This window comes from Mycobacterium sp. E1747, from assembly GCF_001667775.1.
In the GTDB taxonomy this organism is placed as follows: domain Bacteria; phylum Actinomycetota; class Actinomycetes; order Mycobacteriales; family Mycobacteriaceae; genus Mycobacterium.
This window is the reverse complement of the sequence record NZ_LZJI01000218.1, coordinates 1-52,206: the sequence shown is the minus strand read 5'-3', so window position 1 is coordinate 52,206 and position 52,206 is coordinate 1. Positions and strand designations below refer to the sequence as shown.

The following is a 52,206-nucleotide window of genomic DNA, read 5'->3' as shown; positions in this document are numbered from 1 at the left end:
GCCACCCCGCCGGTGCCACCGAAGGCGCGAATGATGCCGGTCTTGAGGCCGGCCGACGCTTCCTGTTTGATGCGCAGTGCCAGCAGGAGGTTGTAGTCCGCACCGACGGCGATCAGCGCGATGAATGCGATCGGCGCGACAGCCCAGTGCAAATCGTGGTGGAGCAGGTGTTGCCAGATCAGCACGCTCGCACCGACTGCCGACGCATAGGAAGTGACGACCGTCCCCACGACGACCAACCCCGCCACCGGGCTGCGCAGCATCGCCGTGACGATCAAGAAGATGAGGACCAACGCGGCGCCGACGAGCAGCTTGGTGTCGCCGGCGACGAAGCGCTGCAGGTCGGCCGTCACCGGGCCCACGCCGGCAAGGTCCACCTCCACCGGCGTCAGGGTGCCTTCCTTGGTGGCCTCCTTGATGGCGGTCCTGACCAGGTCCGCGCGCTTGGCGCCGTCACCGCCCCACTCCGACCCGTCGCCGTACACCAGTAGGTAAGCGGCGCGCCCGTTTTCGGAGATCAGGTGGCCCAACGCGGCGGCGTATCGCGGATCGGTCAACGCCCGCTGCGGCATGTAGAAGTCCGCCGCCGCGCTGCCCTGAAACTGCGTCGCCATCTCGCTCAGGTAATCGGTCAACTGGCGCATCTGGGGTCCGAGGGTGTCGGACAGACTCAGCAGCTCATGGGTGGCCGAACGCGCCTGTGCCAAAGCGTCTTTCATCGACGCGACGCTCTGGGGCAGGCCGGCCATCGCCGTGGCGGCCATGTTCGAGCCGCTGGTCAGTTTCGCGGTTCCCGCCTCCACGCGCGAGGAGGTCTGCACCAGGCTGTCGACCGGCTGGAGCACTCGATCCACGGTCGAACAGATGAGGTTGGAGGCGCAGTCCGGAGTCCGCCCGACGAAGTCCCGCAATGGGTCCAGATAACTCGACACGGTCGTGACGTTGCGCTGCAGCCCGTCCATGCCGGCGCGCATGTCTTCTGCGGCACCGGACACATCGGCCAATCCCGCGCTGCCACCACGCAATCCATTCCCGAGGCCGTCCACCGCGAGCTGCGTCTGCGCCAGGGCGGCATCCAGCTGCGAGACCCGCTTCAGGCGCTGGGTCAGCGAGTCCACGGTCTCGTCGAACTGCCGTCCGAGCACGCCGGCCTGGTAGCTCACCGTTGCCTGTTCGGGGACCTTGCCGTCGGGCCGGCTGGCGGACTGCACCGCGCGCACACCCGGTACGGTCATGATCTGGCGCGTGATTCGCTCGATGGCTATCAGGCCGGCCGGGTTGCGCAGGTCGTGATCGGCCTGGATCGCGATGACGTCGGGCAACAGCGCGTTGGCGGCGAAATGCCGATCGGCGCTGAGATAGCCGCGGTTGGAGTCGGCGGATGACGGTGTGGCGGCCGGTTCGTTGAACCCGATCCGCATCCCGGCCAGCGGCAGTGCGATCAGCAGGGTCAACCCGGCCGCGGTGGTCAGGATCGGACCCGGCCAGCGCGCGACCGCCGTCCCGACCCGGCGCCAGCGCCGCGCCGTCGTCGACGGGCGGGGTTCGAGATAGCCGCGCCGGATAGCCAGGCTCATGAGGGCGGGCGTCAGGGTCAGTGCCGCCACCATGGTCGCCAGAATGCCGATGGCGCAGGGCAACCCGGCACTGCGGAACGACCCCACCTGGGCGAAAACCAGACATGCCAGCGCCACCGACACGGTCAGTCCCGACCCGATCACGACGGGGGCGATCGAGCGGTAGGCCTGCGTCAACGCCTGGGTCGGTGCGATGCCGCCGCGGCGGGCCTCGTGGTAACGGCCAACCAGGAAGACCGCGTAGTCGGTGCCGGCCCCGAGCGTCATGGCCGCCATGAGGGCGACCGAAAACAGTGAGACCTCAACGACATTGGATTGGCCGAGCGCGGCGACGACGGCGCGGGCCAGGGCTAGGGCGAGCCCGACCGAGATCAGCGGAATCGCGGCCGCGATCGGGGATCGGTACACCATCAACAGCAGGAGCAGGATGAGACCGATGGTGGCCGCGGTGATTGCGAGCATCTGCCGATCGATCGCGGAGAATTCGTCGACGATAGTGGCGCCGGGTCCGGTGACATGGACTTCCAGGCCGGCCGGCGGCGAAAGCTTCTGGACGGCAGTGCGCACTGCGCTGACCGAGTCGCGTGCTTGCGCGGTGCCCAGCATCCCGGCGAGCCGGACCATCACGCTGACGGCTCGCCCGTCGGAACTCTGAGCACCTGCGGCCGTAGCGGGCTGCGACCACAGGTCCGTCACCGCATAGACGTGCCGTCGATCGGAGCGCAGCGTTGTCGTCAGCGCGTCGTAGAACTGGCGGTCGCGTGGGGTTAGCTGCCGATCACGTTCCAGCACAACGTAAACAAAGTTGTTGCTTGGGGTTTGATCGAACAGCCGGGCGGCCCGCGAGGCGGCAACGGCGCTCGGTGCGTCAGCAGGCATGAAGGAACGGGCATGCGAGTCGACCACACGCTCGAGCTGGGGCACGGCCAGGTTGGCGGCACCGGCCGCTAGTACCCACAGCCCGACGATCAGGGCCGCGTATCGACCGGTGAAGCGCGAGATCAGTCCCGGCCTGTCATGCAACGGTCTGCCGATCGCCGCTGGGTCCACCGAAGAGTCCCACCGCCACGTGCTCGCCGCGCGTCAGGGAGCGCACCCGGAGCGACCGCCGGGAGCCGAGTCGCACCAGTGCGTGCAGTCCGGGTTCGGTGGCTTCGAGATCGGCCCGTGCCTGCTCGGCCGACACGCCCTCGTGTTCGGCCTGGTCCAGCTTGGCCACCAGCATGGTGATCCAGCGCTGTCCCAGCGAAAGAAGCAGGCCCTCGTCGTCGCCGAACAGCCCGGCCACCTCGGGTGAGTCGGCGACCAAAGCGAGTGCCGCCTGGGGGTCGGTCTCGGCGGCTTTGATCACTTCGGCCATGAAGGCCATCCGGTCGTGCAGCAGTGTCCATGTCATGGCTGAAACGCTAGGAAAACGGCCACCCCTTGCGCGTCGTGCCGAAGTGCAGTCTTTCCCTCCTACCACGGGCGGAGGCGACTGCCGCCCACGGCATGATGTGGCAAGGTGACGTGCCCTTTTACGATTGGACGATGTTGCGTGCTGCAACGACATACCTGCGCGAACAGTTTCGCCGGCGAAACGCGCTGATTCCGGTCGGCATCACCTGGGCGGCGCTGATCACCGTCGATGCCACCGAGGTGGTCGCCGGAGTGATCGCGATCCTGCAGCGACCCAGCGCCGACCTTCCCGTCGCGCTGGCCGCGTTCGCGGTGTGCATCTCGCCCACACTGCTCTTTTTCTTCCTGAACATGAAGCTCAGCCCCGGGCTGATGTGGGCGACTTGGTTTGCGGCCTCCGCGATGATGCTCTTCGGGACGTCAACCCCGATTCACGCGGACGTCGCCCCGGCGCTGATCGTGCTGATGGTGCTTTCGGTTACGACGTTGAGCTCCATCGCGGGCGGCTTGATGTCGGCGGCGTCGGGGGTGGTGCTGCTGCTCGCCGCGTCAGCGCTGCACCGCCTCGACGCGGTGGTGCTGTATTTGGGGTTCGTGGCGGCGGGATGGCTGCTCGGCTACCTCATGCGTGCCCAACGGCTACTGCTGGCCGAACAGATCGAGGCGCAGAAGATGCTGGCGGCGCATGCGGCGGGCGATGAGCGCCGTCGCATCGCACGCGAAGTGCACGACGTCATCGCCCACTCGCTGAGCATCACCCTGCTGCACGTGACCGGTGCGCGTCGGGGGTTGCAGCAGGACCGCGACATCGACGACGCGGTCGAGGCCCTCGAACAGGCCGAACGCCTGGGCCGGCAGGCGATGGCCGACATCCGGCGCACCGTAGGACTTCTCGACGGCTCACCGACCAAGGCCGCGCAGACGACGCCCGAACCCGGCATAGACGACGTCGGGGTGCTTGTCGCGGATTTTCAGCGCGCCGGCCTGGACGCCGCGCTGTGCATCGACGGATGCACTGAGCGGGTCTCGCCCGCGGTCGGTCTCGCGTTGTACCGCATCACCCAAGAATCCTTGGCTAACATCGCCAAGCATGCGCCCGACTCGAAATCGACAGTCAGGCTTAACGTATCGGCAGCATCGGCCAGCCTGTGGGTCGACAACCGGTTACCGGTGGCGATCACCGCGCCGCAATCCGCCGAGGGCCGCGGCCTGCGCGGCATGCGTCAGCGCGTCGAGCTGCTGGGCGGGGCCATCGACGCGGGGCCGACCGAGGACGGATGGTCGGTGCGCGCCGACATACCGCTGAACGAGGGTGACACCGGTTGGCGCCCGTGGTGGTGCAAAGCGTGATCCCGAATCTGGCTGAAATGTCCGAGATCACGGTCCTCCTCGTTGACGACCAGGACTTGGTGTGCTCGGGGCTGCGCCGGATCTTGCGCCGCAAGGACGGTTTCGTCGTCGTTGCGGAATGCGCCGACGGTGACGAGGTGCCCGCGGCGGTCGCCGCGAACCGACCCGATGTGATCGTGATGGATCTGCGGATGCGCCGAGTCGACGGCATCGAGGCGACGCGCCGGCTCGGGGGTACGCCGCCGGTTCTGGCGCTGACCACTTTCAATGAGGACGAGTTGCTGTCCGAGGCGTTGCGCGCCGGGGCGGCCGGGTTCGTGCTCAAGGACTCGTCCGCTGAGGAGCTGATCCGCGCCGTGCGCGCAGTCGCCAGGGGCGACAGCTACCTGGATCCCGCGGTCACCGCGCGCGTGCTCACCACCTACCGCAAGGCCGCCCCGGGCCCGCGCGGCGCCGCGATCGCCGAGTTGACGACGCGGGAGCTCGACGTGCTGACACTGATGGGCAGGGGTCTTTCCAATGCGGAGATCGCCGACGAGCTCTGCATTTCCGGCGTCACGGTCAAGAGCCATATTGGCCGGATTTTCGGGAAACTCGATCTGCGGGATCGTGCGGCGGCGATCGTGTACGCCTACGACAACGGCATTGTCGTTCCACGCTAAGGGAGCTCAGCGAGTTAAAGAGGCGCGCCCTGCTCCGCCAGGTTCAGCAAGGCGTAAGCCATGCACATGAGGAAGTTCAGTACCACCAGGACCAATCCGGCGAATATCAGTGAGCGGGTGCCTTGTCGCTTCAGCCGCTTGTACCGCGCGGCGCGTGCCTCACGGTCGATTTGCAGGGCGATGAGCGCGAAGTTGACGTCCATCACTTCATGAGCCGCCAGGGGCGCGCCCGCCAGCATCTCCCGGACACGTTCAGGTGCGGTCCGGACACCGACGCGTTCGAAGTTCTGGCACATTCGGCGCGCGCGTCGTCGCGCGAGTGGTTTGTATCGCATCCGCAGCTGATGCGGGAGTTGCCCTCTGTCGTCCCCCCACGGGTTTGACGGGGTCATCACGAAATGGATTCTAAATCGCATCGGCCCGATTACGTCGTGTCTACGCGGACTACGGTGAGCTCGATTGGGCCGTTGAGCCGCCGCTGATCCGCTCGGATTGGGATAAGCCCAGGTAGCGTTCCAGGTTGCGATGCATGTTGATGACGCGTCGCTCCTCGCTGGACAGCACCAAGTGGGTGAAGCCCGGTTGGTGTAGGCCGCGCTGGACGCCCGCGAGCACCTGGATGTCCTGGGTGAGCACCACGCCGGGGTCGGCCGCCCCGGCGGTAACCCGGACGTCGGTCGGCTTGGCGTGCGGAGCGCCCGGAGACATTCGGGTCATCAGGAACATGACCAACTCGCCGTGGTCGGGGTCGGGGCCGGGCCGGGAGCACATGACGGTGAGGTGGTCGGCGTTGGCCAGCAGCGTCATGTTCGGGAAGACGTTGTACTGATGCAGCCGGGTGATCCGGTCCGTGTCCGCCCATTCGAGGCTCACCCCGCGACTGGCGGCAAACGCCCGGGTGTGCTCGGCTATCAGGTCCTGAACCGTCTGCCCGGGACGGAGTTCGCCGGCGGGAAAGGGCGTGCCTTCGGCGGCGCCCATCAGCGCTCCCTGCGTGTAAACGTAAGCGTCCCAGACTTCTTCGTCGCTCAGCTCTTCATCGAAGCGGGGGCTCTGTACGCCGTAAGGCTGGTCCGATTTGCCGGTGTGACCCCAGATCTGTTGGGGCGCATGAATGTCGTCGACGCAGCGCAGCAACTCCGGGTGCAGGGTCTGGATGTGGTAGGTCTCGCTGTACCCGTCGGCAATCGTCTTCCAGTTGGCGTCGACCTCGACGGTCAGCGTGGCGTAGCAACGGAACTCGCTCAGCCGGCACCAGGCGATGTCGTCGGGCACCGCCTCCAGATACCTCAGCAGCGGCATCGCATCGAGATCGAGATTGACGAAGACCAGTCCCTCCCAGGTGTCCACCCGGACCGGCACCAGCGGGAAGTCCGACATTTTGAGCGATCCGAAGCCCTTGCGGTTGGGCACCCGTTTGAGCGCTCCGGCCAGGTCCCAGGTCCACCCGTGGTAGCCGCACTTGAGCTCCCGCAGCCCGGAGCCGGAGCCCACACACACCGAGTTCCCGCGGTGCCGGCAGGCGTTCTGAAACGCGCGCAGCACGCCGTCGCCGTCACGAACGATCAGCACCCCGTACGGTCCGCACCGGTAATCGAAGTAGTCGCCGGGCTCGGCGACGTGGTCCACCATGCACGCGAGCTGCCAGACCTTCGGCCACATCCGCTCAATTTCGAGCGCGGCGAACTCCGGCGAGTAATACCGCTGCGCGGGGACCAGGGTCGGGCTGTCCGGCGGAGTGCCGATCGCGTCCTCGTCACGGGTGCGGGCCGGATTGCCGGCGGGCGCGTTCACGCGTGGAGCCCTAACGCGCTCCGCGCACCAACCGGCCCGGGCGCGCCCCGGTGTCGACGTCGTTGCGCCGCGTCACGGTCCCGCTGACGATCGTCGCGGCGTAACCGCTGGCTCCCTGCAGGATCCGGTTGCCGCCGGCCGGCAGGTCGAAGGCCATCGCCGCGGGGTGCAGCGTCAGCGCGTCCATGTCGATGACGTTGATGTCAGCCTTCTTGCCCTTCTCGATGGTGCCGCGGTCGGTCAGCCCGAACAGGTGAGCTGTGTCGCGGGATTGTTTGCGGATCACGTACTCCAGCGCGAGCTTGTCGCCTCGGCGCCGGTCGCGGGCCCAGTGCGTCAGCAGGAAGGTGGGATAGGAAGCGTCGCAGATCATCCCGCAGTGGGCGCCGCCGTCGGAGAGCCCGAGCACCCCGGCCGGGTGCAGCAGCATCTCCCGGATCGCGTCGTGGTTGCCGTCGGCGTAGTTGAACAGCGGCAACATCAGCATCGCGGTCGCGTCCCGCTCGAGCATCAGGTCGTAAAGCGTCGACAGCGGGTCCTCGCCGCGGGCCTTGGCGATGGCCGCGACGGTGCGGTCGGGGGTGGGCTCGTAGTCGGGCGGATCGCCGAGGGCGAAGAGCCGTCCCAGCGAGTGCTGCACCAGGGCGAACATGCCGTCGAACAGCAGGGTCGGGTCGGCGGGCAGGTCGTCTTCGGAAAGGATGGCGGCCTTCACCGCGGGGTCGGCGAGGCGCTGCGCGAGCTCGGCGCGGCCGTACTCGGCCTTCAGCCGGCGGTAGGTGGGCCGGTGGCTGAAGCCGTGATGGCCCTGGAATCCGATCATCATGCCGAATGGACGCGCCGCGACCTGCGGGTACAACCGGGCTCCTTCGGCGTGCGCCTCCGCGGACAGGTCCAGCATCTCGCGCCACAGGTTCGGGTCGGCGTCCACCTGAATGAGGGCGAAGGACACCGGCCGGTCGATCTCACCGCTCAACCGGCGCATCCAGTCCAGCTCCTTTTTGGGTGCGACGATGTCCTCGCCGGCAGATCCCTGCGGGGCGAGTTCGAACACCGCCTGGCCGCCGGCGGCCATCGCCCGCCCGATGCCGAAGAGTTCGTCCTCGGCCGCGTAGGTGCCCGGAACCGGTTCGCCGTCCATCGCGCGGTGGCCCATCGTGCGCGACGTCGAAAAGCCGAGCGCGCCGGCTTCGATCGCCTCCCGAACCAGCCGGCCCATCGCCTCGATGTCGTCCGGTGTCGCCGGCTCGTTGCGCGCACCCCGCTCGCCCATCGCGTAGGCGCGGATGGCGCCGTGGGCGACCTGGCTGCCCACGTCGATCGCGAACTTGTGCTTGCCGATCGCATCGAGGTACTCGGGATAGGTCTCCCAGCCCCATTCGATGCCCTCGGTCAGGGCGCTGCCGGGGATGTCTTCCACACCCTCCATCAACTCGATCAGCCACTGCTCGGTGCCGGGTCGCACCGGGGCGAAACCGACGCCGCAGTTGCCGGTCACGATGGTGGTGACGCCGTGCCCGCTGGACGGCTCGAGCAGGCCGTCCCAGCTCACCTGGCCGTCGTAGTGGGTGTGGATGTCGACGAAGCCGGGCGCCACCACATGCCCTGTCGCGTCAATGGTTTCGGCCGCTTCGCCCGCCATCGCGGGGTCGTCGGTGCCGCGCCGGACGACGTCGACGATCTTGCCGTCCTTGATGCCGATGTCGGCCCGGTAGCGCTCCGCGCCCGTGCCGTCGACGACTGTGCCACCGGTGATCTTCAGGTCGAACATGTGACTCTCCTTGCCGCCATTGGCCGAAGGCGCGACGAGACCCGCGTGATTACGCTACGGTACGTAGCGTAACTGTTGCGGCGGGCATCGCAATAGGGGTCGGCGCAATCTTTGTCGGAGCGAGCTCGTCGGCGCGGTGACCGTTTCCAGGTCCTCGAGCGAGGCGACGCCCCGCCACCGTCCCGCGACGACGGTCCGGTCCTGCCGCGCGAGGACCGTATTCAGCAGTTCCTGGCGCGCGACGTAGTTATGAAGCGTTGGGCCGCCGCGTCAGGTCGGTCCACGTCATCGTGACGCGGGTGCCGCGGGGCGTGCGGTCGATGGTCACGTGGTCGGCGAGGACTTCCATCAGCGGGATACCGCGTCCCCGGAGCTGGTGCTGGTGCGCGGCTGGGACTTTCTGGCGCCATCGACCACGATCGTCGACGGTCACGGCCAGGGTGTCGGACCGCCGGTCATAGGCCGCGGTCACGTCGAGCGTGCCGCGCTGCGAGGCATCGCAATAGGCGAATTCCGCGGCGTTGGCGATCGCCTCGTTTACCGCCAGCAGGACGTCGCTGAAGCGGTCTGAACTGAGGGTGAAATGCGTCTCGAGCCAGCCGCCGAAGTCGGCTCGGGCCCGAGCCGCGCTGCGCGGGCCGGCGGCGACGCGATTGCGCACGAAGCGGGACCGGTCGTCGGTGTGTGACACGTGGTGCGATTGATCAGAGCGACCCATCGTTTCCAGCTGTGCCCCCATCTCGAGGTTCACCCACCAGCGATGCCGCTCAGCGCGTCGTCGAGCGAGCTGTAAAGCGAGAGCACGCTGTCGATCCCCATCAACTTGATCGGCCTGCTGGTCGCCGAGCCGTTGGCGACGACCGCGAATTGGGTGGGCGGCTCAGTCTCCGCCTGTGCCGTGACCAGGACCGTCATCCCGGCGGACGCCAAGAAGTCCACTTTCGACAGGTCGACGATCAGCGCGGCTGGTTTGGTCGCCAGCGCAGTCTGGATCGCCTCGGCCAGATGCGGAGAGCTGAGCATGTCCACCTCGCCCGAGACAGTGAGCACGACCGCCTGTTCTACCTGCTGTTTTCCGACCGAGAAAGCGGTTGGATCGATCGGATCACCGGTTAGTTCGCCCATGGTCTATCACTCACATTCGGTCCCGTGCGGGACCCGTCAGCTCTCAAAACAGCCACTGCCAAGCCCGGGGGCTGCTTGTTCAACCCCACAGAAAGCGCTTGCCCGTCGGAGGAGACACACTCCATCGATCTGCGCTGCTAGCCACAGATGCAGCCGCAAGTTCTCAGTAGATGGTATGACACTTCGCGAACAACCCGAAAACAAGTGAACGAATAACACCCCCGCGCCGTCGTGTGAGTGTGTCCGACGGTCACCGCAGGAGTTGCGCAGGGGCTGGGCCCGTGCGCGACTTGCGTGGCCTTGTGGCCTGCACGAACGCGGAAGGGCGGTAGCCGTGGAGTCCGGTGATCACGAAGGCCGGCAGGACGACCCACCCGCCGATGGTAAGCCCACCCGGTCCCTTGCCGACGCCCTGACCCGGCGGGGCGCATTGCTGGGTATGGGCGCAGTGGCGGGCATCGCCGCGGTCGATGTCGGCGGGTTCGCCTACGCCGGCGGCTGGCTGCGGCCCGGCGCCCTGACGCCGCCCCGGTTCACCGACCGCTTCGAGCACGTCTACGGACGGCACGAGGGTTTTCGGCGAAATCACGCGAAGGGGCTCAGCGCGGTCGGAACTTTTGCCAGCACCGGAGCGGGGGCGGCGGTCTGCCGGGCCGGCGTCTTCCGACCGGGGAGCGTGCCGGTGATCGGCCGGTTCTCCCTGTCGGGCGGTCTGCCGGATCAGCGGGACATGCCAACCACGGTCCGGGGGCTGGGCCTGCTGTTCCAGGGTCCCGGCGGTGAACAGTGGCGCACCGCGATGATCAACATCCCCGTCTTTCCGGACAGCACTCCCCAGGGGTTCTACGACCGGCTGCTCGCGTCCAGGCCCGAACCGGAGACGGGTAAGCCGGACCCCGCCAAGATGGCCGCCTTCCTCGACCACCATCCCGAGACCGTCGCGGCGATGAAGGTCATCAAGGGAACGCCGCCGACCGCGGGGTTCGCCGACAGCACGTTTTACGGATTGAACGCGTTTCGATTCACCAACGGCGCCGGAGCGACCGTCCCCGTGCGTTGGGCCGCCGTTCCGCAGGAAACGGGGGCTGCGGCGGCGGCGCGGGCCGGCAAGGACTACCTGTTCGACGACCTCATTCACGTGCTCGCACAGCGACCGCTGAGCTGGCGGCTCGTGCTCACCGTCGGCGAGCCGACCGATCCCACCCACGACGCGACGAAGCCTTGGCCGCCGCGCCCCACCATCGAGGCCGGCACCATCACCGTCACGGGAGTGCAGACCGAAGCGCCGGGCAACGCCCGCGACGTCAACTTCGACCCACTGGTCCTGCCGGACGGCATTACCGCCTCCGACGACCCGCTGCTGGCCGCGAGGTCCGCTGTCTACGCCCGCTCGTTCACGCGTCGCGCCGAGGAACCCAAGCGGCCAAGCGAAGTCGACGTCTCCCGGGTGCTGCAGTGACCTCCCGCGCCGTCGCGGCCCGGTTCGCGCTGCCGTCGCGCCTGCTGCACTGGCTGATGGCACCGATGGTCGTCGCGCAGCTGCTGATCGGTGTCACCATGGTCGCGGCCCTGAGCTACTACCCGCTGCTGCTGGCCATCCATCGTCCGCTAGGAGTGCTGATCCTCATCTTCGCCGGCGTGCGGCTGGCGAATCGGCTCAGGCACCGGCCCCCACCGTTCCTGTCCACGATGAGCGGCGCCGAACGGCGGATCGCGACATGGTCCGAGCGCCTGCTCTACGCCCTGCTACTGGCGCAGCCACTGACCGGCTGGGCGATGCTGTCGGCGGCGCGGTTCCCCGTCACCCTGGCCGGACCATTGCGCCTGCCGGGCATCGCGCCGCACAGCATCGACGCCTTCGCGGTGCTCCGCGAGTGCCACGGCGTCTTCGCGTTCTTGCTGTTCATGACGTTTACCGCCCATATGTGCGCGGTACTCTTCCACACGCTCGTTCTGCGCGACCGGCTCCTCGATCGCATGGCGCTGTGGCGCGTCAGACCCGCCAACCCGCAACCAGGCCAAGCCCAGCTGTGACGGCCTGACGTCTGGGGCTTTGATCGGCCGAATATGATCGGCACGATTATTTCAAGGGCGCGAGCACCGCAGGGGCCGTGACCGTACGGGACCACGAAGGAGTGGAGAACTTCCATGCCAAACGAGAAGCAAGCGGACCGGATGGCGTCGGGGAAGGGATTCATCGCGGCGCTCGACCAGAGCGGCGGCTCGACGCCCAAGGCGCTGCGCCTCTACGGCATCGAGGACAACGCGTACTCCTCCGAGGAGGAGATGTTCGACCTCATCCACCAAATGCGTTCGCGGATCATCACGTCGCCCGTCTTCAACGGCGACCGCGTACTGGCGGCGATCCTGTTCGAGCAGACCATGGACCGCGAGATCGAAGGCAAGCCGTCGACCACTTACCTGTGGGAGACCAAGGGCGTGGTGCCCATTTTGAAGATCGACAAGGGCCTGGCCGAGGCGTCGGATGACGTGCAACTGATGAAGCCGATCCCGGGACTGGACGAGCTGCTCGAGCGCGCCGTCAGCAAGGGCGTCTTCGGCACCAAGGAACGGTCGGTGATCGGCGGCGCAAACGCCAACGGCATCGCCGCCGTGGTCGCCCAGCAATTCGAACTGGCCCACCAGGTGCTCTCGCACGGTCTGGTGCCCATCATCGAACCGGAGGTCACCATTTCGATCTCCGACAAGGCGGAGGCGGAGCGCATGCTGCGCGACGAGATCACCAAGCAACTCGAAAACGTGCCCGAGGGTCAGCGTGTGATGTTGAAGCTGAGCCTGCCCACTGAGGTGAACTTCTACCGCCCCCTGATCGAGCACCCGAAAGTGATGCGGGTGGTCGCCCTCTCGGGTGGCTACTCCCGCGAGGAAGCCAACGAGCTGCTGGCGAAGAACACCGGTCTAATCGCCAGCTTCAGCCGCGCGCTCACCGAGGGGCTCGCGGTCGACCAGTCCGACGACCAGTTCAACGCCACGCTGGACAAGGCGATCCAGTCCATCTACGACGCCTCGGTCGCCGGCTGATCTAGTAGCGGTGGCGGGCCATGCGCGGCGGGCCGCCGCCGGCGTCGTGTTCGTCTGACACCACGGCGGGCACCATCTCGCTCGTCACCAGCCCGTCGTCGCGGGTCAATTCGTCGATCACACCGAACGATTCGGCGATGTTGGCCGGGTTGTCAACGAGGATGGTCACCACGGGGACGCGCCGACCCAGCGAGAGAAGCTTGTCGCCGTGCGGCCGGTGGTCTCCGTGGTATCCCCAGACGCCACGCAACACGGTCGCGCCGTCGGGCGCGTCGCGCTGACGCAGCCGCTGCACGATCGCGCGGTGAATCGGCACCCCGTCAACCAAGGCCGACTCGGAGGTGTAGACCGTCAGCTTTTGAAACAGCGACAAACCGTGTTCGTCGACCCCAGGCAGCGCGTGCGGTCGTTCCAGTAGTTCGCCGTCGCGTTTGCACACGCGGACCCGCTCCAGCGTGAACATCGGCTCGCCAAGCAGCCCGGCGAGCTCCGGCAGCACGCCCGCGATGCGCTCACCGGATCCGACCGCCACGATCATCATCGGCACATTGGCGTTGCGACCGAAGAAGCGGGCACGGTGCCGCTGCCCGTGGGTGACGCCGTCGACCCCCAGCAGCACCGAGGCGCCGGCGACCCGGCGCCGATGCAGGAGATCGCAGACGGCGACGTGGGCCGGGGCCCCGTTGACTCGCTCCTTGCGGCCGACGTACACCGTCAGCTTGACTGCTTCACGCAATTCCTCGGGGAGCTCCCGCGGGCCCAGCAGCGACCCGCCGTCGCGCAGCAGCCGCGCCCGCTCCAGGGTGACCAGGCCACGCTGCTTGACGGCGAGCACTGGGTCGAGCATGGCCTCGATCTTCGCCCTGGTGTCGACCGCCACGATCGCGACGGGCGGATCCTCGGACAACGTCAGCGACTCATCGGTTCTCAGGTAACGACCGGTACCGAAGCCGCCGGCACCTCGCAGCACCACACCGCAGGCGATGCGGTGCCGCGCATACAGATCGAGCAACACATCGGAGACAAACCCCGCGTCGGTCCGCCGACGCTCGGCAAAGTAGGTGGTGAGCTTGAGGCAGTCCTCGTCCATGGCCCGCTCCCGTCGCTTTGCGGCGATCCTACTCGGTTGGAGACGCCAAGCGTCGCAACGGTGTTCGATGACTCGGCTCACCGCAGCTTTTCGGCCGGCACGGCGTAGCGGTCCTGGTAGGCGCGCACCCGCTCGCGCACCTCGCCCGCCTGCAGTCCGGTGTCCGACCAGGTGTAGCGGCCGCGGCCCCCGTCGCCGGGATGGGCGGCGAGGAACTCGCGCATCTTCTGCTCGGCGTCGGGGCGCAGCTCGCGGTCGAGCCGTTGGTAGATGTCCTTGATCGTGGTCCACGGGTCGTTGATGAAGTCGCTGTATTGCACGTCGATCACGCGGTCGGCCGGCACGGCGCCGCTGTCCCGCAGGGCCATCTCGCGCTCCAGGCCGACGACGATCTCCTCGTAGGACTGGGCCGCACACTCGGCGATGCTCGATTCGTCGCTGCACATCCGGCGGAGGTGGTGCGTCAGGGCCGCGATCGACGAGATGACGTTGAGTGGGTCGCGATGAGTCTGCACGATCAATGCGTCGGGGTATTCGGCCAGCAGCGTGTCTAGCTGCCACAGATGCGCGGGCGACTTGAGCAACCACTGGCCGGCAACCCCGGATTGCAAGTGCTGCAGAAAGATTCGGTGATAGCGGTAGGCGCCCGAGTGGTCCGCCTCGTAGAGCAGCCAGCGATAGTAACTCGGCAGGTGGTACTGCACGGAGAAGATCATGCTGACGAATTCACCGGCCGTGATGCGCACACACTCCTGCCCGACGAGGGCGCCCATCGGGTGAAAGGCCAGAAACCCCGGCATGATCTGCTCGGACATGTCGATGGTGGCCTGCGTCTGCGCGATCCGCGGATCGTCGTGATAGGTGTCCGGCTGCGGAACCGGGCAGGGCTCGTCGACCTCCCACGTCAACGGGGCGCGCAGCTGCCGATCCTGGGCGAGCAGGTCGTAGAGGATCGTGGTTCCGGTACGGGGCTGTCCCACGATGAAAATCGGCGCCGTGACCGGTCTGGTGGCGACCTCCGGATGTGCTTTGCGCCAAGCGATCACACCGAGCCGATTCTTCAGGGCCCGGATGATGTCGAGGTGCGCGATCTCGACCCCGATGTCCGACAGCCGCGCGTCGTGAATCAGCCCGTCGGTCAAGCGGTGCAGCCCGGGCCGCCAGCCCTCGGCGCCGAAGTCGTCACTGCCGGCCTCCTCGCAGGCGGCGGCTATCAGCCGCTCGGGGGCGAATCGATCATGCAGTGTCATACCGCCTCCTCACATCGGCGCACCGACACCTCCACGTCGGGCGGGCTGGGGTTGTCGAGCCAGCGCAGCGTTATGAAGCCGCGATGCCGTCCGCCGGTATCCAGCCAGTGGCCCGCCCCGAAGTCCTTCGCGGAGACGGCGATTCGCACCCGACCGTCGGCATCGGGTGCCAAGCCGCGGTTCGTCACCGAGCTGTGCCGCACGCGCGGTTCGAGGCACTCGTGCCAGATGCTCTCCAGCGTGACGTTCCAGTACCGGGTGTCGGGCGGAGCGATGTCGAGCACCAGCGCCTCGTCGGGGCGCAGCCGGTAGGTCCCGATCATGTACAGGTTGTCCGGGGTGGTGTCCGCGGCGCCCAGGTTGGCGGCCTCCGCCGTCAGCAGTGTGTTGGGGCTGTCCAGCAATTCCGGCTTGATGGTGCGGTGCAGCGTCGTCAGCTTCATCAGTGACCAGGCCATCGCCGTGAACTGATCGGCGAGCTCACCGTCGGTCAGCGGAGTCGGCGGGGCGGGATCCAGCGCCTCGATGTACAGCGTGGCGAGTTCTTCGTGCGCACGGTCGCCGACGTACTCGCGGACCACCACCGAGGAGGCGTCGCCGGGGATCTGCACCCACTGGGCACCGGCGAGGTCGGCGGGTTGGTTCGCCGAGAGCACAAGCGCGAATTCACCTGCGGCCAGCGCCAAATCGACGTCGCTGACGTAGCCCGCCATGCGCCGCGGCGTCAGTCCAGTTCCGGCCAGGATCTGCAGCCCGAGGTAGGCGCTGGTGCCGCGGGAGCCGGTGATCCGGTAGCTACGGTCACCACGGATCATCGCCAGGTAGTAGTTGCCGTCCGGATTGGGTCCGCCGACCATGCGGTTCTCCGAACACATATCGAAGAAGGCGGGTCGCTCGGCATCGGCCTCGACCGACATCTGCGCACACAGCGACGAGACACGGGCGATCATCCGCATCCCTTCCAGCAGCTCGCGCTCGGACTCGGCGTCCTCGGTGACGATTTTGGTGACGTCGGCGATCATCTGCTGGACGAACTCCCACGCGGCCCGCGCCTTGGCGCCGGGCTGATCGGACGAGTCGGTGCCCTGAGACATCGTCTCATGCTAAGACTATGTCTTACGACTTGGACGCGGATTCGCGGGAAAAGGCGGGGAATGGCTGCCACGACATCGTTGGCCGAACGCAAGCGAACGGCGATGCGTCAACGCATCGCCACGGCCGCCGCTCAACTGGTAGCCGATCGCGGTTTGGCCGGCACCACGGTGGACCGCATCGCCGACGAGGCCGACATCGGGCGTGCGACATTCTTTCGCTACTTCAACTCGAAGGAAGACGCCGTCGCCGAGGGCATGACCGTCCATTGGCTCAATCGGATCACCGCCGCCCTGGCGGCCCAGCCCGAGCGCCTGAGCGCGACCGATGCGGTCATCGGCGCCTTCAGGGAGCTCGCCGGTGGATTCGCCGACATCGAGGACCAGATCCGCGAATTAGCCGTCCTAACAAGGTCTTCCGACACATTGGCTGCCTGGACACTGCACATCTACGTCCGGTATGAGCTGGCGATCGCCGAGCTGATCGCGCCGCGCCTGCCGCGATTGGCCCCGCAGGACCCAAGGCCCCGCCTGATCGGTGCGCTGGCGATGGCGACCGTACGCATCGCGCTTGACGATTGGCTTAGTCACGGGGGATCGCTACCGGAGCGGGTGGGTCGGGGCCTGTCCGCGATCACGGTCGGATAGCCAATACCTCACGGTCCGTTGCCTCCGCCGAGGCCCATCAAGGGACCTATGCCCCTGTCTTGACCCGCAGCCGGTCGGTAAATTCGCTGTGTACCTTGATGATTCGCGCCCTTAGCATTACGCGAACGTTAACACCATGTGGCCGTGAGCCGCCGAGCTGGGAGTTGTCTTGTCTGCTGAGCGCATGGTCGGTGCTGCCCACCCGGCCCCGCCCCATGCCGGAGAACCCGGCGAGGCCGAGGTCCGGCGGGGGCTGACGGCCCTGCTCGAGCAGATCGACGGCCTGCTCGCAAGCCTGCGGGAGGCGGAGATCTACTGGGCGCGGTGGTTGCCGACGATAGCGCCAGAGCACCAGGCGAGCGCACGAAACCTGCTGCATTATTGGGCGATCCGCCAATTCGATCTGCGCGAACTCCAGGCGCGCCTCGCGGAGTTCGGCTTGTCGTCGCTGGGTCGCAGCGAAGCCCACGTTCAGGCCACGCTGGCCGCGGTCCGTGCGGCCATCGTGGCCATGGCGAACGGGACATGGCACCCGCCTGCGCCGTCCGCGGCTCCCATCAAGCTGGGGCCGATGATCCTGCGTAAGCACACGGTCGAACTACTGGGGCCCAGGCCGGCGCATCGCATGACGCGCATCATGGTCACGCTGCCGACGCAGGCCGCCAGCGATCCTGGCCTGGTCCGCGAGTTGGTGCGGCGGGGCATGAACATCGCGCGGATCAACTGCGCCCACGACGATGTAGACGCATGGCGCGCCATGGTCGGCCACGTCCGGAACGCGGCCGCGGAGGCCGGCGCAACGTGTCTGGTCGCAATGGATTTGGCGGGGCCGAAACTGCGCACCGGGCCGCTCGAGCCGGGCCCACGTGTGGTGAAGCTTCGACCACGACGAGATCAGCTCGGCCGGGTCGTCGCACCGGCGAGGGCCTGGATGACCTCGACCGAAGAGCCCGCTGACCCGCCGCAACCGGGCATGGTCGTGTTCACGGTGCCGATGCGGTGGCTGGCCGACCGCCGGCGCGGCGACGTGCTGGTGCTCCGGGATGCGCGCGGCTCGCAGCGCCACCTCGTTCTCCAGGACGACACCGAGCCCTTGGGACGTGGTTTCGTCGTGACGACGCAGCAGACCACCTACCTGGTGACGGGGACGGTGCTGCGCGCTGAAGACGAATCGGCACAGGTGGGTCTGCTCGCGGAAAAGGAGCAGAGCTTGGTGCTGCGCGCCGGAAGCCTTCTGCAACTCACCCGGGACTGTTCACCTGCGCCCGTCGACGGTGATCAACCCGTCGCGCGTATCGGTTGCACGCTGCCCGAGGCTTTCGACCATGCCCGACCGGGTGACGCCGTCTACTTCGACGACGGCAAGATCGGCGGGCGCGTGGTGTCCGTCGCTCGCGACGTGCTCACCGTGCGCATCGATCGCCCGGAGCAGGGGGAGGCCCGACTGAAGGCGGGCAAGGGCATCAACATGCCCGACACCGACCTGCCGATCTCGGCGATCACCGACCGCGATGTCAGCGATCTCGTCGCCGTGATCGAACTCGCGGACCTGGTGGAGCTGTCGTTCGTCCGCAACCCGGCCGACGTCGAGCGGCTGTTGGCTGAGCTCGACCGACTCGGAGCGGACCGATTGGGCATTGTGCTCAAGATCGAGACCCAGCGTGCTTTCGAGCACCTGCCGCAGCTGTTGCTCACCGCGATGCGCCGGCCGAGGGTCGGGGTGATGATCGCCCGCGGCGACCTCGCGGTCGAGTGCGGGTATGAGCGGATGGCCGAGTTGCAGGAGGAAATCCTGTGGCTGTGCGAAGCCGCGCACCTGCCGGTGATCTGGGCAACGCAAGTCCTTGAGCAACTCGCCAAGACCGGTCTGCCGTCACGCGCGGAGATCAGCGATGCCGCGATGAGCGAACGCGCCGAGTGCGTGATGCTCAACAAGGGCCCGTTCCTCGACGATGCGGTTACGGTGCTCGACAACATCATGCGGCGAATGGCCGACCACTACTACAAGAAGAACGCGTTGTTGCGCCCGCTGCGGTCCTGGTCAGCCACCACCGGTCAGGGCATCGACAATGATGCGGGTCGTGCGCTCGGCTCGGCGTCGTGAATATCCTTGCGGGTCAGAGAGGATCGGGTACACGACGCCGCCGACGATCGCGTCCGCAGCCGACTCCGCGGTGCTCTCGTCGGCGCCATCGGCGAGGATGCGAGCCCTGACGCTCTCGTGCAGGGGCTCACTGAATCCGGCCCGCAGTTTGACGGCGGTGTCCTCGTTTTCCATACCCGCAGCGGTCAAGATTCGCAGCATCGCCGAGCCGCGAGCCGTCGTCAGGGTGGTGGCGAGCCTGCGCACCCACCCCACCAGGTCGGCGGCCAAATCGTCGGTGTGCGGTACCGACGCCAGCAGTTTGTCGGCGTCCTCGAGCATGACGTCGGCGACCAGGGCCGGGCGGCTGGGCCACCACCGGTAAATGGTTTGCTTGCCCACTTGAGCGCGGGCGGCGACCGCCTCGATGGTCAGGCCGTCGAAGCCGCGTTCCAAAAGCAATTCGCGGGTGGCGGTGACGATCGCCGTGCGCGACCTTTCGCTGCGGCGCCTTGGCGCGCTCACCTGGGTGAGATCGCTTGGCATATGGTTCCTCACTGCCGCCGTGGCCCGCTTTACATAGCCTGTCTAACCCCGGTAGTCTGCCACAAGACGAGACGGTTCGTCTTGTAAGGCCATCCGAAGTCGAAGGGTAACAGTCCGTGCGGCCAACGTCAGCCACCTCTCGGCCGCCATCGTGACCCTGGGACTGAGCCCGGAGCAACAGGAACTCAGCGACGCCGTCGGGCAGTTCGCCGCCCGGCACGCGCCCATCTCAGCTACCCGAGACAGCTTTGACGACCTCGCCGCGGGGCGCCGGCCGCAATGGTGGGACGCCTTCGTCGGCAACGGATTTCACGCGGTGCACCTGCCCGAAAGCCACGGCGGGCAGGGCGGGCGTCTGATCGACGCTGCCTGCGTTCTGGAGGCGGCGGGCAAGGCGCTGTTGCCCGGCCCCTTGCTGCCGACGGTCGCCGCGGGAGCCATCGCCCTACTGGCCGACACCTCTCCGGCCGCCGAGGCGCTGGTGCGCGACCTGGCTACCGGCCGCACCGCGGCGGTGGTGCTTCCTGATGACGGCGACTTTCTCGCGCACGCCCACGATGGCGGCTGGTTGGTCACCGGCGCGTCGGAGGTCACCGCGGGCGTGTGTGCGGCGAGCGTCGTCCTCGTCGCCGCGCGCACGGCGGATGACGCCGTGGTCTGGGTCGGCGTTGACACCGAAAACCCCACGGCGACAACCGAGCCCATAAACAGCACCGACCTGGTCTCCGACGCCGGGATCCTACGCCTCGACGACTACCCGGCGGCCGGCCCGGGGGTGCTCACCGGGATCGATCCCGATCGCGCGCGGTGCGTCAGGCTGGGGCTGACGGCCAGCGCGACGGCCGGCATCGTGCGGTGGTGTGTCGAAGCGGTCACGGCGCACCTGCGCGTCCGCGAACAGTTCGGCAAGGTGATCGGCACCTTCCAGGCGTTGCAGCACAACGCCGCGATGTTGCTGGTCAGCAGCGAGCTGGCCACCGCCGCGGCCTGGGATGCCGTGCGGGCCGTGGACGAGGCGATCGACCAGCATCGCATGGCCGCCGCCGGTGCGGCGGTGATCGCGGTTGCCCCCGCGCCCGATCTCGTCCTCGACGCGTTGACCATGTTCGGCGCCATCGGCTTCACCTGGGAACACGACCTGCATCTGTATTGGCGGCGCGCGATCGGTCTCGCGGCCTCGATCGGTCCGGTGAACCGCTGGGCCCGGCGCCTCGGGCAGCTGACCTGCACTCAGCAACGCGACATGTCGGTCGACCTGGGCGACGCGGAACAGCAGTTTCGTTGCTGGGTGGCCGAGACCCTGGACGCCGCAATGCAGTTGCGCAACGACAAGCCGGCACCGCACGGCGACTACCCGGACCAGGCGTCCGGACCCCAGCGCACGTTGATGGCCGATGCCGGCCTGATCGCGCCGCATTGGCCGGCGCCGTGGGGCGTCGATGCGGGTCCCCTCAAACAGCTCATCATCGACGAAGAGTTCGCCAAGCGACCGGGTCTGGTTCGGCCCTCGCTGAACATCGCCGAGTGGATCCTGCCCTCGGTGCTGGCCGCCGCACCAAAAGGCTTGCAAGAAAAGCTGATTCCGCCTACCCAACGGGGCGAGATTCATTGGTGCCAGCTGTTCAGTGAGCCGGGCGCCGGTTCCGACCTCGCGTCGCTGGCCACCCGGGCAACCAGGGTGGACGGCGGTTGGCGGATCAATGGCCACAAGATCTGGACGTCGTTGGCGCAGTACGCCGACCTCGGCGCCCTACTGGCGCGCACCGACCCCAAAGCCAGCAAGCACCGTGGCATCGGTTACTTCATCGTGGATATGCGGTCGCCCGGCATCGAAATCCAGCCGATCAAAACGGCCACCGGGCAGGCGCACTTCAACGAGGTGTTCCTCGACGACGTGTTCGTCCCCGACGAGATGCTACTGGGCGCCCCCAGCGATGGCTGGAACCTGGCGATCGCCACCATGGCCGAAGAGCGCTCGGCCATCGGCGGTTACGTGAAGTTCGACCGTGCCGCCGCGCTGCGCCGGCTCGCGGCCGAACCCGGGCCGGACCGCGACGACGCGTTGCGCGCACTCGGCGAACTCGACGCCTACGCCAACGCCATCAAGGCGCTGGGGGTGCGGGAAACGATCCGGTTGCTCGACGGCCAAGCGTCGGGACCGGCATCCAGTATCGCCAAGGTGGCGATGAACGAGCTACTGCGCAGGACATTCGAGGCCACCCTGCGGTTGACCGGGCGCGCGGCCATGGTGGCCGACGCCGACCCCGACATCGTGGAGCGCTACCTGCACCTGCCCGCTGAGCTGATCGGCGGAGGAACCCGTGAGATCCAGCTCAACATCATCGCGCAGATGATCCTCGGACTACCTCGAAAGTAGGAACCGCCCATGGGATTACGCGGAGAAGCCGCGATCGTCGGCTACGTCGAGCTCCCGCCCGAACGGCTCAACAAGGCCGCACCCGCGCCGTTCGCGATCGAACAATGGGCGGAGCTGTCCGCGGCCGCCCTCGATGATGCCGGCCTGCCCGGCGACGTCGTCAACGGAATCGTGGCATCGCACCTGGCGGAGTCGGAGATCTTCGTGCCGTCGACCATCGCCGAATACCTGGGTGTCGGGGCGCGATTCGCCGAACATGTGGACCTCGGCGGAGCCAGCGCCGCGGCCATGGTCTGGCGGGCGGCGGCCGCGATCGAACTGGGCATCTGTGACGCGGTGTTGTGCGCGCTGCCGGCTCGCTACATCACCCCGACTTCGAAGAAGAAACCCAGGCCTATGGTCGACGCGCTGTTCTTCGGCTCGTCGAGCAACCAATACGGCTCTCCCCAGGCCGAATTCGAGATCCCCTATGGCAATCTCGGACAGAACGGACCCTACGGACAGGTCGCCCAGCGCTACGCGGCTGTCTACGGCTACGACGAGAGGGCGATGGCCAAGATCGTCGTCGACCAGCGGGTCAATGCCAACCACACCGAGGGGGCGATCTGGAAGGACAACCCGCTGACCGTCGAGGACGTCCTGGCCAGCCCGGTGATCGCCGACCCGCTGCACATGCTGGAGATCGTCATGCCCTGCGTCGGGGGAGCGGCGGTCGTCATCGCCAATGCCGATCTCGCCCGGCGAACGCGTCACCGTCCGGTGTGGATCAGGGGATTCGGCGAGCACGTGCCGTTCAAGACCCCGACCTACGCGAAGGACCTGCTGCACACCCCGATCGCCGAGGCCGCCGACACCGCGTTCGCCATGACGGATCTGAGCCGCGAACACATGGACATGGTGTCGATCTATGACTGCTACACGATCACCGTGCTGCTGTCGCTGGAGGACGCGGGGTTCTGCGAGAAGGGTAAGGGCATGGAGTTCGTCGCGGACCATGACCTCACCTTCCGCGGCGACTTCCCGCTCAACACCGCGGGTGGGCAACTCGGCTTCGGCCAGGCCGGGCTCGCCGGCGGCATGCACCATGTCTGCGATGCCACCCGACAGATCATGGGCCGGGCGGGCGCGGCGCAGGTCCCCGACTGTCACCGCGCCTTCGTCTCCGGCAACGGCGGGATCCTGTCGGAACAGACCGCGCTGATCCTCGAGGGGGACTGATCGAACATGGCCACCTTCGAGCGCCCGATGCCCGTCAAAACCCCGACCAGCGCACCGTTTTGGGACGCGCTGGCGGAGCATCGCATCGCCATTCAATATTCGCCGTCACTGCAGAGCTACGTGTTCTACCCGCGGGTGCGTGCGCCGCGCACGCTCGCCGACGATCTGGAATGGCGAGAAATCTCCGGCATGGGAACGTTGTATTCCTACACCGTCGCGCGCCGGGCCGTCAGCCCGCACTTCGCCGACGCCGTCCCGCAACTGCTGGCCATCGTCGAATGGGACGAGGGGCCAAGGTTTTCCACCGAGATGGTCAATGTCGACCCCGCGGAGCTGTCCGTCGGGATGCGGGTGCGGCCGGTGTTCTTCGACTACCCGGAGCACGACGTCACGATGCTGCGCTACGCACCCGTCGAGTGACGATGCCGAGTGTGCGCCCGGCCGCACACTCGGGCCCGAAAGTGCGGCCACCCGCACACTCACGCCAGGACTATTAGTCGCCCGTCTACCCAACGCAGGGCCTCAGGACGCGGCCGACGCCTGACCCACTCCGGCATTGCAACACAACCGAATACCGCCCGCGCCGACACCGCTCGCCCGGTTGACACTGTGATCGGCGCCATTATCTACTAGTCGGTACGGCGGTAAGGAGTGCGGCATGCACAAGGACGATCTGATCCTGATCAGCGTGGATGACCACATCGCCGAACCCGCCGACATGTTCGACGCGCACGTCCCCGCGAAATACCAGGATCGCGCTCCGCGGGTGGTCATGGAGCCCGACGGCGTCCAGCAGTGGTATTACGGCGAGCTGCGCGGCCGGAACATGGGCCTGAACGCCGTGGCGGGAAAGCCCCGCGAGATGTACAACATCGACGCCTCGCGTTACGACGAAATGCGGCCCGGTTGCTTCAACGTGGACGAGCGGGTCCGCGACATGAACGCCGGCGGTCAGCTGGCCGGTCTCAACTTCCCCAACTTCACTGGCTTCTCGGGGCAGGTGCTCAACCAGGGTCCCGACCGCGACGTCAACCTGGTGATGATCAAGGCCTACAACGACTGGCACATCGACGAATGGTGCGCCGCCTACCCGGGCCGGTTCATCCCCTGTGGCATCCTGCCGCTGTTCGACGTGGCGGAGGCGGCCAAGGAAGTCAACCGCCTCGCCGACAAGGGGTGCCACGCGGTGACGTTCTCGGAGAACCCGGAAGCGCTGCAGATGCCCAGCATTCACACCAAGTATTGGTATCCGTTGTTCGAGGCGGTCTGCGAGCACAAGACGGTGCTGTGCACGCACGTCGGCTCCGCGTCACGCTCTCCCCAGGTGTCCACCGACGCCCCACCCAGCGTGCAGATGACGGCCTCGTCGATGATGAGCATGTTCACCTTCACCGAGCTGATCTGGGCCGAGTTCTGGGCGGACTTCCCGCAACTGAAGTTCTCGCTCACCGAGGGGGACGTCGGCTGGATCCCGTATTTCCTGTGGCGTGCCGAACACGTCTACCACCGCCATTCGGGCTGGACGCTGGCCACGTTCCCGCCCGGCTACAGCGGACCGGCCGACGTGTTCAAGCGGCACTTCTACACCTGCTTCATCAGCGACAAGGTCGGCGTGCACAACATGGACTGGTTCAACGAGGACATGCTGTGCTGGGAGTCCGACTTTCCCCACTCCGACAGCAACTGGCCCTTCGCTCCCGAAGACGTCATCGCGACCATGGGGCATCTCGACGATGCCACCATCGACAAGATCACCCACGAAAACGCCATGGCCGCCTACTCTTTCGACCCGTTCCGGCACATCCCCAAGGAACACGCTCGGGCCGGCCACCTGCGCGCCCAGGCCAGCGACGTCGACGTGGTGACGCACGTCGGCCGTCGGGCCAGCCAGCGTGACCGCGACGCCTGGACCCGGATGACGCAGTTCGCCCTGCAGTCACAGGTGACGGCGGAGGCTTCCGGAATTTCGGGGCGCGCCACCACCCTGGGCAACTGACCGTGGCAGCCCGAGCGCCGTTCGCGGGCTGGCGCGTGCTGGAGGTGTCCAACGGAATCGCGGTGTCCTACTGCGGCAAGATGTTCGCCGACGCCGGCGCCGACGTGGTGAAAGTTGAGTCGGCGGAGGGCGATTCGCTGCGGCGCCGATCAGCCGGCGGGCCGCCCGGGGCGCTGTTCGGCTATCTTGCCGCGGGCAAGAAGTCGGTGACCGATGATGGCCAGTCCGAGATCGCCGACCTGCTGGCCGGGGCCGACATCGTGCTGACCGACCTGACCGACGGTTGGACGCTCGACGGGATCGCGGCCCACACCGGCCCGTCGGCAGTGGTGGTCGCCGTGACGCCGTTCGGCACGACGGGCCCCTATGTGGACGACGGCGTGGTGGCCAACGAGTTCATCCTGCAGGCGCTGTGCGGCTCGACCGCCGGCCGCGGCTGGCCCGAGGACGAACCGGTGCAGGCCGGCGGCCAGCTCGGTGAGTGGTTGGCGGGCACGTTCGCGGCGGCGGTGGCGGCGGCGACCGTGCGGCATGCTGCGCGAAGCGGCCGCGGGGAGATCATCGACGTTTCGACCTACGAGGCGATGGTGATCGCGATGGGCGGCCTGTCTGCCATGTCGGCCAGCGTGCTGGGGGCGGATTCGCCTCTGGGGCAACGCAGCCTGGAGCTGCCGTCGATCGTGCCCACCGCCGACGGCCAGGTCGGCTTCTGCACCATCACCGCGCAGCAGTTCCAGGACTTCCTTGTGCTGATCGATCGTGCCGATCTGCTCGACGACGCCGACCTCGCCTCGTTCGAGGGTCGGGTCGCCCGCCGCGACGAATTCCTCGACATGGTCACCCGGTGGACCCAGTCACGCACCACGCAGGAGATCGTCGACCTCGCCGTCGCCTTTCGTATTCCGGTGGCCCCGATCGCGATGCCGGAAATGCTGTCCGGGATCGACCATTTCGTGGAGCGGGGTGTGTTCGTTCGATCGGAGGCGGGGATGTTGCAGCCGAGGGTCCCGTATCGCAGCGAGGCGATGGCCACCAGGCCGCCGGGGCGGGTCCCCCGACTGGGCGCGGACAACGGCAAGGTCCACTGGCCGCCGAGGGCCTGTCCAGCCGGGGGCGCCGATCCCGATGCACCGCCGTTGGCCGACACCAGGATCACCGATTTCACCGCATTCTGGGCGGGGCCGGTCGCGACGCAACTGCTGGGCGCCCTGGGCGCCGACGTGATCAAAGTCGAGGGCGTTCGCCGGCCCGACGGCATGAGGTTCGCCGCCGGCCGCCCACCGAGCTGGGAGCAGTGGTGGGAGTGGGGCCCGGTCTTCCTGTGCAGCAACAGCAACAAGCGCGGCATCAGCGTCGAACTGGGCACCGAGGCGGGACGGGCGATCGCGCTGGAGCTCATCGCGGTGAGCGATCTGGTGATCGAGAACTTCTCGCCCCGAGTGATGACGAACTTCGGCCTTGGCTGGGACGCCGTGCGCGCGGTCAACCCGCGCGCCATCCTGGTGCGGATGCCGGCCTTCGGGCTCGACGGTCCCTGGCGTGACCGGGTGGGCTTCGCCCAGACGATGGAGCAGGCGACGGGCATGGCATGGATGACCGGACACGCCGACGGCCCCCCGGTGATTCCGCGGGGCGTGTGCGACCCGATCGCCGGCCTGCACGCGGCCTTTGCCGCGGTGGCCGCGCTGGTGGTCCGCGACCGCGATGGGCGCGGGATGCACGTCGAATCCACCATGGTGGAGGCGGCGCTGAACGTGGCCGCCGAAATGCTGGTGGAATACTCGCGCAACGGAATCATGATGCGCCGCAACGGTAATCGCGGCCCCGACGCCAGCCCGCAAGGGGTCTACCGCTGCCGCGGAGATGACGACTGGGTCGCGGTGGCCGCGATGGACGACGCCGCACAGACGGCCCTGGCCCGGCTCCTCGGCAGGCCGGACCTCGCCGCGAACGACTGGTGGGATCAACCGGACGAAATCGACAAGCTGATCTCCGACTGGACCGCACGGCGGCCGGTGGCCGAGGCGGTTGACACGCTGCGCGCGGCGGGCGTCGCGGCGGCGCGCGTCGCGCCGGCCGCCGAGTTACTGCGCGACCCACACCTGCACGCCCGCGGATTCTGGGAGGCCGTCGAGCACCCGGTCGCCGGTTCCTTCCTGTGCACCGGGATGCCGTTCGCATTCCTCGGCAGGCCGCGGCGCTGGATTCGCCGGGTGCCGCCGCTGTACGGCCAACACACGAGCGAGGTGCTCACTGGTCTGCTGGGGCATGGCCACGAAGACCTGGCCGTTCTGCGGCAGTCGGGAACCATCGCCGCGCGGCCGGCGGGACTGTGACGTGGCGATCACCCTGTGCGTCCCACCCCGCGCCGGCGAATTGTGCGCACCCGTTCGCTTCCTGCTGCGCCAGGATTCCGTGGTGATGGAATTGACCGCCCGGCACCGGATCACCAGCGTCGAGTGGGACGAGGGCCAGCGTGCGGTGGTGATGGTCGTCGAGATCACCGATCCACAGACGGCGCGGCCCGTGGACGTGCGGATCGATGTCGTCGATGCGGGCGCGGTACTCGCTGATGCCCGAACTACGAAGATCGGCACCATCATCCGCGACGGGCGCCAACGCGACGTTGTCGGCACCTATCTCGGTGTCGTCGCGGACGAAAACTAGAGTAGAACAAAGGATCACAGAGTGGCAGCCACGAAACGCACCGCGGCAATCGTCGGGGTGCACAACACCGTGCAGGGCCGGCGCCTGGACGGTGAGACGTCTCGCAGCCTGGCGCTGACGGCCATTCGGGGTGCCCTCGACGACGCGGGCCTGCGCCTCGATGACGTCGACGGGGTCAGCGCGGGGCCGCTGTCCACCGCGTTGATCTACGACCTGCGCCTCGGCCCGGCCTGGCAGGGGCTCGCCTTCGGCGTCGGCATGATCACCGAGGCGGTCACGGCCATCGAGCACGGCATGGCCGACGTGGTGGTGCTGGTCGCCGCGCAGGCCGGTGAGTACCGCGACCATGAGGCCACGGCGCCGTGGACCCGGCCCGAAAACGAATTCGTCGCGCCGTGGGGCATGTTCACCACCGCCGAGTTCGCGTTGATCGCGCGCCGCCACATGCACGTCTACGGCACCACGCGCGAACAGCTGTCGATCGTCGCCGCAACCATCCGCAACAACGGATCGCGTAACCCCGAAGCCGTGTATTACCAGCGCGGGCCCTTCACGCCCGACGACATCACCGCGTCGAGGCCCATCGCCGACCCGTTCCATCTGCTGGATTGCGCCACCACGTCCGAGGGCGGCTGCGCGCTGGTCGTGGCGAACATCGAAAAGACCGATGTCGCAAGCCAACCGATCTACGTGCTGGGCAGCGGCGCCGACTTCCACGGCCCCTCCTACCAGCACCCGCCGGCGTGGGATCTCAAGGGGCGCCGCGACAGACACGGCGGATATGTCAATGGTGTGGTCGGCAGGCGTGCGGCCGAGCGCGCGTTCGCCCACGCCGGGCTGCGACCCGACGACGTCGACGTGCTGGAACTCTACGACCCGTTCTCATTCGAAATCATCCGCCAGCTCGAGGCGTTCGGGTTTTGCGGCGAGGGCGAGGGGGGACCGTTCGTCGCCGACGGCCACATCGCCATCGACGGCAGCCATCCCATCACCACCGACGGAGGAACCATGTCGTTCAGCCACGCGGGCTCCAATCCGCAGATGATGCAGCGGGCAGTCCGAGCCGTCCAGCAGTTACGCGGTCAGGCGGGCGATCTCCAGGTCCCCGGCGCGCATATCGCGTTATGCAGCAACGGGGGAGCGGGCGCCTTGTTCACCACGCTGCTGATCCTGGGGGATGAGCCGCGGTGACCTCCGACTCCTTACGGCCCCAGACCGGCCCGGTGCCCCATGCCGCCAGCCACCTCAGCGTGCCCTTCTGGCAGGGTTGTCAGTCGGGCGAATTGCGGTATCAACGCTGCGGAGCCTGCGGGTTCGCGAACTTCCCGCCGACCGAGCACTGCCGCGAATGCCTTTCGGCTCAGGTTCATTGGGAGCGCAGCGGCGGCCTGGGCGAAATCTACAGCTGGACGGTGGTGCACCGGCCCGTGACGGCGGAATTCGCGCCCCCCTACGCGCCGGCGATCGTCACCCTGGACGAGGGCTACCAAATGCTGACCAACGTGGTCGGTGTGGCGCCAGAGGATTTGCGGATCGGCATGCGCGTGCGGGTGCAATTCCACGCGGTCGGCCCCGACGTGACGCTGCCCTACTTCACTGGGTCGCCATGAGCCCCCGGCGCACCAGCAACGGCCTGCCGGTAACCGCCTACCTGGTGCTGGGCGTGCTGGCCGCCAACGACGAACAGCTGACCGCGGGAGAGATCAAGATGCGCGCCGAGCTGTCGGTGGGTCACTTCTACTGGTCCCCATCGGTCAGCCACGTTCGGCGCGAACTCAATCGACTGTTGAGCCGCGGCATGGTCGGCGAGATCGGCGCCCAGTCGGGCAAGCGGGCGATCACGCTGTACGAGACCACCGATGCCGGGCTCGACGCACTGCGCCGGTGGGTGCAGCACTTCCCGGGCCAGGACCAGGTCGTCATCAAGCACCCGGTCATCCTCAAGACCTGGCTCTCTCGCGGCGAGGACCCCGACCGCATCGTCGACTCATTGGACCGGCATCTCGAGGCGACCCGGAGGAGGTTGGACGAGGCGTTGTGGTCGCGGCAGCGGTCCCGGGAACTCGGCATCACCGACGACCCGAGCCAGCGCTTCTCGTTCGCCGTCCTGGACTACGCGATCCGCGGCCTGTATGCGGAGCTCTCCAACATCACGCAGTTGCGCGATGAGATCGCTTCCGGCACAACCCAAGACCCAGTCAAACGGGTGCGACGGCCGAATGGCCAGATCCGCCGCCGGGTACCCGGGGGCCCGGACTAGGTGCCGCGACCGCGTAGGCGCTGCCCCGCGGCTCGCGCTCCCACAGCACCTCCCCGTCGCCGATGCCGGTGCCTTCGGCGATCAACTGGCGCTTGAGCACCTTGTGGGTGGCGGTACTGGGCAGATCGGCAGCGAGGCGGAGGTAGCGTGGGCGGGCCTTGGGCGACAGGTCCGGCTGTGCGTCGAGGAACGCCTCGAACGCGTCGGGGTCAAGGGTGTGCCCCTCGTTGAGGACGATCGCGGCCATCACCTGGTCACCGACCCGCTCGTCGGGAACCGCGTACACCGCGACGCGATTGATGGAGTTGTGCCGCAGCAGAATTCGCTCGATGGGTGCCGCGGCCAGGTTTTCCCCGTCTACCCGCATCCAGTCGGCGGTCCGGCCGGCCAGGTATATCCAGCCCTCGGAGTCGCGGTAGGCGAGGTCGCCGGACCAGTACATGCCGTGGCGCATGCGCTCGGCGTTGGCGTCGGGATCGTTGTAGTAGCCGGTGAAGAATCCTGAGCCGGCCGTGTTGACCAACTCGCCCACGGCCTCGTCGGCGTTGAGCAGGGCGCCGTCGGCGTTAAAGCGCGCCACCGCGCACTCGGTGACGGTGTCGCTGTTGTAGATCGCCACCCCGTCGATCCCTTTGCCGATGGAGCCCTTCGGTGTGCCGGGTTCGCGGATCACGATGACCGCGTTCTCGGTCGAGCCGAACCCGTCCTCGACCTGCACGCCGAAACGCCGCGCGAACTGGTCGATGTCCTTGTCGTTCGCCTCGTTTCCGAACGCCACCCGAAGGGGGTTGTCGGCGTCGTCGTCGCGTTCCGGCGTGGCCAGGATGTAGGCGAGCGGCTTGCCAACGTAGTTCATGTAGGTCGCGCCGTAATGCCGAACGTCGTCGAGGAAGCTGCTTGCCGAGAACTTCGCCGGTACGATCGCGGCGCCGGAAACGACCGCGGGTGCCCACCCGGCGACGACGGCGTTGGAGTGGAAGAGCGGCATCGACACGTAGCAGGTGTCCTGCTCGGACAGCGCGAAGCGTTGGACCAGATTGATTCCGGCGAACGTGGCCATCAGGTGCGACACCTGTACCGCTTTGGGATTGCCGCTCGTTCCCGACGTGAAGATCATCATGAACGGATCCATGGCGGTGACCTGCCGGTGCGGCACCAGTTCGCCGGTGTCCTCGATGAATTCGGCCCATTGCGGTGTCGAGGTGTCCAGGAGGTGCGTTCCCTCGAGGTCCAGGCCGTCGAGCAGAGGCCGGTGTTCGGCATCGGTGACGAGGAACTGGCAATGCGCGCGCCGGACGTCCGCCGCGAGCGCCTCGCCGCGCCGGGTGGTGTTCAGGCCGCACAGGACGTAACCGCCGAGCCCGGCCGCCGCCATCTGGCTCAGCATCTCGGGATTGTTTCCCAGCAGGGCGCCTACGTGCATCGGCCGGCCGGCATCGGCGGCCGATATCAGGGCGGCCGCCCGCCTGGCCGCACCCGCCAGGTACTGACTCCAACTCCACTGCAGGCCACGGTGTTTCACCGCGGTCCCCGCGTCGGACAAGCGCTTGTTGAGCAGCGCTTGAATGGTGTCGTCAGTCATCGGTCCGATTCACCTTCACTATGCCCTGCCTTACGAGACGAGACGGTCCGTCTTATCGTAGCGGCCGTGCGTCGGTCACCACACCGCCATGTTCCCCGGCAGGTTACGCATGGGGGAACCGCCGGCGGTCGGCCATCTTGTGTTCGCGAAAGTTTTGATGCCAGTTCTGTGTGGGTGGCCGCGTGTACCGCGGCCGATTTCGTATCGGACGGCCAACATTGCCTCATGCTGTTCGAGTTGCACAGATCGCTGATTCTGCTCAGGAATAGAGCGCGCCATCTCATCGCCCCATCGCCTGACGCCGTGCCCAGGCGCGTGCCGCGGCCCCTGCGCCGCAGACACCCGAGCTAGACGCCGGGCCGTCCCGTCGTGATGGCGCCGGTCTGAGTGCGCCGCTGCTCGTACATGGCTTGATCGGCGCGCTCGAGGACGGCGTCGATGGATCGGCCGTCTCCCGGTCGGTGTGCCGCGCAGCCGATCGTTAAAACGATGGACAGCTCGGTCTCACCGGCGATGGTGATCGGTGTCCGTTGTAGTTGGTCGGTGATCCGGTCGGTGAGCAGAGCGAGCCCGCCATCGTCGACGGTGTCGGTGATGACGAGGAATTCGTCGCCACCCCATCGTGCGACCAGGCCATCGTCCCCGACCGCCGCCAGCAACCGACCAGCGATTTCGACCAGCAATCCGTCGCCGGCCTGGTGGCCGTGTCGGTCATTGATGGACTTGAATTGCTCGATGTCGCAAAACAGGATGCCGTAGCCGTCGTCGGCGGCGTCGAGTTGCTCAAGGTGGCTCCATGCCGCGGAGCGGTTGGCGATCGCCGTGAGTGTGTCGGTGGTGGCTCGGCGGGCCAGTTCGGCCTCGCGCATGCGCTCGGCGGTGACGTCGAGGATTTGGGAGACGAAGCAGCGCGGCTGGTTTCGAGGGCCTTGGACGAGGACAGCGGTGAGGTTGCACCAGACGATGCGTCCGTCGGCGGCGATGAAACGCTTGTCCATGCGATAAGCGCGGCGGCGGCCCGCAAGGCATTCCCCGAGGAGGGCCAGGTCGGCGTCCAGGTCGTCGGGATGGGTGATCTCCTGGAAGGTCAGGTTAGCCAGGTCCTTTCGGCCGTAACCGAGCATGGTCCGCAGTGCCCGGTTGGTGCGCTGGAACGTGCCGTCTAGACCGACAACGGCCATGCCGATGGGGGAATGCGTCAGCGCCAGCTCGAACCGTCGCTCTCCCAGTAGGTCGAAAACGGCCGAGGACTGGTCGACCGGTTCGGCGACGACGGCGCCGGCCGTGAAACCGTGGGTGTGGGACTGAGGCCGGCTCAGGTAGAAGCCCTGCGCCGAGGGGATGCCTGCCGCCCCCACCGCATCGAGTTCGCCCTGAGTCTCCACTCCTTCGGCGATTACCGTCGCGCCGATCTGGGCGGCCAGTTCCGCGATTGATTGGGCCAGTCGCCGGCGCGCGGCATCGGCGTCGATGTTGCGTGTGATGGAGTGATCGATCTTGATGAATTCCGGTGCTATCTCCAGCACATGGGAGAACGAGGAGAAGCCGGCGCCCACGTCATCGACCGCCACCCGCATGCCACGGTCTCGGCATGCTTCGAGGACATCGTCGAGGGCGTCGTAATTCTCGACGGCATCGTGCTCGGTAATTTCCAACACCAGACGTGACGGGTCAACCTCGGCCAGGAGTTCGGGCCATGGAGTGCGCAGCACCGCCGAGGGAGAAATGTTCACCGCGACGAATGCGTCTTTGGGCAGTTGCGGCACCAGCGACAGGGCCCGCGCTATGACCGCGGTCTCCAATTCGATGTCCAAGCCCAACACGGCCGCTTCGCCGAAGACAAGATCGGGTCGAAACGGTTCGCATGGGAAGCGCGCGAGCGCTTCGACGCCGAGCACAGCGCCGGTCGAGACGTTGTGCACCGCTTGGAATACGATTTCGAAGTCCCGCTCGGCCACCATCCGGCGAATACCGTCGTGCTGATCGGTGGGAATTGTCGTCGGATCCGCGGGCAGTTCCATCAAGGCGCCGATGAGTTCGGCCATCTTTTTGGCTACTCGTAGATCGACGTCGGCCAGATGCGGCCGGGGCTGCTGACTGACCGCGCCCACCATCCCGACCGCGGAGCCATCCGGGCCGAGCAACGGAAGACCGACATAGGCGCCCAGACGCCGTTCGCGGGTCTTCGGCAGAACGGAGGCAGTTCGATCGGCGGAGGTGTCCGGGATGACGGCGGGCAGCCGGCCATCGATCACGCGGACGCTGTAGGACCCCGACAGGGAAGATCGGTGACCGGGCGAGAGGCCCAGGGCGCGGGCGTCACCGTCGACCACCTCGAACACCTGCATGCCGCTGGAGAACGACGCCACCCACGCCGTGTCAAGGCCGAGGCGGCGCCGTAACAAGCCCAAGAGGGTATGGACCAAGTCCGCGGAATCCGCCGGTTCGTGGCGCGGGGCGTTTGCTAGGTGTTCCTGGGCGCCCATAGCGACGATGCTAGACCGGCATGCCGGACGAGGGGTTCGGAATGGAGCGGATCTGCGGGCCTTGCTGGCCGGGGTCGAGCACCGGTGTGTGGATTGCTGGGTCGACTTTCACCATGAGCGATCTCGACGCGACGGAGTTCGGTTTGCTGCAGGCGTTTCAACCGATCACCTTGGCGTTCGTATACCTGAATCTGCGTGGCTCTCCTTCAACGTCAAGGTGGTCGGGCAAGCTGTCAGGCCCTGCCGTCATCCGCCCCACGAGATTTCTCGCTGTGGCGTTACGGTCGCGAAGCAATCGGCGTCAGGTGCGCACCGCGATCGTCGATAACAGGTCGGCAAGCCGGTCCGGTTGGTCGATCATCGAGAACGTTCTCGCGCCGTCGATGATCTCGAGGCGAGCGTCGGGGATGGTGGCGGCCAGTCGGGCGCCGTCCTGCTGTTCGAAGAAGACGTCGTCGGCCGACCACGCGACCAGGGTGGGTTTGTCGAACTCGGGCAACCGGGCCGCCACGCTCGTCGTCACCTCCGTGCGCATCGACAGCGTGAACTGGCGCAGATCTTCGGCGATCCGAGGATCGGATAAGCCCGGGCGTACCCATGCCTCGGTGAGGTCGTCGATGTTGCGATGCGCCAGTCCGTCGAACGCGCGCTTACGGGCGGCGGGTACCCGCATGGCCTGGGACACTGCGCGGAACGTCGCCTTCGCCTTGGCTGCCAGGATCACCGGCTTGAGAATGGGCGGCGGAAAGTGTTCGAACGCATCGCAACTCGTCAGTACCAACGCCCCGAGCCGCTGCGGGTGGTGCACGGCCACGATCTGGGTGACGACCCCGCCGGTGTCGTTGCCGACCAGCACGACGTCCTCGAGGTCGAGCACGCTCAGCACCTCCGCGACCATGCCGGCCACGCCCGTGATCGTTCGATCCGCGCCGTGGCGCAACGCCTCCGGGTGCGCGCCCAGCGGCCACGTCGGAGCGATGCAACGCAGGCCCCACCCGGCCAGTCGCTCGCTGACCCGGCGCCAGAGCTGGCCGCCCATCATGTACCCGTGCACGAAGACCACCGGCCTGCCGCTTTCGGGGCCAGTTGCTTCGTAATGGATGGTTCCGGCACTAATGTCGATCGTCGACATAAGAGAACTCCTACCTCGGGATACACTTACAAACAGGCTGCCTGTTCGTAAGTTACCAACAGGCTGTATGGAAAGCAAGAGACGGACTCAGGAAGAGCGCTCCGCGGCGACCCGCGACGCGCTGATCGCGGCTGCCCGCAAGCTCTGGGGCCTGCGTGGCTACGTGGACGTGGGAACGCCGGAGATCGCGGCCACCGCAGGGGTGACGCGCGGCGCGATGTACCACCAATTCGCTGACAAGGCCGCCTTGTTCCGCGAGGTGGTCGAGGCCGTGGAGCAGGACGTGATGGCCCGCATGGGCACTCTGGTCGCCGAGTCGGGAGCGACGACGCCGGCGGACGCGATCCGTGCCGCAGTCGACGCGTGGCTCGAGGTTTCCGGCGATCCGGAAGTCCGGCAGCTGATGCTGCTGGACGCTCCGAGTGTGCTGGGCTGGGCCGGTTTTCGCGATGTCGCCCAGCGGTACAGCCTGGGCATGACCGAACAGCTTCTCACCGAGGCCATCCGGGCCGGGCAGTTTCCCAAACAGCCGGTGCGGCCGCTCGCGCACGTGCTGATCGGCGCGCTCGACGAGGCCGCCATGCTGATCGCCACCGCGGAGGATCCTAAACGCACCCGCCGGGAGACGCGGCAGGTACTGCACATGCTCATCGACGGGTTGCTCGCACGGGGATAGCCGTCAGGGCTTCTCGCCGCGAACCGCGGCGACGCCCGCGATGACGCCCCGGATCAGCCGGTCGAGGTGTTCGGCGCTGTCGATAGCCGGCTGGCCCGCAACGAACGTCAGCATGATCCCGTTGATGAACGCCAGGGTCGCGATCGCCTGGTCTTCCACCAGCGTCGGATCGGGCGGGTCCCCGGCCGGATGCCATTGGGCGACGACGCCGCGGGCCAGGGCGTAGAGCCGCTCCGCGGACTCGCCGAGGAGGGTGGCCAGTTCGGCGTCCCGCCCGGCGAGCAGTGCCAGCTCGTAGCGCGCCTTGGTCCGGGTCAGCCAGGGTTCGCTGTTGACGTACATGACGATGCGGGCGAGCCCCGCGGTGCCGGCGAATTGTGTTGCCGGATCGTCGGCGAGTTCGGCCATCCGGGAAAAGTCGGCCACGTCGAGTTCTGCCAGCCGGGCCCCGACGGCGTGCAGCAGCGCCTTGCGCGTCCTGAAGTAGAAGGATGCGGTGCCGGCCGGCACGCCCGCGTGATCATCGACCCTGGGGTGGCTGACGCCATGGACGCCGTTGGTGCCGAGCAGCTCGATCGCGGCGTCGGCGAGCTGGCGGCGCCGCTCGGGCGCATTGTGCTTTCTACGTGCAGCGATGGGGTCCAGTTTAGAACTGGCCGCAGTTGGGCGCGGTGGGTTCTCCGTTGAAGCGCGCGGCGATCCACTGCATGGCCGGTTCACCGTCGACGAGCATCGGCAGGGCGTGGTTGATGACCAGCTTGTTGAGGAACGGGGGCTCCTCGTTGGTGCGGAATTCGACGTCGGCGCCCTGGGCGCACCAGTCGCGACCGAGTTGGTTGGCCGCGGTCCATGGCACCAGCGGGTCGTACCGGTTGCTGTTGATCAGCACCGGGGCGTTGGGCTTGTAACGCCCGAGGCGCTGTTCCTCGAACATGGTGTTGAACGGCTCCTCGTTGACCAGTTGGTTGATGTCCTCGGTGAAATAGGGCTGGATATGGCGAAACATGAAGTCCAGCAACGTCTGTCCGACGCACTGGCGCGAGACCGACTCGAGCATCGCCAGCCCGCGAGGCGTCATCTTGGAACGGATGACATCGGCGAACTCGGGGTAGGCGGCCATGACGCTATTGAGCGCATACCCGACGACACCGACCAGGGCGCTGCCGTCCGCGTACGGCAACAGCTCCTTGAGGTTAGCCGGCGGGGCCCCGGCGTAGGTGCCGACGATACGGAGTTCGGGAGCGTAGGCGGAGGCCAGCTCGGCCGCCGAGGCGGTGGCGCCGCCGCCCTGCGAGTAGCCCCAAAATGCAACCGGCCCACGGGGATCCAGTGACGTTCCCGGTAGCCGCATCGCCGCGCGCGCGGCATCGAGCACGGCCTGCCCCTCGGCCACCCGGCCCACGTAGGTGTGCATCGAGCTGGTGCCCAGGCCTTCGTAGTCGGTCATCACGATCGCGAACCCGCGCGCGACCATCGTGGCGACGAACAGTTCCTCGTAGTTGAACATGATGTCCCAACCGCCCGAATAGTGGATGCCCTGGTTGAACATCCGCGACGGGGCGCACTGGTTGCCTTGGCCCTGCGTGCCCGGTGCGTAGCTGATCAAGGGCCGGGGCCCGTTGCCGGGCCACGCGTTGTAAGGCTCGAAGTAGGTGCCGGTCACCGCGATCGGGTTGCCGCGAGTATCGGTGCTGCGGTACATGATTCGTGTTCCCGTGGCCATGATCGCGCCCAGCTGGCCGGACGGCTCCAGCACCAGGCGTGACGGCTCCGTGCGGATCAGGTCACCCGGCTGGCCGGCCGGCAGTGGGTCAGGCGGGGTGTAGAACTCGGCGTATTGCGGTTCGTCTCCGCCGTCGGCGTGCGCGACCGCCAGGCCGACCAGCGCCGAGGCTAGGACCAACAGGACGGCGAAAGTTCCCCCAACCCGGCGCATTGCGGAACGGTAACAATCGGCGACCACCAACGGAAGAGGCCATCTCTAATTTTTTAGAGATTGCCAGTGCCCTAGCGATGGTTCAGAACGAAGAACTGCCAAATAGCGCCGGACACCGAGACCAACTGCCACTGCGAGGCGAACGGGGATTGAGGCCGCACGAATTTGCCGTGTCGTGATTGCCGCTGACGGCCTAGGCTCGAGCCGAGACACTGAACAGGAGTCCACGTGCCCATCTTCATGGTCGAGCGAAACTTCGCCGAGGAACTGGAGCCAGGCCTCGAGGTCGTCGACGGCATCAACCGGATCAACGACCAGGAGGGCGTTCGCTGGATGTACTCGTTCCTGTCGGCGGACAAACGAAAGACCTACTGTCTATATGAAGCACCGTCGCCAGAGGCCATCCGCGCCGCGGCCGCGCGCGCCGGTCTGCCCGCCGACTCCGTCGTCCAGGTGAAAGACCGGCTGATGCCGGACGGCGCCCTGTCCGACATCTGAACGGGCTAGCCGAGAAGCTCGTGATCGGCGGCGTACATCGCCGCCTGCGTGCGGTTCGCGGCGCCCGTTTTGATCAGGATGTTGCGCACGTGGTTGGCGGCGGTATTGGTGCTGATGAAAAGGCGTTCGCCGATCGCGCGATTGCTCAGTCCCTCGGCGAGCAGCCGGAGCACCTCGAGTTCCCGTTCGGTCAGGCCGTCCGGGCCCAGGGAACCGCTGGTCAGTACAGAATCGACCAAGTCCAGGACTCGGGTCTGGCCGATCGCACCGGCGATTACGCGCGCCTCCTCCGCAAGGAACCGGGCGTCCTCCGCGCGCCCGCACGACGCGGCGAACAACGCGTGCCGAACCAGCGTCTCGCTGATGTGGACCACCGAGCCCATCCGCCGGTCCATCGCGATCGCCGCCGCGAAATGCCGCTCGGCTGCCGCGCCATCCCCACAGAGCGCCGCGATGCGGGCCAGGTATCGGTCCGCACTGCCGAATAGCGCGACGAATTGTCCGGCCACCAAATTCTTTCCGGCATAACGAGAGACGAACGGGCGCAGCGCGTGGGCCGCTTCGCGGTGGGACAGCTCCAATGCCGCCTCGGCCATGAAGACCAGCTCCATCGGCCACTGCGCATCCTCGAGGCGGTCGCTTAGGTTGCGGTTGAGCAGCTGGTTGAGCGCACGGGTCATGCCGCGTTCGCACTTGAGCTCGGTGTAGAGGGCGAGCAGCCCGGGCACCCAGCGGCCGGTGAACGTTTCACTGCCGTCGATGAACTCGCCGAACCGCTTCAAATCGCCGGTCTCGCGGCGGATCATGAACATCTGGACCCCGTTGGACCCCTCGGTGTCGTCGGCACCGAACAAATCTCCTGTGCGCAAGGCGATGTCGGCCCAGCGTTCGGCGCCGGCGAAGTCACCGCGCAGATAGGCTAGTGCCTGCTCGATGCACGCGCCGACGAAGCCGAAGGCGGGTTGCCCGCAGGTCTGGGCGGCTCGGCGCATGTCAGCGGTCGCGGCGGCGAGGCCGTCGGGCCGGCCGGCCAAGTAACTGACCATGGCGTGAAAGTGGGACGCCGCGCCCAGTGATTCGTAGTCGCGACACGACATCGCCATGCGCGAAACCTCGGCCGCACGCTTGGCCTGGATTTCGCTCATCTCCGGGGTAAGGCCTTGCCACAGACTGGTTTTCAACGTGTGCAGGAGCACCGTCGCGTCGTCGATGGCCCGCGCCCGCTCGATCGCGTCGGCGCTTACCTCCCGGGCCCGCGCCGCCTCGCCGGCGAAGGCCAGCGCTCTGCCGAAGCTACCCAGCGCCTGGACATAGCGTGGCTCCTCGGCGTGCAATCCGCACGTCTCCAGAGCCGACGCCAGCAAGTCCGCGGCCTTCGAATTGGATTGTCCTGGGCGCCAATTGGCTTCTTCGTAGCCGATGGCCGCCTCCAGCCGCATCAGCGGGTCGTCCATGCCGCCGATGCGTTCGTAGATGGCCCGGGCTCGGGCGAACGAGCCCCCGCGCACGTGGTTGGCGGCCGCGTCGAGGTGCAGCCTGGCCCGGTCGGCGAGGTTGAGCTCGGGCAGCGACGCCGCCCGCTCGAACCACTTCGCCGCGTCCTCGTAGGCCAGGCTCTGTTCGGCCATCCGGGCCGCCTGACGCGCGTATCGCAACGCCTGCTCGTGGTAGCCCAACACGTGCGCCACCAGAAAGTGGTTGGCCAGGCGCGGCACGAGTGACGGGTCGGCGCGTCCCTCGAGCGCTTCGGCTGCGCGCGCGTGCATGATCCGCAGCCGCGAGGCGGCCATCCCGCCCAGTACCGATTCGCGGGTCAGCGCGTGCACGAACGCGAATTCACCGTCGGAGTCGTGGACCGCGCGGACCAGTCCAACGGCTTCGGCCGAATCAATCGCCGCGAGCGTCGCGCCGACCTCCGGCTCACACGTCGAGATGAGCGCGGGCAGGTCGAACGTCTGGCCCAAGACCGCGGCTTGCTCGATTACCGCCCGCACGGCGGTTCCCAGCCCGGCAAGGCGGCGGGCGATGGCGTCCCCGATCGATGCTGGGACCGTCCGCTGTGCGCTCAAAGTAGCCAAGCCGCCGCGGATTTCGAGATCGTTGACCAGTTCGGTGAGGAAGAACGGGTTGCCGCCGGTTCGCTCCCGCAGCAGGGCGGCGGCGGTGCGTGCCGACGCCGGCGCGAGCTGCTGGGTGCGCGCCACGAACTCGGCGATCGCCTCGGTGTCCAGGCCCGCCAGGTCCAGACGGCGCACCCCGTCGAAGCGGTGCAGTTCGGCCAGCCGGGTCGCCAGGTCGTCGGACCGGTCGGGTTCGGTCGTGCGGAACGTGACCACCACCAGCACCCGCACATCGGCGCAGCCGATCAGCACGTGCTCGAGCAGCGCGAGGGTAGGCAGCTGTGCCCAGTGCAGGTCATCGAGGATTAACGCGACCGGGCGGTCGGCCGCCAGGCGCCGCAGGAATCCGGTCAACGCGTCGAAGAGGGCCCGCCGCGCCGCCCCGACGTCCGGCACCGTGCCGTCATCCGACAGGTGCCGGCCCACGTGCGGGGACAGCCGCCGCAGCTGCGGGCCCACGTCGCCCAACGGGTCGGCCATCGAGCCGGGCGGGCCCGCGATCAGCAGCCGGTCGAGCGCTTCGGCGAAGGGCGCGTAGGGCAGATCCTCGTCCGCCGTCGAACTGCCCACCAGCACCGCGACGCCGTGGTCGAACAGCGTCCCGGCCACCTCCGCGGCCAGGCGCGTCTTACCGGCGCCGGGCTCACCGCCGACGAAGACCGCCTGGCGGTTGCCCGCCTCGACCCGCTCCCAGGCCTGCTCGAACACCGCGAGTTCGGTGCTGCGGCCCACCAGCGGGCCGCGGCGGCGAGCGATGAGTTCGGCCGGGAGTGGGGGCGGCACCCACTGCTCCATGCAAACAAGGTAACCGCGGCGATGTGGGCGGGTCGATAGTCAGATGTGACTATCGTGGAATGCCTCGGAAATGCTCGGTTGTGGTCATGACGCGCGGCTCACCGGGCTCGTAGCGGTGCGGCATTAACACCCCCGAGCAAACAAGGAGTGTGGGCGATGAGCCTCACAACCGCATCCGATGAATTACGGGCCAGGCTCGGCTCGCAGGTGATCGTGCGGGCGACGTACGGCCCGAATTACCAGCGGCTGACCGAAGTGAAGGTGCATACGATCCGGACAACGTCTTTCACACAACCAGAACATCCTGCCGGCGAGGTAACGCACCGGCCGCCGCCAGCAAGCCGCCCGGCATGGCGCCTGGGACCGGATTATCGTCATGCCATGGATGATCCGCAGGTCTACCGCCGTCTCGCCCTGCTGGAACAGCAGGTGCGCCTGCTGTCCGAAAGGCTCGAGGTTCCGTGCCCGACGTTCGGCAGCGACGTCGGCGCCACCGCATCGGGTGCATTCGAGAACGGTGTGCCCGCAGAGGTCGTCGGCCTGGCACGGTCCGGGAACAAGATCGCCGCGATCAAGCTGTACCGGCAGCTGACCGGCGCGGGCCTGCGCGAGGCGAAGGAAGTCGTCGACCCGCTGTAGGGCGTCGACCGAGGTGATGCTGCCCCGAGCCCGACGCGGACCCGCGCCGAGTGCGGAATCCGTGTGATACGGACGGCATGGGCTCGCCGACGATGTGGAGATCGTGCGGGTGCGTGGCGAGAGCCGGTCGAAACTTATTCGAACCCAAGCAGATTCGCGGAGGAGTCCCGGTTACTTCGCGCGATGCGAGCGTCTCCGTGCCCTCGGGGCGATCCCCAACCCCGGCGACCACGTCGCCCGTGGCGCGGCGCAGGACAACGAGATGTCGCAGGGAGTGCAACGCGGATTACATTCGGGCGCAACGGATCCGTGGAGTATGGCAGGAACGAAAACGCTAACGGGCATTTTCATGCCACGCTTGATGAGCGCCTCGCCGCCGCAGCCCGATGCTAGGGCGTCTTGAGGAACACGTCGTTGAGCGTGACAGTGCGCAGGCTGCGCGAGCGGATGACGTCGACCAGCTGAGGGTAGACGTGCGTCACCGGAAGGTGATTGAGGTGCCCGATGACGATGGCCTGCGGCGTGAAGTACTGATCCGCCATCTGGACGATGTATTCCTCGGTGATCAACGTCGAATCCGACAACGATCCCGACCACAGCGTGGGCACCGTATAGCCCAGGTCGGCGGCGATGGCGTCGACGACCGCGTTGCGCTTCGCGTACGGCGGGCGCCAGTACGGCTTCGCACCGATCCCATATGTCTTTTTCAGGAACTCGTCGTTGCGGGTGAGCTGCTGGGCGATCTGGTCCTTCGGCAGCGTGGTCAGATCCGGATGCGACCACGTGTGGTTGCCGAGTTGGATCTGCCCGCTTTCGACCAAGGGCCGCAGCATGTCCGCGTTCTCGGTCCAGGAGTCATAGGTGCCGTTGACGAAGTAGGTCAGTCGCACACCGGTGTCCTTGGCGAACTGCGTGTAAGCGCGCACCACCGCGCTGTTGACGCCGTCGTCGACGGTCAGGGCGAGCAGGTCGCCGTCGCCGGGAATCTTCGTCAGCGCGCCGCCGCCGGGCAGCGGGATGCGAGCGCCGGGCGGCGGCGGCGGCAACGGGGCCGCCGGGGCGGCGGGTCCCGAAGTCGCCGCGGAATCCGCGGGCACCTCCGCAAAGGTCCGCGGCTGGGGATCGACCACCAGCCGCGCTGCACCCACGCCGGCAACGACCGAAGCGGCGAGCGAACCAAGGAACTGACGGCGATTCATCGCGGGCAGCCGGAGGCGTGGAGCGAAGGCGGCGGGCTGGACCCGTCGGTGGCTTCGCCGCGGCGCGCACCGGTCCGCCCCGCCGAGGGGTCGTCCGTAACGCAGAAAATCGTCGGCCATCAGCAGCGAACCGTACCACTACCAGGGCGAACATTGCGGATGCGTTACGGGAGGGTCAGCTGTGAATTTCGTGATCAGTGCGGTTCACCGCCGCTGCGCGCAGGCAGCTGCACCGGTTCGGCCGCGGGCGTCCCGAGCGTAGAGGCCAGCCAGGGCAGCGCCGCGGTGAACGCCTGGGCGGCAAACGGCCAGTCATGCTTGCCCGGCTGGCTGACCACGGCGCAGCTGATGCCGTTGGCCGACGCGGCCGCGCAGAGCGCGTTGGCGGCGGCGTCCTGGCCTTCCGGGTTGGCGGCGGGGTCGGTGCCGACCGCACCGGATGTGGGATTGGCTTCCTCGGCGACGTTGCGCGGTTCGGACGACCCCGGGACGTCGAACCACCCCGACAAGCCGGTGTACCGACCATGCCGCGCAATCACCGTGAGCGGGTCGAAAGCGGCCCAGGCGGTGCGGTTGCCGTCGAACAGCTTGGCGATCGTTTGATCCTTGGGGCCGACGTTGGGGCTGCGGTCGCCGGCGATGTCCACGAACGCGCTGAACAGTTCCGGATGCGTCACGGCCAGGTCGACCGCGCAGGTGCCGCCCATCGACCATCCGGCGACGCCCCAGTTGGCTCGATCGGCGCTGACGGCGAAGTTCGACACCATGAAAGGCACGATGTCCTTGGTCAGGTGATCGGCGGCGTTTCCCCGGCTGCCGTTGACGCACTCGGTGTCGTTGTCGAACGAGCCGGTGGGGTCGACAAACACCAGCACGGGGGAGAAGCCGCGGTGCGCCGCGGCGAAGTTATCGATGGCGGTGAAGGCGCCACCGGGGCCCAGCCAGTCGGCCGGGGTGTTGAAGGCCGAGCTGATCATCATGACCGCCGGTAGGCGAGGTGGCGGATTGCTGTTGAACCATGCGGGCGGCAGGTACACCAGTTCCCGGCGGTGGCGGAAATGGGACGCGTTGTCGTCGATATCGACCGGCACCACCACGCCCTTGCTCGGCCTAGTCCCGGCGACCTGCATTTCGGTCACGCGCAGGCGGTCGATCTGGTCGGGCAACGGCACCGAGGTCAGCTGGTTCCACGCGGCGAGCGCCGTCGGGAAGTAGCCCACCCAGCTGTTCAGGGACAAACTCGCGCACAGCAGGCACAGGGGGATGGACAGCACCGCCACTGCCCGGCGCCACCAGCGCGCGCCCGGCCAGCCCACCAGGAAGACCGCAGCGGCCAGGCCGGTCGCCGCGATCCACAGCCACAGCGTCGTCGGCGCCGGGTCCCCGGCCACGCCGAGCGACGTGATGTACCAATACGCGAAAGCGGTCGTTGCGACGGCCGCGATCAGGGCCACCGGTAGCACCCGCTTGAGCCACCGCCGGGCACGCCACTGGATCGCGATGACCAGCACCAGCAGCGTCAGCGCCTGCACGGTCGGCGGAAACCAGCCGTGCAGCAAGGACAGTCGTCCGAAGAATTGGTCCAACGGTCGTTGCCTTTGCTGAGTCGATCGCTGCGCGGGGCGGACCCGTGGTCTTATCGAACGCGAAGGGTCGGAACAACTATCCCACACCGGCCGTACCGGCCCGCCTGCCGTCGCGGGGTGTGAGCGTGGCCGTTAGGAGGCTGTGACGCTGGTGAAGGCGCGCAGCCGCAGGCTGTTGGCGACGACGAAAACGCTGGAAAACGCCATCGCGGCGCCCGCGAGCATCGGGTTGAGCATGCCGAGCGCGGCGAGCGGGATCGCGGCGATGTTGTAGCCGAACGCCCAGAACAGGTTGCCCTTGATGGTGGTCAGGGTCCGCCGGGACAGCCGGATCGCGTCGACGGCGGCGCGTAGGTCACCGCGGGTGACGGTGAGGTCGGCGGCTTCGATCGCCACGTCGGTGCCGGTACCCATGGCCACCCCGAGATCGGCGGTCGCCAGGGCCGCGGCGTCGTTGACGCCGTCGCCGACCATCGCGACGACCTTGCCTTCCGACTGCAGCCGCGTGATGGCGGCGACCTTGTCGGCGGGCAGGGTTTCGGCGATGACCTGTGTGATGCCGACCTCGTCGGCGATGCGCTCGGCCGCGCCCCGGTTGTCGCCGGTCAGCAGGATCGGTGTCAGGCCGAGCCCCTGGAACCGCCGGACCGCTTCCGCGCTCGTCGGTTTGACGGTGTCGGCGACCACCAGGACCCCGCGGGCCCGGCCGTCCCAGCCGACGGCGACCGCGGTCTTGCCCTCGGCCTCGGCTCGGTCCTTGGCCGCCGAGAGCTCAGGGTCCAGCGGCTGGCCGCAATCGGCCAGCAGGGTGGCGCGCCCCACGACGACGGCGTGGCCGTCGACGATGCCCCGCACGCCGTTGCCCTCGGAGTTGGCGAATCCTCCGGCCGCGGGCAGCTGCCCGAGCTCGGCCTTGGCGGCTTTGGCGATGGCCCGGGCGATGGGATGCTCGGAGGCATCCTCGAGCGCCCCGGCGTAGCGCAGCAGCGTCGCCCGGTCGGTCCCCTCGCCGCCGAGGGCCTCGACGAGCGCCATCTTCCCCGTCGTGATGGTGCCCGTCTTGTCGAGCACGATCGTGTCGACGTTGCGCGTGGACTCCAAAACTTCCGGCCCTTTGATCAGGACGCCGAGCTGGGCCGCGCGGCCGGTGCCGACAAGCAGGGCGGTCGGGGTGGCCAGCCCGAGCGCGCATGGGCAGGCGATGATCAGCACCGCGACGGCGGCGGTCAGCGCCGCCGTGGCCGGGAACCCGAGCGCGAGCCATGCGCCGAGTGTCGCCAGGGCGATACCGATGACCACGGGGACGAACACGGCGGAGATGCGGTCGGCGAGCCGCTGCACGTCGGCCTTGCCGGACTGCGCCTCTTCCACCAGCTTGGCCATGTGCGCCAGTTGCGTGTCGTCGCCGACCCGGACGGCGCGCACGACGAGACGTCCGCCGACGTTGACGGTGGCGCCCGTGACGCCGTCGCCCTCGCCGACCTCGACGGGGACGGACTCTCCGGTGAGCATCGAGACGTCAACGGCCGAGGAACCCGAGACCACGACGCCGTCGGCGGCGACCTTCTCCCCGGGCCGCACCACGAACTGGTCCCCGACCGTGAGGCGGTCCACCGGGATCCGGGTCTCGGCGCCGTCTCGCAGCACGGCGACGTCCTTGGCGCCGAGCTCCAGCAAAGCGCGCAGCGCGGCGCCCGCCGTCCGCTTGGACCTCTTCTCGAAGTACCGTCCGGCCAACACGAACAGGGTCACGCCCGCGGCGACTTCGAGGTAGATGTTGCCCGCGCCGTCGGAGGGCCGGACGGTCAATTCGAAGCGGTCGTGCAGCCCCGGTGCTCCGGCCGTGCCGAGGAACAGCGCGTACAGCGACCACAGGAACGCCGACAGCGTGCCAACCGAGACGAGGGTGTCCATCGTGGCGGCGCCGTGTCGGAGGTTGGCCCAGGCGGCGGCGTGGAAGGGACGGCCACCCCACACGACGACCGGCGCCGCGAGGACCAGCGACGCCCATTGCCAAAAGCGGAATTGCAGGGCGGGGACCGTCGCCATGGCGATCACCGGGGTGGCGAGCGCGAGGCACGTGATGACGCGAATGCGAAGCGCGGTCAGGTCGGTGTCGGCATCCTTCTCGGGCTCCTCCCGACGTCGCGGCAGGGCGGCGGCGTAGCCGGCCTGTTCGACGGCGGCGATCAGCAACCGCGGGTCATATCCCGCGGGGACGGTCAGGACGGCCTTTTCGGTGGCGTAGTTGACGGTGGCGGCGACGCCGTCGAGCCGGTTCAGTTTCTTCTCGATCCGGGCGGCGCACGACGCGCACGTCATCCCCGCGATCTCGAGCTCGATATGGCTCACCGGCACCGCGCTCATGCGACCGGGACGGCCTCGTAGCCGGCCTCGTCGACCGCGCTGAGGACGGCGTCCGCGTCGATCGAAGAAGAACTCGTGATCACCAGCCGGCCGGTGTCGGCGCTGACGTCGACGCGCTCCACGCCGGGGAGGCGGCCGACCTCGTCCCGCACGGCCGATTCGCAGTGGCCGCAGCTCATCCCGTTGACCCGGTATTCGCTGGTGACCATGGCACCCCTTCCGATTTACGCCTCGGGCGAATACCCGATGGCGATACACCTTCGGGCGTTACCTCCATCATGGGTTGGTTCGTCCGCTGCTAGCAGCACAATTCTGCCGGATCAGGCGTGGGGGCATCAGGGCTGGGACAACAACAGCAACACCCGACCAGTGGCAGGGGGCGCCGAAAACGCGTCCTCGTCGAAGCCGTAGTACTTGCGCTGGTCGGTCGTGACGGCATCGATCACCTTGCCGGTGGCCGTCAGTTCGCCGTTGTGGACGCGCGACATCATCCCCTTGAAGTCCGGGACAGCCATCGAATCGGCGAGGAGCAGCGCCTCGCCTCCGGTGGTCAGCGCCACCTGCACACCGGCCCCCGCGAAGTTGTTGCCACCGCGTCCCCGGCCTTGCGGGGCCCAGTAGACCGGCGTCGAGGCGACGGCGCCTTTCACCCGGCGATATTCGCCGGGATGTTGCGCGTCGGCGACGGTGACGACCGGCAGGGCCGCGATCGTGCGTTGCTCCTTGAGCCACAGGCCGCCCAGCGGGACGCAGACGATGGCATACATCAGAAGCACCAGGACCAGCACAGGTTTCCAGGCGATTTCCCAGCCGAGCCGGCGCGGCGAGATCGACAGGCCGCGTACTTGGGTGTCGAGCTGACGGTGGCCGAATCGGAAGACGTACCAAGCCAATACGCGCGCCAGCGCCATGACCGCGATGATCGTCAGGCCGGCCATGCCGCACGCTCGCCAGTAGAACGTGCTGTCGCCCTGGTTGGCCGTGGCCGCCCACATGACGGCGGGTATCGGGGCCGTGATCAGCAGCAGCAACGCGTACGACGGATGACTGGTCAGGTACGGGTAGGTCACCCGCCAGGCGGGATTACCGCCGTAGACGGTCACCGGTCCGACGTCGGCGTGCACCGTCGGCGTCCACGACCCCTGCACCATCCGGGGCCGCACGAGCGAGCGGACGAAGAAGGCCCCGAATACGAGCGACACCACGAGCGCTCCCCAGAAGGTTCCGTCGAGCCGTTCGCCGGTGCCGGGCACGCCCAGCGCGCCGTGGATGTCGATCACTTTGCCGACGAAGAATGTCAACGGCATCACGAAGAAGAACTCGGTCAGCCAGATCTGGATTAGCTGCGGGATGCGCACCCCGAGCCGGTCGAAGGCAAGTACACGTTGCCAGATAAAGCGCAGCACGCCCATGAGCTGCGACCATAGCGACTGGGGGGCGATAACGGCAATAGCTGTGGAATCTGGTGAAGCGGTTTGCCGCCCTTCGATGGCTTCAGACGTAGCCCACGCCGATGTCGACCGAAACCTGGGTGGCAGTGACCAGCCGCGACTGGTCGGAGGCAAGGCGGGCGACCGCGTCGGCGATGTCTTCCGGCTGGGCACTTCCGTCCGGCAGCAGCGGCTTGTGCAGGCTCCGCAGGTGCGGATAGGTGTCGGCGGCCGCCTTGAGCGCGTCGAGGTCGCGGATGTCGGCGGCCAGGCGCCCGGCGTGCGCCCGCCCTTGTCCCCGCGCGGCGCCGGTGATCAGCGCGACGTTTCCCGAAATGGATTGACTCATCGCTTGTTTCGGCTCCTCCCGGCGGGGGCGCCCGGTCACGCTCGGTGCGGCCTCCTGGCGGTGCGGGGCACTCGCCTGTTCTGAATTCGACTCGGCGAGCGTAGCGTCGAGCTGACGCTGCCGGACAGCCGAAAGGAGAGATTATGACCGTCACCGTTGTCGACGCAGGTCCACGGCAGGTGTGCCGGTCGGTCGAAGTCGCGGCGCCGGCCGCTGAGCTGTACGCGATGGCCGCCGATCCGCGGCGACACAGCGAATTGGACGGGTCGGGCACCGTGCGTGACAACATCAAGGTTCCTGCGGAAATGGCTGTGGGATCGAAATTTTCGACCAACATGAAGATGTACGGCCTGCCGTATCGGATCACCAGCACGGTGACCGCGCTCAAACCCAACGAACTGATCGAATGGCGGCATCCAGTGGGGCACCGCTGGCGGTGGGAGTTCGAGGCGCTCTCACCGACCCGGACGCGTGTCACGGAGACGTTCGACTACAGCCGGGCCGGAGCGGTCAAGAACGCGCTGAACTACTACCAGCTGATCGGTGCGGTGAAGGGCAATGCCGCCGGCATCGAGGCGACGCTGGCCCAGTTGCGGGATCGCTACGCCGGATAACGGGTCGGTGAGCGGGTGAACAAAATCGGGGGAGCACTCGTGGCTGCTCTGTGGACAAATCGAATCACCCGTGGCCACCCGCAACCCAGCCGCCGCCGCCTCCGCTTCCCGCGTGACGCAGTCGTGGACGCTGTCGGGCCAACTGATCAGCCGCTACGGGCTGGTCATCGTCCTGGCCTGGATCGGGTTCGGGAAGTACGTGAAGATGGAGTCCCCTGTGCTGATCGAGCACAGCCCGCTGATGAGTTGGATCTACGACGTGCTCACTGTCACCACGGTCGCATACCTGCTGGGCACCATGGAAATCGCTGCGGCGGTTCTGATTGCGTTGCGGCCGGTGTGGCCGCGCGCGTCGGCGGTCGGCAGCGCGCTGGCGGTGGTGCTGTTCCTGGGCACGCTGAGCTTCCTGTTCACCACGCCGGGGGTGGTCGCGAGCCACGCGGACGGCATTCCGGTGCTCTCGGCGCTACCGGGACAGTTCCTGCTCAAGGACTTGGTGCTGATCGGCGTCGCGCTGTGGAGCCTGGGCGATTCGCTGCGCGCGCGAGCAGCGTCCCGTTGATCAACTCCTTCGCCGAAGCGAGCGTGGCGGCGTAGGCGTCGGCGTCCAGGGTGGCCGCACGCTCGGTGAGACCGCGGGGCCCAGCGCATGGATCGCGTCGCCGGTGGCCCTGGGGTCGGTGCCCTGCGGCAGCACAACGTCGGGCCGGGCGTCGCGAAGGATCTCAATGATGCTGCGGCGCAATGCCTTCAGCCCGGGATATCTCGGTAGGTCGCGGACCGTATGCCCGGTAGTCTCCGGCCCGCACCGCGCGATCGATCCGCTCGGTGTCCTCGACGGCCGCGCCCAGCAATTCGAACAAGACCGAGCCTGATCAAGGCCCCTATCGCAGCGCGCACCGATGTCAGATTGCCGAGGCTGCGCACGGCCGCCACGTCACCCGGCACCGCGGTCGACCGCATCGAAGCGGTACTCGTCGAATCGGGCCCGTTTACGCGCGAGTATCCCGATCTTGCCGAGAAAGCGGTGCCGCCCACTTATTTTCAGGCTGATTCTCACCGCTGTATCCCTGCGGCCCGATCATTAACATTCTTAAGAAGTTTGCCGCCGGACCAAACCGGCTGGGCCATTGCCGCGGGAGGACGCCTGGATGCTGGACGCGCGTCCGAGACTCCCGCGGTTGCGGGTTGACTGGCTCACGGTCCTCGGTGTTGTGGCCGTGATCGTTGCGGCCGGGGCCATCGCGGTCAAGAACGCTTCTCCTGAGGGGGCTAACCGGATCCTCAACGTCTCCTATGACCCGACGCGCGAGCTGTACGCCGCCATCGATCGGACATTCGTCGCGCAATACCGCGCACGAACCGGAATCACCCTGGACATCAAAGAATCTCACGGCGGCTCGGGGCGGCAGCTGCGCAGTGTCCTGGACGGCAGCCAGAAGGCCAGCGTGGTGTCGCTGGCGCTGATCAGCGACATCGACACGCTGAGCAAGCGGGGGCTCGTCGCGAGCGACTGGCGACGGCGGTTGCCGAACCAGTCGGTGCCCTACACCTCGACCATCGTCTTCGTCGTCCGCAAGGGCAATCCCAAGGGCGTCCATGACTGGCCCGACCTGATCAAGGGTGACGTGTCCGTGGTGACCCCCAACCCGCGCAGCTCGGGCAACGGCCAGCTCAGCGTGCTGGCGGCCTGGGGTTCGGTCGCCACCCGCGGCGGCAGCCACTCTCAGGCGGTCGACTACGTGCGGACGCTGTTGCGCCACGTTGCGGTATCCGACGCCGGCGCCCGGAGCGCCGGCGACAGCTTCACGCTGGCGAGGGTAGGCGACGTGCAGCTGACCTGGGAGAACGAAGCGCTGCGCGAGGTCGCGGCGAATAAGGACGAACTCGAGCTCATCTATCCACCGGTGAGCATCCTTGCCGAGCCCGCGGTGACGTGGGTGGACGCCAATGTCACGGACACGAAGACGGCCGGGTACGCGAAGGCTTACCTCGACTACCTGTTCACCGACGCGGGGCAAGAACAGGTGGCGCAGTACGGCTATCGGCCGTTCAAGCCGGAAATCCTTGCCCGGCACTCGAATCGGTTGCCGCCGTTGGCTCTGTTCCCGATCGGCGCGATAGCCAAGGACTGGGCCGACGCCCGCGAACAGTTCTTCGGCACCAACGGAATCCTCGACGCGATCTCCGCGCCGTCAGGCGCCGTGTCGGGGACATAGCGGAAGACGAGCACCCGGTGGCCATCGCTTTCAATTACGACCTGGTGAAGGGTCGGCACGATCTGATCGCCGGGCTCACCGTGGCCGCGATCTCCTTCCCGCAGGCGATGGCGTACGCGCTGATCGCCGGCGTCGATCCCCGGTTCGGCGTGTATTCAGCGATCGTCGTGACGATCGTCGCTTCGGTCTTCGGGTCGTCGTCGCATCTGATCAACGGCCCGACGAGCGCCATCTCGCTGCTGGTGTTCACGGCACTGGCCTTCATCGACTCGGAGAACGCGACCGAACTGTTCGAGGGACTGTTCCTGTTGGCCGTGCTGGTGGGGGCGTTCCAGATCGTGATCAGCCTGTTCAGGCTGGGCAACCTGACCCGCTACATCTCCGAGTCGGTGATCATCGGATTCATGGCGGCCGCGGCGTTTCTGCTCGCCATCGGTCAGCTGGGCAACGCGCTCGGCGTGCGGGACAAGGGCAATGGCCACATGCAGGTCCTGCGTCGCGTGTGGCTGACGCTGACCCACGGTGACCACATCAACTACCGCGCCCTGGCGCTGAGCACCGCGGCGGTGTTATTGGCCGTGGTCCTACGGAAGCTGGTGCAGCGCTTCGGGTGGCCGCAGATCGACATGCTCG

Annotated in this window: 46 protein-coding genes and 1 pseudogene; 23 read left to right on the top strand and 24 right to left on the bottom strand. The window is 67.6% G+C overall.

What is annotated here, in order from left to right; all coding sequences use genetic code 11:
• Together A5695_RS23500 and A5695_RS23495 are read right to left on the bottom strand one after the other, a co-directional pair.
• On the bottom strand, positions 1–2,600 hold a 2,600-nt coding region (locus A5695_RS23500; RefSeq protein WP_068088059.1), incomplete at its 3' end, for an RND family transporter.
• Positions 2,593–2,973, bottom strand: coding sequence for a hypothetical protein (locus A5695_RS23495; protein WP_068088056.1), 381 nt, complete (start codon positions 2,971–2,973; stop codon positions 2,593–2,595). The genes A5695_RS23500 and A5695_RS23495, both read right to left, overlap by 8 nt.
• A gap of 134 nt (positions 2,974–3,107) precedes the next feature.
• On the opposite strand from A5695_RS23495, the gene A5695_RS23490 reads away from it, so the two are divergent.
• Positions 3,108–4,325: a sensor histidine kinase gene (locus A5695_RS23490; protein WP_068088076.1), complete on the top strand. Its 1,218-nt coding sequence runs from the start codon at positions 3,108–3,110 to the stop codon at positions 4,323–4,325.
• A 17-nt stretch (positions 4,326–4,342) separates the two neighbouring features.
• Positions 4,343–4,987, top strand: a complete 645-nt coding sequence (locus A5695_RS23485; RefSeq protein ID WP_068088074.1) for a response regulator transcription factor — start codon at positions 4,343–4,345, stop codon at positions 4,985–4,987.
• Between the two features lie 14 nt (positions 4,988–5,001).
• On the opposite strand, the gene A5695_RS23480 is transcribed toward A5695_RS23485, so the two are convergent.
• The 5 genes from A5695_RS23480 to A5695_RS23460 form a co-directional block, all read right to left on the bottom strand.
• On the bottom strand, positions 5,002–5,283 hold the full coding sequence (locus tag A5695_RS23480; protein WP_156749819.1) for a hypothetical protein: 282 nt from the start codon (positions 5,281–5,283) through the stop codon (positions 5,002–5,004).
• A gap of 148 nt (positions 5,284–5,431) precedes the next feature.
• A complete protein-coding gene (locus A5695_RS23475) occupies positions 5,432–6,781 on the bottom strand; it encodes an SRPBCC family protein (RefSeq protein WP_068088053.1) in 1,350 nt (449 codons plus the stop codon).
• A gap of 10 nt (positions 6,782–6,791) precedes the next feature.
• A complete protein-coding gene (locus tag A5695_RS23470) occupies positions 6,792–8,552 on the bottom strand; it encodes an amidohydrolase family protein (RefSeq protein WP_068088050.1) in 1,761 nt (586 codons plus the stop codon).
• A 247-nt stretch (positions 8,553–8,799) separates the two neighbouring features.
• Positions 8,800–9,243, bottom strand: coding sequence for an ATP-binding protein (locus A5695_RS23465; RefSeq protein ID WP_068088068.1), 444 nt, complete (start codon positions 9,241–9,243; stop codon positions 8,800–8,802).
• Positions 9,244–9,299: 56 nt separating this feature from the next.
• On the bottom strand, positions 9,300–9,677 hold the full coding sequence (locus A5695_RS23460) for an STAS domain-containing protein (RefSeq protein ID WP_067279899.1): 378 nt from the start codon (positions 9,675–9,677) through the stop codon (positions 9,300–9,302).
• A 439-nt stretch (positions 9,678–10,116) separates the two neighbouring features.
• Between A5695_RS23460 and A5695_RS23455 the strand changes: the two genes are divergently transcribed.
• The 3 genes from A5695_RS23455 (at position 10,117) to A5695_RS23445 (ending at position 12,719) form a co-directional block, all read left to right on the top strand.
• Positions 10,117–11,136: a catalase family peroxidase gene (locus A5695_RS23455; RefSeq protein WP_068088047.1), complete on the top strand. Its 1,020-nt coding sequence runs from the start codon at positions 10,117–10,119 to the stop codon at positions 11,134–11,136.
• Positions 11,133–11,711 carry a cytochrome b gene (locus A5695_RS23450; RefSeq protein WP_068088045.1) on the top strand — a complete coding sequence of 193 codons (579 nt, stop codon included), beginning with the start codon at positions 11,133–11,135 and terminating at the stop codon, positions 11,709–11,711. The genes A5695_RS23455 and A5695_RS23450 overlap by 4 nt, the downstream gene beginning before the upstream one ends.
• A gap of 114 nt (positions 11,712–11,825) precedes the next feature.
• The gene (locus tag A5695_RS23445) at positions 11,826–12,719 is read left to right on the top strand and encodes a fructose bisphosphate aldolase (RefSeq protein ID WP_068088041.1); all 894 of its coding nucleotides are present in this window, start codon (positions 11,826–11,828) and stop codon (positions 12,717–12,719) included.
• 1 nt (position 12,720) lies between these two features.
• On the opposite strand, the gene A5695_RS23440 is transcribed toward A5695_RS23445, so the two are convergent.
• The 3 genes from A5695_RS23440 to A5695_RS23430 all read right to left on the bottom strand — a co-directional run bounded on the left by A5695_RS23440 (position 12,721) and on the right by A5695_RS23430 (position 16,153).
• Positions 12,721–13,809, bottom strand: coding sequence for a DUF190 domain-containing protein (locus A5695_RS23440; RefSeq protein WP_068088037.1), 1,089 nt, complete (start codon positions 13,807–13,809; stop codon positions 12,721–12,723).
• 77 nt (positions 13,810–13,886) lie between these two features.
• Complete coding sequence (locus tag A5695_RS23435) at positions 13,887–15,059, bottom strand: sulfotransferase (protein ID WP_068088034.1); 1,173 nt, start codon at positions 15,057–15,059, stop codon at positions 13,887–13,889.
• Positions 15,056–16,153: a DUF1214 domain-containing protein gene (locus A5695_RS23430; RefSeq protein ID WP_068088031.1), complete on the bottom strand. Its 1,098-nt coding sequence runs from the start codon at positions 16,151–16,153 to the stop codon at positions 15,056–15,058. The genes A5695_RS23435 and A5695_RS23430 overlap by 4 nt, the downstream gene beginning before the upstream one ends.
• A gap of 60 nt (positions 16,154–16,213) precedes the next feature.
• Between A5695_RS23430 and A5695_RS23425 the strand changes: the two genes are divergently transcribed.
• Both A5695_RS23425 and A5695_RS23420 read left to right on the top strand, forming a co-directional pair.
• The gene (locus tag A5695_RS23425) at positions 16,214–16,798 is read left to right on the top strand and encodes a TetR family transcriptional regulator (RefSeq protein ID WP_068088029.1); all 585 of its coding nucleotides are present in this window, start codon (positions 16,214–16,216) and stop codon (positions 16,796–16,798) included.
• A gap of 169 nt (positions 16,799–16,967) precedes the next feature.
• Positions 16,968–18,902: a pyruvate kinase gene (locus A5695_RS23420; RefSeq protein ID WP_231974952.1), complete on the top strand. Its 1,935-nt coding sequence runs from the start codon at positions 16,968–16,970 to the stop codon at positions 18,900–18,902.
• On the opposite strand, the gene A5695_RS23415 is transcribed toward A5695_RS23420, so the two are convergent.
• Complete coding sequence (locus A5695_RS23415) at positions 18,840–19,427, bottom strand: TetR/AcrR family transcriptional regulator (protein ID WP_068088023.1); 588 nt, start codon at positions 19,425–19,427, stop codon at positions 18,840–18,842. The two genes, A5695_RS23420 and A5695_RS23415, sit on opposite strands and share 63 nt — an antisense overlap.
• 151 nt (positions 19,428–19,578) lie before the next feature.
• Here A5695_RS23415 and A5695_RS23410 point away from each other — a divergent pair, with 151 nt between their 5' ends.
• The 9 genes from A5695_RS23410 (at position 19,579) to A5695_RS23370 (ending at position 29,945) form a co-directional block, all read left to right on the top strand.
• On the top strand, positions 19,579–21,804 hold the full coding sequence (locus A5695_RS23410) for an acyl-CoA dehydrogenase (protein WP_068088020.1): 2,226 nt from the start codon (positions 19,579–19,581) through the stop codon (positions 21,802–21,804).
• A 9-nt stretch (positions 21,805–21,813) separates the two neighbouring features.
• Positions 21,814–23,022: a thiolase family protein gene (locus A5695_RS23405; protein WP_068088013.1), complete on the top strand. Its 1,209-nt coding sequence runs from the start codon at positions 21,814–21,816 to the stop codon at positions 23,020–23,022.
• Positions 23,023–23,028: 6 nt separating this feature from the next.
• Entirely contained in the window at positions 23,029–23,442 is a 414-nt protein-coding gene (locus A5695_RS23400; RefSeq protein ID WP_068088012.1) for a Zn-ribbon domain-containing OB-fold protein, read from the top strand.
• 238 nt (positions 23,443–23,680) lie between these two features.
• Positions 23,681–25,018: an amidohydrolase family protein gene (locus tag A5695_RS23395; protein WP_068088011.1), complete on the top strand. Its 1,338-nt coding sequence runs from the start codon at positions 23,681–23,683 to the stop codon at positions 25,016–25,018.
• Between the two features lie 2 nt (positions 25,019–25,020).
• A complete protein-coding gene (locus tag A5695_RS23390) occupies positions 25,021–27,354 on the top strand; it encodes a CoA transferase (protein WP_068088004.1) in 2,334 nt (777 codons plus the stop codon).
• A gap of 1 nt (position 27,355) precedes the next feature.
• A complete protein-coding gene (locus A5695_RS23385; RefSeq protein ID WP_068088002.1) occupies positions 27,356–27,685 on the top strand; it encodes a hypothetical protein in 330 nt (109 codons plus the stop codon).
• Positions 27,686–27,706: 21 nt separating this feature from the next.
• Complete coding sequence (locus A5695_RS23380) at positions 27,707–28,876, top strand: thiolase family protein (RefSeq protein WP_068088000.1); 1,170 nt, start codon at positions 27,707–27,709, stop codon at positions 28,874–28,876.
• Positions 28,873–29,295 carry a Zn-ribbon domain-containing OB-fold protein gene (locus tag A5695_RS23375; RefSeq protein WP_068087997.1) on the top strand — a complete coding sequence of 141 codons (423 nt, stop codon included), beginning with the start codon at positions 28,873–28,875 and terminating at the stop codon, positions 29,293–29,295. Before A5695_RS23380 ends, A5695_RS23375 begins: the two co-directional genes overlap by 4 nt.
• The gene (locus tag A5695_RS23370) at positions 29,292–29,945 is read left to right on the top strand and encodes a PadR family transcriptional regulator (RefSeq protein ID WP_068087994.1); all 654 of its coding nucleotides are present in this window, start codon (positions 29,292–29,294) and stop codon (positions 29,943–29,945) included. Before A5695_RS23375 ends, A5695_RS23370 begins: the two co-directional genes overlap by 4 nt.
• On the opposite strand, the gene fadD1 is transcribed toward A5695_RS23370, so the two are convergent.
• From fadD1 to A5695_RS23355, 3 genes are all read right to left on the bottom strand, one after another.
• Positions 29,884–31,527: a fatty-acid--CoA ligase FadD1 gene (fadD1, locus tag A5695_RS23365; RefSeq protein WP_068087993.1), complete on the bottom strand. Its 1,644-nt coding sequence runs from the start codon at positions 31,525–31,527 to the stop codon at positions 29,884–29,886. The two genes, A5695_RS23370 and fadD1, sit on opposite strands and share 62 nt — an antisense overlap.
• A gap of 347 nt (positions 31,528–31,874) precedes the next feature.
• Entirely contained in the window at positions 31,875–34,013 is a 2,139-nt protein-coding gene (locus A5695_RS23360) for an EAL domain-containing protein (RefSeq protein ID WP_068087990.1), read from the bottom strand.
• Positions 34,014–34,314: 301 nt separating this feature from the next.
• Positions 34,315–35,145: an alpha/beta fold hydrolase gene (locus tag A5695_RS23355; RefSeq protein WP_068087987.1), complete on the bottom strand. Its 831-nt coding sequence runs from the start codon at positions 35,143–35,145 to the stop codon at positions 34,315–34,317.
• A gap of 67 nt (positions 35,146–35,212) precedes the next feature.
• On the opposite strand from A5695_RS23355, the gene A5695_RS23350 reads away from it, so the two are divergent.
• A complete protein-coding gene (locus tag A5695_RS23350; RefSeq protein WP_068087985.1) occupies positions 35,213–35,821 on the top strand; it encodes a TetR/AcrR family transcriptional regulator in 609 nt (202 codons plus the stop codon).
• A gap of 3 nt (positions 35,822–35,824) precedes the next feature.
• Here A5695_RS23350 and A5695_RS23345 read toward each other — a convergent pair whose 3' ends face one another.
• Complete coding sequence (locus A5695_RS23345) at positions 35,825–36,397, bottom strand: TetR/AcrR family transcriptional regulator (protein WP_369830230.1); 573 nt, start codon at positions 36,395–36,397, stop codon at positions 35,825–35,827.
• A gap of 70 nt (positions 36,398–36,467) precedes the next feature.
• On the bottom strand, positions 36,468–37,757 hold the full coding sequence (locus A5695_RS23340) for a lipase family protein (RefSeq protein WP_068087982.1): 1,290 nt from the start codon (positions 37,755–37,757) through the stop codon (positions 36,468–36,470).
• Between the two features lie 228 nt (positions 37,758–37,985).
• Here A5695_RS23340 and A5695_RS23335 point away from each other — a divergent pair, with 228 nt between their 5' ends.
• The gene (locus tag A5695_RS23335) at positions 37,986–38,255 is read left to right on the top strand and encodes a DUF4242 domain-containing protein (protein WP_068087979.1); all 270 of its coding nucleotides are present in this window, start codon (positions 37,986–37,988) and stop codon (positions 38,253–38,255) included.
• Between the two features lie 5 nt (positions 38,256–38,260).
• Here the strand turns inward: A5695_RS23335 and A5695_RS30135 are convergent, their stop codons facing one another.
• Positions 38,261–41,170, bottom strand: a complete 2,910-nt coding sequence (locus A5695_RS30135) for a helix-turn-helix transcriptional regulator (protein WP_068087976.1) — start codon at positions 41,168–41,170, stop codon at positions 38,261–38,263.
• A gap of 156 nt (positions 41,171–41,326) precedes the next feature.
• Between A5695_RS30135 and A5695_RS29240 the strand changes: the two genes are divergently transcribed.
• Entirely contained in the window at positions 41,327–41,809 is a 483-nt protein-coding gene (locus A5695_RS29240) for a ribosomal protein L7/L12 (protein ID WP_082946259.1), read from the top strand.
• A gap of 389 nt (positions 41,810–42,198) precedes the next feature.
• On the opposite strand, the gene A5695_RS23320 is transcribed toward A5695_RS29240, so the two are convergent.
• The 6 genes and pseudogenes from A5695_RS23320 to A5695_RS28010 form a co-directional block, all read right to left on the bottom strand.
• Complete coding sequence (locus A5695_RS23320) at positions 42,199–43,008, bottom strand: polysaccharide deacetylase family protein (RefSeq protein WP_068087971.1); 810 nt, start codon at positions 43,006–43,008, stop codon at positions 42,199–42,201.
• Positions 43,009–43,202: 194 nt separating this feature from the next.
• Positions 43,203–44,594 (bottom strand): alpha/beta hydrolase family protein, encoded by a 1,392-nt coding sequence (locus tag A5695_RS23315; protein WP_068087964.1) that lies wholly within the window; start codon positions 44,592–44,594, stop codon positions 43,203–43,205.
• 132 nt (positions 44,595–44,726) lie between these two features.
• Complete coding sequence (locus tag A5695_RS23310) at positions 44,727–46,961, bottom strand: cation-translocating P-type ATPase (RefSeq protein WP_068087961.1); 2,235 nt, start codon at positions 46,959–46,961, stop codon at positions 44,727–44,729.
• Entirely contained in the window at positions 46,958–47,170 is a 213-nt protein-coding gene (locus tag A5695_RS23305) for a heavy-metal-associated domain-containing protein (protein WP_068087958.1), read from the bottom strand. Before A5695_RS23305 ends, A5695_RS23310 begins: the two co-directional genes overlap by 4 nt.
• A 126-nt stretch (positions 47,171–47,296) precedes the next feature.
• The gene (locus tag A5695_RS23300; RefSeq protein WP_068087955.1) at positions 47,297–48,373 is read right to left on the bottom strand and encodes a hypothetical protein; all 1,077 of its coding nucleotides are present in this window, start codon (positions 48,371–48,373) and stop codon (positions 47,297–47,299) included.
• An 82-nt stretch (positions 48,374–48,455) separates the two neighbouring features.
• Positions 48,456–48,638: pseudogene (locus A5695_RS28010) on the bottom strand (SDR family oxidoreductase); the annotation flags it as partial.
• Between the two features lie 245 nt (positions 48,639–48,883).
• Here A5695_RS28010 and A5695_RS23290 point away from each other — a divergent pair.
• Both A5695_RS23290 and A5695_RS23285 read left to right on the top strand, forming a co-directional pair.
• Positions 48,884–49,354 carry an SRPBCC family protein gene (locus A5695_RS23290; RefSeq protein ID WP_068087950.1) on the top strand — a complete coding sequence of 157 codons (471 nt, stop codon included), beginning with the start codon at positions 48,884–48,886 and terminating at the stop codon, positions 49,352–49,354.
• Between the two features lie 112 nt (positions 49,355–49,466).
• Positions 49,467–49,916, top strand: a complete 450-nt coding sequence (locus A5695_RS23285; protein ID WP_068088062.1) for a DUF417 family protein — start codon at positions 49,467–49,469, stop codon at positions 49,914–49,916.
• 375 nt (positions 49,917–50,291) lie between these two features.
• Here A5695_RS23285 and A5695_RS30075 read toward each other — a convergent pair whose 3' ends face one another.
• Complete coding sequence (locus A5695_RS30075) at positions 50,292–50,414, bottom strand: hypothetical protein (protein WP_255398691.1); 123 nt, start codon at positions 50,412–50,414, stop codon at positions 50,292–50,294.
• A 91-nt stretch (positions 50,415–50,505) separates the two neighbouring features.
• Here A5695_RS30075 and A5695_RS23280 point away from each other — a divergent pair, with 91 nt between their 5' ends.
• Together A5695_RS23280 and A5695_RS23275 are read left to right on the top strand one after the other, a co-directional pair.
• On the top strand, positions 50,506–51,573 hold the full coding sequence (locus tag A5695_RS23280) for a sulfate ABC transporter substrate-binding protein (protein WP_068087947.1): 1,068 nt from the start codon (positions 50,506–50,508) through the stop codon (positions 51,571–51,573).
• 17 nt (positions 51,574–51,590) lie between these two features.
• Positions 51,591–52,206, top strand: a 616-nt coding sequence (locus tag A5695_RS23275; RefSeq protein ID WP_255398690.1) for a SulP family inorganic anion transporter, incomplete at its 3' end; no start/stop codon positions are given.

What these genes read in the sequence shown, in the direction of transcription:
- A5695_RS23495 (WP_068088056.1), bottom strand. Translation starts at nt 2,973, where the DNA reads ATGACATGGACACTGCTGCACGACCGGATGGCCTTCATGGCCGAAGTG.
- A5695_RS23490 (WP_068088076.1), top strand. Translation starts at nt 3,108, where the DNA reads ATGTTGCGTGCTGCAACGACATACCTGCGCGAACAGTTTCGCCGGCGA.
- A5695_RS23485 (WP_068088074.1), top strand. Translation starts at nt 4,343, where the DNA reads ATGTCCGAGATCACGGTCCTCCTCGTTGACGACCAGGACTTGGTGTGC.
- A5695_RS23480 (WP_156749819.1), bottom strand. Translation starts at nt 5,283, where the DNA reads ATGTGCCAGAACTTCGAACGCGTCGGTGTCCGGACCGCACCTGAACGT.
- A5695_RS23470 (WP_068088050.1), bottom strand. Translation starts at nt 8,552, where the DNA reads ATGTTCGACCTGAAGATCACCGGTGGCACAGTCGTCGACGGCACGGGC.
- A5695_RS23460 (WP_067279899.1), bottom strand. Translation starts at nt 9,677, where the DNA reads ATGGGCGAACTAACCGGTGATCCGATCGATCCAACCGCTTTCTCGGTC.
- A5695_RS23455 (WP_068088047.1), top strand. Translation starts at nt 10,117, where the DNA reads ATGGGCGCAGTGGCGGGCATCGCCGCGGTCGATGTCGGCGGGTTCGCC.
- A5695_RS23445 (WP_068088041.1), top strand. Translation starts at nt 11,826, where the DNA reads ATGCCAAACGAGAAGCAAGCGGACCGGATGGCGTCGGGGAAGGGATTC.
- A5695_RS23440 (WP_068088037.1), bottom strand. Translation starts at nt 13,809, where the DNA reads ATGGACGAGGACTGCCTCAAGCTCACCACCTACTTTGCCGAGCGTCGG.
- A5695_RS23435 (WP_068088034.1), bottom strand. Translation starts at nt 15,059, where the DNA reads ATGACACTGCATGATCGATTCGCCCCCGAGCGGCTGATAGCCGCCGCC.
- A5695_RS23430 (WP_068088031.1), bottom strand. Translation starts at nt 16,153, where the DNA reads ATGTCTCAGGGCACCGACTCGTCCGATCAGCCCGGCGCCAAGGCGCGG.
- A5695_RS23425 (WP_068088029.1), top strand. Translation starts at nt 16,214, where the DNA reads ATGGCTGCCACGACATCGTTGGCCGAACGCAAGCGAACGGCGATGCGT.
- A5695_RS23415 (WP_068088023.1), bottom strand. Translation starts at nt 19,427, where the DNA reads ATGCCAAGCGATCTCACCCAGGTGAGCGCGCCAAGGCGCCGCAGCGAA.
- A5695_RS23405 (WP_068088013.1), top strand. Translation starts at nt 21,814, where the DNA reads ATGGGATTACGCGGAGAAGCCGCGATCGTCGGCTACGTCGAGCTCCCG.
- A5695_RS23400 (WP_068088012.1), top strand. Translation starts at nt 23,029, where the DNA reads ATGGCCACCTTCGAGCGCCCGATGCCCGTCAAAACCCCGACCAGCGCA.
- A5695_RS23395 (WP_068088011.1), top strand. Translation starts at nt 23,681, where the DNA reads ATGCACAAGGACGATCTGATCCTGATCAGCGTGGATGACCACATCGCC.
- A5695_RS23370 (WP_068087994.1), top strand. Translation starts at nt 29,292, where the DNA reads ATGAGCCCCCGGCGCACCAGCAACGGCCTGCCGGTAACCGCCTACCTG.
- fadD1 (WP_068087993.1), bottom strand. Translation starts at nt 31,527, where the DNA reads ATGACTGACGACACCATTCAAGCGCTGCTCAACAAGCGCTTGTCCGAC.
- A5695_RS23360 (WP_068087990.1), bottom strand. Translation starts at nt 34,013, where the DNA reads ATGGGCGCCCAGGAACACCTAGCAAACGCCCCGCGCCACGAACCGGCG.
- A5695_RS23355 (WP_068087987.1), bottom strand. Translation starts at nt 35,145, where the DNA reads ATGTCGACGATCGACATTAGTGCCGGAACCATCCATTACGAAGCAACT.
- A5695_RS23350 (WP_068087985.1), top strand. Translation starts at nt 35,213, where the DNA reads ATGGAAAGCAAGAGACGGACTCAGGAAGAGCGCTCCGCGGCGACCCGC.
- A5695_RS23340 (WP_068087982.1), bottom strand. Translation starts at nt 37,757, where the DNA reads ATGCGCCGGGTTGGGGGAACTTTCGCCGTCCTGTTGGTCCTAGCCTCG.
- A5695_RS30135 (WP_068087976.1), bottom strand. Translation starts at nt 41,170, where the DNA reads ATGGAGCAGTGGGTGCCGCCCCCACTCCCGGCCGAACTCATCGCTCGC.
- A5695_RS29240 (WP_082946259.1), top strand. Translation starts at nt 41,327, where the DNA reads ATGAGCCTCACAACCGCATCCGATGAATTACGGGCCAGGCTCGGCTCG.
- A5695_RS23320 (WP_068087971.1), bottom strand. Translation starts at nt 43,008, where the DNA reads ATGAATCGCCGTCAGTTCCTTGGTTCGCTCGCCGCTTCGGTCGTTGCC.
- A5695_RS23310 (WP_068087961.1), bottom strand. Translation starts at nt 46,961, where the DNA reads ATGAGCGCGGTGCCGGTGAGCCATATCGAGCTCGAGATCGCGGGGATG.
- A5695_RS23305 (WP_068087958.1), bottom strand. Translation starts at nt 47,170, where the DNA reads ATGGTCACCAGCGAATACCGGGTCAACGGGATGAGCTGCGGCCACTGC.
- A5695_RS23300 (WP_068087955.1), bottom strand. Translation starts at nt 48,373, where the DNA reads ATGGGCGTGCTGCGCTTTATCTGGCAACGTGTACTTGCCTTCGACCGG.
- A5695_RS23290 (WP_068087950.1), top strand. Translation starts at nt 48,884, where the DNA reads ATGACCGTCACCGTTGTCGACGCAGGTCCACGGCAGGTGTGCCGGTCG.
- A5695_RS23280 (WP_068087947.1), top strand. Translation starts at nt 50,506, where the DNA reads ATGCTGGACGCGCGTCCGAGACTCCCGCGGTTGCGGGTTGACTGGCTC.